Below are 54,366 nucleotides of genomic sequence, written 5' to 3'. Positions count from 1 at the left end.
TTTTTCGGTGGCCATAGCGAAGAGGCCCCACCCGTTCCCATTCCGAACACGGAAGTTAAGCTCTTCAGCGCCGATGGTACTGCATGGGAGACTATGTGGGAGAGTAGGTCGCCGCCGTTTTTATCGCTAAAGCCCATAACCAGCGCAGCTGGTTATGGGCTTTTTTTTGTGTTTTTTTCAGGTGAACAGGGATACACACCGATATGAATCTGAATCCGTAACAGAGGTTGGCCTCTGCGTAAAATAACCTATTGATGAAACTATGAATTTTTAACAAATTATAGGGTTATTCAGTTTCCCGGCATGCCACAAACAACGAAACTGATATATACCGATGAAAGCGCGCGGATTTTGGATGAAAAAAGAGAGAAATCAAGGAATGAGGGAGGAGACTGGTTTCGGAATCGAACCAAACAGCTCCCCTTTCACAGGAAGCTCAACGGGGTTGAAGCCCGCGGTCAGCACCAGCTAACTCAACCAGTCACACCGGACACTATATAGCTTGAACTGTAGAGTTCAATCAAAAAAGGCCAATTGTTTGTGAGGTGAGGGCGGGTTTGGCAAGATGCATCTCAATGCGTGTGTTGTCTTTTGGTGCAACTGAAGGGCATCTTGAATAATTGCTTTTTCTGCCAATCCTCGGAGTCTGCGCTTACCTGGCCTTGATTGAAAAATCTAATTATTCAAGACACCCTGAACCCAATAAATTTTCTTGTAAAAATTTTCACCAAAACGTCCAAATACGATGTTCCATGATTTCCGTTGTCACGAGTTCAGGGAGCTATCAATTTACTCAGTTTGTTGTTTGGGGGTATGTAAGACAACCGGTCTAGCCTGTTTTCTGAGTTTGAGGTTGAGCATTTCTACTATAAATGAGAAGGCCATAGCAAAATAGAGGTAGCCCTTTGGCATTTCATGCCCTGTCCCTTCGGCCACCAGAGCAACCCCAACAAGAACCAGAAAGGAAAGGGCTAACATTTTGATGGTTGGATGGTGTTCTACAAATTCTCCGATGGGTTTAGCGGCAACCATCATCACACCAATGGCAAGCACGATGGCGGCTATCATAACCCAGAGATGTTCGGCAAGGCCAACAGCTGTGATCACGGAATCCAGAGAGAAAACAATGTCTATAACGGCAATCTGGGCAATAACCACTCCAAGGTTGGAGGCCAGTTGTTTAGGGCCGTTCAGCTCCTCAGGCCCCTCAAGGCTTTCATGAATCTCTTTGGTGGCCTTGTATATGAGGAAGAGCCCTCCTGAAAGCAGAACGAGATCTCTGCCTGAGACCTGATGGTGCATGAACGTGAAAAGCGGCGTGACGAGTTTCGCCAACCAGGCAACAGAAATCAATAAGAGGATGCGTGTTCCCATTGCGGCTAGCAAGCCGAACTGTCTGGCAAAGTTACGTTTCTGCTTGGGGACCTTACTCACAAGTAGGGTGAGAAAGACGATGTTATCTATGCCTAAGACAATTTCTAAAATCGTCAAGGTTAAGAGCGAACTCCATATGCCAATGTCCAACATCCATTCCATGATTTTATTCTTCCCTCATGAGCGCTGTCGGTTCTTGCTGCTTGATCGGTTGTTCTTCTTTGTAACGAATTGCATAGCCGAAAATATAGGTGCAGACAGGGACCCCAAGAATGAGTCCCCAAAAACCAAAGAGTTTACCTGCAACTGTTAAGATGATGAGAATAATGACCGAATTTATTCGCATGTATGAGCCATAGACGCGAGGGTTAAGAATATATCCTTCGATCAGGTGGATCACAGTAATAAGCAAGATTGCCAGAAACATGGTCTGTAGTCCTGAGGCCTGCAGTGCCACCAGACAAATGGGAAAGGAACTGATAAAAACTCCAATGACTGGAAAAAAAGAGCAGAAAAAGACAATAACCGTCAAAAACGCCAAGTGTTGCCCCAGCCCTAAAACACTTATCCCAACAGCAGTGAGGATTGCGTTAATAAAGGCTATAATGAGCTGTGCTTCCAAGGCTTTTCCCAGAACCTGACTAAATTCACGCAGATTACCGGCCACACTTTCATAAATAAAACGCAGTTTCGTTGCTCGTAGCGATCGCACACTTGCAGCCAGGTTGGAGAGATCAAGGACGATCAGAAAGGAAAAAAGTAGGGAAAGGAGAAAGGCTGAGGTGACCGAGGCAATACGTGCACCGATATTACCAAAGGTATCTAGAGCCTGATTAATGTTTTGCACACCGGTCGCAGCCTCACCCAATCCAAGAAATTGTTGGAGAAGGCTGGCAGAAGGCGAATATTTTATCCGTTTTTTTGGGGGAAGGCTCTGCTCATTCCCTAAGCCTTGGTTTTGAATTTCTGGCAGAATGTCGCCAAGCAGCGGGTAGCGTTGTTCGAGTTGGTACAGCTCCTGGTCAACCCGGTTGAGATAGCTTGTAAATTGACTGGCGAAAAGTTCTGTCTGCTGCTTAACCTTGGGGACGAAAAAAATCCCCGTTGCCGTCATGATACAAATAAGGAGTAGGGCGACCACGAGTACCCGTACCGGTCTATATGCAATCCACGGTTTAAGCCTGTCAACGCTCCGTGCCTGTATATAGGAAAAAACAAAGGTCAGGAAAATAAGTAAAAAGAATGAGCGCAGCAGGTATATGAGTGAGAGTATCAGTCCCCAGACGATCAGTGGGGTAACATAGGCGACAATTGGCCGCCATTGCCTGGGGAGAGTACGTAAAAAAGGTGTTTTTTGATCCATGGAAAACAAGAAGGCAAGCGTCAAGCGATAGGGCGGCAGTTTTGAGCAACTGAGCTGTAGGAACATGAAGGCAGAAAACTTCTAGCCTCTACTCTATTGCCGTGATTCTATGATACATAAGCGAGATGGAGGCTATACCCGTATTCTGCGGGCCAATAAATCCCTGAATCCCTGCGACTCTGCGTTCACCTATACCAGGCTGAGTCTCGAAGGATCCTTACCCATGTATAAAAGAAGGGTAGCGTTTTACTTAGATTCTTTCAAGTATTCTTCGGCGGGGGGGATGGAGGTGGAGGCGGCCAAATTTGCTGAGCATTTTATAATAGACGCAGTCTGGAACATACTCTCGAACGACCATTTCCCAGTCATCGGAACCGACCAGGCCTTTGACCAGAGAAGAACTCACTTCAACAAGGTGTCTGGGCGACATCATGAACAAGGTCTGTACGCGATTGTTCATGTTGCTGTTCACGTAGCGCATCCCTCGCTCGTAGGTGTAATCTTTTTCGTTGCGGATGCCTCGAAGGATATAATCAACGCCTATGGTTTCTGCGTATTTGACTAAGAATTTGTTTTCGAAATGAACAACTTCGATATTGCGGTGGCGGGCGCAGACTTCTTCGAGCATCTGCATTCGTTCGTCAAGGCTAAAGGTATACTGTTTCTGTGAGTTTTGGCCGACGGCCACATAAAATTTGGTAAAGAGACGGGCTCCCTGTTCAATCATCCACAGGTGGCCGTTGGTAGGCGGGTCGTAACTTCCAGCGTAGATTCCTTTCATAGAAAATCCTGCAGTTTACGTTGTGGATGGAGGATGTCCGTTAACCGCCTAAACCTGGTTCAGCTCTTTCATAAAAAATTTATGGAAAAGTGGGACGTCCTCGGTCGAACGGTCTTTTGGGGCTTCCTGAAAAAAAGCGTCTCCAAGATTGCTGGATGACAATATCTGACTCGGTATGAATCCCTGAGCGGATCCTCTCTATCCAAAGCAGGGGCGAGACTCATTGCCCTATGATGCAAAGTCCGTCGAGTGCTCGTAAGCTATAGCAAATAGGCCCGTGACCCGTCAATATTATATTCCTATCAAAAACAATTAAGAATTGATTTGTTTCCAAACAAGGCTAAAAAACATGATGATGTAGGTATTTTAGGAATGTTCTCTTGCTCCATGTGGCTGGCATGCCTCACTCCCCGGGCTCGCCTTCCTGATCCGCTGAGCCAATTTGAATTCTGACCGGTTCGACCACTCCCACCTGGGTTGAAAAGTTTTTCAACCCTTGCTGCATGGTTTTGGTGATTGCTTGACCTTTGGGAATAATGAGCACACCGTTTTTGGCAACAATATCTTCAGCTGGAACCATGCCTTCAGTGATTTGTTTGATGGACAGACTCATGATTTGTTCCTGATCTTCGACAGCAAGCGTTTTTAAGGCTTTTAACACCTCAGGGTTGTACACATGCTGCTGTTTCCGCATCCAACTGCGAGCCTCTTCGGCTTTCATTCCACGAAAAATGCACTGATCAAAATCGACAACCACCTTAAGGATTTGCGCACCTATAAGAACCTCTTCAAATTCAGAGGCGGCGAGTTCTTCGTCATATTCACTGAAGTCTTTTTGCTGGTAGCGGATCATTTTGGTGACATTTTCCAGGCGTGGAATTTTTTCCAAGAGGTCTGCTCCCGCCTGGGGGTGATTGTGATACATGGTTTCCTCGTCTCGGGTCAAAGGGTGCCCCGAAAATACCTTGCTTAACACGTCGCCCGGAATGGTGACACAGCCAATTTGGGATAACAAAGCGGCTATCTCATATTGCCACAGGCCTCCAAGTTCGAGGAATTCAGCCACATGCAGCATGTAATTTTTAAGTCGCAGGCCGGAACTGAAGGCCAGAGGATTGGCTAAACCAAGCAGTTCGGTCAGGACGTTAACGCTTCCTTTCAGCGTTTTCTGCAGTAATTCACGCTCCGCGACGATAAGGCGGTATTGGCGTAGAGCCAGCGCCAATGAAGTGACAAAGGCCGCCTGTGGGCAGGGTTTGGTAAGAAATCGAAAGATTTGTCCGCTGTTGACCGCCTCCATAGCTGTTTCCTGGTCGGCATTTCCCGTGAGCATCAGGCGGACGGTTTCCGGATAGAGGTCTTTTGTTTTGGAGAGCAATTCAACGCCGTTCATACCCGGCATACGCATATCCGAGACAATGACTGCAAAGGGGCCATCTTCCTTTAAAACGCGTAAAGCCTCCTCTCCACCTTCGGCAGTGACTAGGTCGAAACGTTTGCGGAGCTGGCGTTTGATGGATTGCAGTACGTTGGGTTCGTCGTCGACAAAAAGAATTCTTTCAGTCATGCCTGTTCCTTAGAGTCCTAATTCCTCGCAGAGTTCCTGCCAGTGCTCAAATCGGTTGCTCACCCCAGCCTTCTCTAAATATTCCATGCTGAGCATGATTTCACCGGGTGCTTTTTCAGGATGCAGACGGTAATAGATGGCATCAGCAGCGTGTACGGCAAGTGGTGGGCAAAAAGAAGGGTTGGGATAGTGATCCAGTCGGTGGTGGAACGCCGCAGTTTCGACCGCATCCCCTGGCAGTCCCCATAATCCGAGGAGATAGCCGCCGACGTCACTATGGGTGGCGTTGAGTGTTTCAAATTCAGCCACACAGAGCGGCATTCCCATGTCATGGGCCATTTTCGTGGCTTCGATATACTTATCAGTCAGGCTTGAGACGAGAATTAATTTTCCAATATCATGGAGAAATCCAGCAAGGAAACTGTGGTCGAGCATTTCTTTGGAATCAGTTTCGGTTTGGACGATTTTTTTGGTATAGGCTGCAACCGCGACACTGTGATCCCATAGCTGCTGAATCGAAAAATGTTTGGCATTCAACGGTTTGATTTCCGAGAATATCCCCACGCTGAGCACCAGCGCTTTGACCGTATCCAAACCAAGCAAGTTCACCGCACGGGTCGGACTATCGATATTTTTAAAAAAACCAAAAAAAGAAGAGTTCACCAACTGCAGCACCTTGGTGCTCATAGCCAGATCCTGTTCAATAATTGCCGCCACATCGGCAAGCGAACATTCCGGATCTTTCATCTTGTTTTGGAGCTTTGAGTAGACCTCAGGTAGGCTTGGCAGTTGGCCAATCCCCGAAACCACCGACTTGAGTTGTTCGTTTTCCATGAGGTCCTGCAGGGCGCAGGCACGGTCAATGATCTCTCGCAGGGTTTCCGGGGTGGAAGGTTTGGATATAAACTGATGGACCACACCAACCGTACGTAAAATAGACTCTTCATCGGCCTGACCGGTAAGCATGATACGTATGGTTCGAGGGTACTCCTCCTGTACTTTGGTGAGCAGAGAAGCTCCATCCATGCCCGGCATGCGCATATCGGAAACAATGACGTCAACATTGTTTTCCGCCATGAAATCCAAGGCGGCCTGTCCGGATTCCAGGAAGTGAAAATCTTTTTCACGACGCAGTGTGCGAAACATTCGCCGAAGCCCAGAGAGAATGTTGGGTTCGTCGTCAACGAAGAGGATGGATTTTTTAGGCATACGAGACTCCTTAAACTTCGCTGTTGGTGTGATCCGTCCAACCCATGTTGAAAAAGGCAGAGAAGGCTTTTTTAAGGGATTGCGATAGGATAATTGTACGCCACCAGATATCAAAATCAAGGCAATGCGGAGGAATTAAGAAGAATGTCAAAGCCAAAACAAGCGGCATGTTCTGGCGAGCTTGATCACATACCGGGGATGCCGATGTGCTGAATGCGCACAGCGTTCAATCCTTCTTCATAGGGGGGAAGTGTTTGCATTTTTTGATAAAGTCGAAAGGCAAGTGCATGAGAAAGAACACGGATCGGGTACGCACGGGGCAGTTGCTGCAAATACGGTTGAATGGTAATGAAATCAGTAGCTCCGTACTGCTGCATGATAAAGCGAAGCCCACCGTTTTTGGGGCCTATATTGTAGGCAAGCAGGCCAAGGAAAAGGTCGTTGTTCATTTGCTGCAGGTAATAGTGGAGGGTGGCGGCGGCTAAAAAGGCATTCTGCCTATGGTCGTTTACATCAATTTTTTTGAGTTGGAGGAGATTGGCCGTTCCAACCAGAATATGCTCAGGAACCCGGGTGATTTGAAATAGCCCTTTGCCTCCGTCTTTGCTGTCCCGGGGGAGAAAGGATGATTCCGTCGCTGCGAGACCGCGCAGTAAATCAGGGTCCAGTGAATAGGCCACGGCTGCATCATCGATGGGATGGGTATAATCCCGGGCGCGGTCAATGATCTTTTGTTCCTGGGTAGCATCGAATCGTCTGTAGGCTGCAAAGACTTGGTGGGTCAGGCTCACTCGAGCTGCCTCTTCCCGTCCTCCGACAAGCATACGAAATTGGCTGAAGGCAAAGAAAAAGTCCCCTCGCAAACACAGACCACCGGCTGTTACAGCCAAGAGGATAGCCAAGGCGGCAGGAAGAAAAATAAAGTGTGGGCGAATCCAGCTTCTGAGTCGATACCACCCCACAAGAAGCAGGGCTGCAATGAGGACGAGACCGACGACGCCCAAAGCAAAAGGAAGGAGATGGGAAAAAAAACCGATACCAGAAAATTGATCAGTAGCGTAGCCAAGCACCACCACCACCACCATCCCTAGGGAAAAGAGCAGGCCGAGGAGTTCCAAAGATACAAGGGCTGCCAATAATCGTTTGGAGACAGGGGGCTTTTTAGGCTGCTTGCGGTTCCTTTTTTTGGCCGCTCGTTTTTTTGGGGGTGACTTCTTTTTGGATTTTACCGGAGCTTTTTTCGGCCGGGATGCTTTGGTTTTTGCTGGAACGTGCTCTGCCTCATTGTTTTCAGCGGGCAGCGTGTTTTTAGGAGAAGAGGAGAGGGGCTCTTTTTCGGGAACAGACCGGGCCATTAATGGTGTGGTTGCCTCTTGATTACGTAGGAAAAGACAGGCTTGAGCCTGCGCATCATTTTGTTTGCCGTACTAGTTACAAATAATTACTCTAAAAGACCACCTTTTCTCGACAGCAGTCCCTGTGGGAAGCCTGAATCCTACTTGAATACGTGGCGGCGGGTGATCACCGAACAACGAAACCAACGCGCCGATGAACGCTTACGGATTCAGATATGAATCATATGCCTGCGGTAAAACTTTACGCAGGCCTCGGAGCCTGGGGTTACCTGAATTTGGATAAAATTCTTATTTCCGAACGGATGCTCATACTTTTGGGAGATACAATCATGGAACTGTTTCGCATTGATGAACAGACATGCAATACAGATGGTCTTTGTGCTCAGGTTTGCCCTTTTGGGCTTATTGAATGGCAAATGGGAGAAGTTCCGGTTGCCATTGCAGATGCTGATTCTCTATGTATCCGTTGCGGCCACTGTGTGGCCATCTGTCCGACTGAGAGCTTCCATCATCGGGACATGGAACCGGCTCTCTGCCCGCCGATACATCAGGAGTGGCAACTCAACCGGGAACAGTGCGAGCATTTTCTTCGCGCTCGCCGCTCCGTTCGTCTCTATAAAAAGAAAGAAGTAGAACGAGAAAAACTCCGGCAACTTATCGAAATGGCACGTTATGCTCCAACCGCTATAAATTCGCAGGGCATTCGCTGGCTGGTTATAGACCAGAGCGATACATTGGCTACAATGGCAGCATCTGTGATTGAATGGATGCAGTGGCTCGAGCGTGAAATGCCGGAAATGGCGGCAACCCTCCATGTAGATAGGGTTATAGGGCGATGGCAGCAGGGCATCGATGGGATTTTACGTCAGGCTCCGGCTCTGATTGTCGCCTACGCAGAGTTTGAAAGTCGTATGGCGCCGACTTCATGCACCATTGCCTTAAGTTATCTGGAACTGGCCGCCACAGGTCTGGGGCTCGGGACCTGCTGGGCGGGATATTTCAATGCTGCCGCCAACAGTTATCCACCTCTCAAGCAGGCACTGGGGCTGGGGAATGAGCAGCAGTGTTATGGTGCGATGATGGTTGGCTATCCTGCGTTGCGGTACAAACGACTTCCCACGCGAAATGAACCTGAGATCACCTGGCTTGATTAAGTGACAATATGCTTATTTTACAAGAATATTATCTATAAGTTGTAAATTGTAATTTATATATTACTTGACAGTGATAATTGTGGTTTTACCTTGGAGTGTAGAGCGGGATCGCTGAGGTCGGAATACTCCTTTCGAGATACTCCTTTTTCCTCTATGGCGGCATCGGCTTCAGCGATTCTTTTATTATCATTAAAGGGTGTTCCTCAAGGGGATATCCTTTTTTATATGCATGAAGAGGTAAATCATGGAACACACACTTCCTCAAATCACCTATTCCTATGATACACTGGAACCTTTTATCGATGCAAAAACCATGGAGATCCATCACACGAAGCATCACCATGCCTATGTGACGAACCTCAATGGAGCGCTTAAAGACGAGCCCACCCTTGCAACACTTAATCTGGATAAACTGTTACGAAATCTCAACGAGGTGCCGGAGTCAATTCGAACGGCGGTCCGTAATCACGGTGGCGGCCATGCCAATCATAGTTTTTTCTGGCCGAGTCTGAAAAAAGATGTTGAGGCCAAAGGCCCGGTGGTTGATGCAATCATTAAAAAATTTGGGAGTTTTGATGCCTTTAAAGAGCAGTTTGCCACCGCTGCTGTCAAACTCTTTGGAAGCGGTTGGGCCTGGCTTGTTGTGGAGAAGGGGGAACTGGGGATCGTCACCACACCAAACCAAGACAATCCCATAATGACCGGTTTGGCTCCAGTCCTGGGCGTTGATGTGTGGGAGCATGCCTACTATCTCCTCTATCAAAACCGGAGACCCGATTATGTGGCTAACTTTTTTAAAGTGATCAACTGGGAGAAGATTAACGAGTACTATCTTAAAGCGATGAGCACCTGAGGGGTGTTCAAGTCAAAGGTATTCCTGAAGCCCCTGCTGTTGCAGGGGCTTTTTTGTATATCTGAGCTCAGAAGCGAGCGGCAAAAGAGCGAGCAAACAAAGAAAAGAAAGGGAAGATATTTCTGGTACAACAGAATCATTGATGCATAATAACATATGATCAACCATGTAAAATTCGCCTTGTCCTGCAAGGGAATAGGAATCTTTGTTAAAATAAACAAGCCATTAACTGGTATTGCAGTTCTTTTATCTGAGAAACTGCTCTCTTGATACCTGGAGACTCCATCATGCCACGGTTCATCTTCAAGGATTGCGCCGTTTTTTGTCTTTGCCTGATAGTCTATTTTACCGCCTCTCTTCTCTGCTGTCCTTTTCGGGCTTTGGCGGAGTCTCCTGAAAATTTTCCTGCTGTATCTTCTGGTTTTATCAACACCCTGCCCCCTGAGGAACAAAGATGGTTGCAAGAGCATCCAGAGATTTCAATGGGGATGATGAACGCCTGGCCTCCGATGAATTTTGTCGATAACCAGGGACAACCGCAAGGAATAGGCGTTGATTATATTCGAGCCCTTAATCGAAGACTGGAAGGGCGCATCAGGCTAACTCCCGGCCCATTTAAAGAGAGTTTGGCTTTTGTTCGGGAAAGAAAGCTCGATGCGCTTATGGATGTTACTCCAAAGCCTGAACGAGAAAATTTCCTTCATTTCACCCGTGAATATCTCAATATCCCTCATGTGATCGTTGCCCCTGTAAATGGCCCATATTTTTCCTCGGAAAGAGATTTGCTTGGCCATTCCCTGGCTTTGGAGGCCGGATTTTATAACGTCAAATATTTTCAAAGTAAATATCCAGGGCTGAACATAAAAAAATATGCCAACACGAAAAAGGCGCTGGATGCAGTGTCACGGGGAGAGGTCGACGCCTATGTCGGGAATCGGGCGGTGGCGGCCTGGATTATGGAGCAGGAACTCATTGCCAATCTTGAATTTCAAGGACGCGCAGAAAAACCAGGCTCTGCTTTAACCATAGGGGTGCGTAAGGACTGGCCCGAGTGTGCTTCAATTCTCGATAAAGCCCTTGCTGATCTAAGCATTGAGGAAATTCGAACAATCCATCAACGCTGGACCGGAATGAATCAGTCCAGCAAATCCAATAGGACCACGACCTTTCTTCTCACCCCAGAGGAACAGGACTGGCTTGCCACGCATACGGTCCGGGTGCGAATCAATTATTGGCCGCCTTTTATGTTTAATCTGCCGCATCCCTCAGGTGTCGCGGTCGATTATCTCCAAGCGGTGATCGCAAAAACTGGGATGAAGGTGAAGTTTATCCATGATGCTGTCGGCCGCGAAAAATCTTTCAAGGATCTGGAAGGTCCGAGAAAATATTTTGATTTGATCCCAACGATGAAACGTACCCCTGAACGGGAAGCCACGTTTGCTTTGACTGACGACTATCTCTTCCTCCCCTGGGTTATCTTCTCTCGGGATAAAGAACAGTCTATCCGTTCATTTCAGGACTTGCTGGGGAAGACCGTTTCCGTGGAACAGGGATCTGCGATGCAAGATTTGCTGCAGGGAGAGTTCCCTCGCATCCATTTGATGCGTACAGATGGTCCCTTAAGTGGATTGGAGGCGGTATCTCTTGGTAAGGCGGATGCATATATCGGCAATCTGGCAAATGCTAAGTACCTGATGAATCATCATGGGCTGTATAACCTGAAAGTGGTCGCCTCGACCCCCTTTGGCAACCACGATCAGGCGATGGGCGTACGCAAGGACTGGCCGGAACTCGCTACCATCATCAACAAGGTCTTGCGAACGCTCTCCGCGGAAGAGCGTCTTGCCATTGAGAAGAAATGGGCTTTACCTGCTCCGCAGGTTTCGGCTCCGCCCCTTGAACTGACGACCAAAGAGAAGCAGTGGCTGGCCAGTCATGGGAGAATAAAGATCGGCATTGGAGAGAGCTGGGCCCCCTTTGTCTATACAAAAAAGGACGGCAGCCTTGAGGGGTATGACGTTGATTATCTACGCAAGATCAAAAAGCTGACAGGCGCAGAACTCACCTTGGTTGCCGGTCCGTGGAAGGATATTGTCGCCCAGGCGCAGCAGGGGGAGCTTGATGGTTTGGCTGAATCCGCCGTGGTGGAGAGCAGACGCAACCATTTCCTTTTTACGGATGCCTACAATACGGTGGAATATGCTGCGGCCACCGTACCTGAAAACGCTGCCTCCGTGCAATCGAGTGGTGATTTCAGAGGAAAGCGAATCGCCCATCTCAAAGGCAATGTCTGGACAGCAAAAATTATGGCTTCGCTTGAAGACGTTCAGTCTGTTGAAGCTGCATCCGAGGAGGATGCTTTTCAAAAAGTGGTGGAAGGCAAGGCTGACTTTGCACTGGTTCCTGTGCACCAGTACGTACCATTACGCAACATCTATCATAACACCCTCGCCTTTGCCCATATCTTCAAAGATAAAGAACATGCCCTGCACGCTGTTTATTCTATCCGCAAAGATTGGCCGGAACTGGTTTCCATTATCAATAAAGCACTTGCGACCATTGATGCCAGGGAAAGGCAGGTCTTGTTTGAAAAATGGGTTCCTGTTCATAGCGACTCTACGAAATTTGTTCTCCCTCTCGTCGAACAATTTAACACGACACGGTTTCTCTTACGAAGCATTGGCGCACTCTTCGTCTGTATGGCGGTTGTTATTTTTATCGCCTGGTGGATAAAGGGACGACCGCGTCAACTGTCCATCCGCGACGCGCAAATACTGATATCTTTTATTTTTGTCTCGTTGATCACCACCAGCGCCGTTTTTGTGATCTTGCTGGCTAAGAACCATAAAGAAAATGACACAGTTAATCGCCAGAGGATCGATGCGCTCAACCTTGCCTTTGAGCTCAAACAATCCTCGGACGATTTGACCCGTTTCGTCCGGACCTATTCGGTGACCGGTGATCCCAAGTATGAAAAATATTTTAATGAGATCATCGCCATTCGTGACGGCAAAAAAGCACATCCGAAAAATTACACCTTCTTTTACTGGGATTTCGTCGCAGCTGGCAGGGCTGAACTGAACTATGAGGGGCCCGTATACAGCATTGAAGAAAAAATAAAAGAACTCGGGCTTACGCAGAAGGAAAGAATGCTCCTTTCCAAGGCGAAACAGGTCTCCGATGATTTGATCAACCTGGAAAACATAGCCCTGAATGCGGTCAAGGGGGTGTATCGAGATAAAGATGGCCTGTTTACGATTAAAGGCGAACCCGATATGTCCATGGCACGCAATCTTGTGCATGGGAAAAGCTATCACGAGGCCAAAGCCAAGATTATGGGCCCGATCGATCAGTTCCAGAGAGAACTCCTGTGGCGTATGACCTTGAAAGAGGAGCATCTTCATCGGCGCAATGACGCCACCACACTTGGAATCATCCTTTTGGTCGGCATGACCATAGGTTTTTCCGTCTATGTTTTCTTTCTCATGCGGCGAAGGATTATTTATCCGCTTGCAATCATGGAGGAGGGGGCCCAGGCGATTAAGGAAGGCGATTACTCCTCTTATATCGATCTTGACTCCAGTGATGAGATCGCGGCCTTGGCCATGGTGTTCAATTCCATGTCCCATAGTATCAAGGTGTATACGTCACAACTGCGTGCAACCATTGAATCGACAACAGATGGTTTGCTTGTTGTCGATCTCCATCAACGGATAACAACGTATAATACGAGGTTTTTGGAAATATGGCAGATTGAACCGGAACTGGCTGAACAAGGGGATGACGAGGCAGTATTACAACAGATCATGGGCCGTCTTGAGTATCCTGAAGATTTTTTGAAACGCGTCAAACAACTCTATGCCAACACAGAGGAAGAGGACTTTACAACCCTGCTACTCGCTGATGGCCGGATTATTGAGCGATATTCGCAGCCGCAGCGGCTCGGTGAGTTGATTATCGGTCGCGTCTGGAGCTTTCGCGATGTCACCAAACGACATCTGGCAGAGCAGGCCGTGAAGGAAAATGAATGGAGACTGCGCGCGATTATCGATAACCTGCCCAGTGTTGTTGTGCTTAAAGATTGCGAGAGCAGGTATCTGTTGGTGAATTCCTTTTTTGAGGAGACTATGGGGGTACCCTCCGATAAGGTTCTGGGGCGAACAGATATTGATATTTTTCCACTCGATATTGGCCAAACTATCATGACCAAGGATCAGGAGGTAATCGAGGCCGGGCAAATGACCCGATTTGAGTGGCAACTTCCCCTTCTTGACGGCACTCCGCATTACTTCCTGACAACCAAGGTGCCGCTTAAGGATGAGGAAGGGAACGTCTACGCTCTGGTTGTTTTGTCTACAGACATAACCCAAAGGAAAAAGGATGAAGAGCAGATCGCTCAAAGCGAAGCGCAGCTCCGAACCGTTTTTGAAAATTCTCCCATCGGGGTTATGCACTTCAACGAGCAGGGGACCATTATTCAGGCAAATCTCCAGGCAGCCCAGATCCTTGGCGCCACACGGGAGAGGCTGCTCGGCTTTGAAGGGTTGAAGCGGCTGGAAAACAAAGAGGTTGCCGGGGCGTTGCGGACAGCTATTCAAGGAAAAACAGCCTTCTACGAAGGTGAATACGTCTCCGTCACCGGCGGTAAAAAGATCTGGGTACGGTTTATCTTCAATCCGGTCAAGCCCGATCAATCGCTGAGCGATGTCATCTGTACAGCAGAAGACATCACCTTGAGAAAACTGGCCGAAAACGAACTCAAGCTGGCTAAAGCCCAGATGGAATATATCCTTAACAAGGCACCGGTGGGTGTCGCCTTTGCCTATGAGGGGATTTTCAAGTTTGCCAATAGCCGTTTCAAAGAGATGTTCGGGGTGGAGGTCGGTGATCAGGCGATGTCCATATACACCTCTCCTCAGCAGAGGGATGAGCTGTTTGCATTGATTGCCGAGCAGGGCGTTCTCGAAAATTACGAGATGCAGTTCTATAACAGCCAGCAAGAAGTGCGGGATATCCTGACAACATTTCTGCCCATTACCTACAACCGACAGCAGGGGATTCTTGGTTGGCTCCAGGATATTACAGAGCGCAAAGATGCGGAGCGGGAACTGCTCCGGGCAAAAGAGGCGGCAGAGGATGCCGTCCGAGCCAAAAGCGATTTTCTGGCCAATATGAGCCATGAAATCAGGACACCGATGAATGCTATCCTCGGTATGAGTCACTTGGCCCTGAAAACCCAGCTCAATCCGAAGCAACGTGATTATATCGGAAAAATCGACAAGTCCTCCCGAACTCTGCTCAATATTATCAATGATATTCTCGATTTTTCCAAGATCGAGGCGGGCAAACTGGATATAGAGTCCATTCCCTTTTTCATGGATGAGGTTCTGGAAAACCTCTCCAATATGATCTCTGTGAAAACCCAGGAAAAGGGGTTGGAGTTCGTTTTTGATATTGCACTGAATTTTCCCCAGGGGGTGGTTGGAGATCCGCTGCGCCTGGGGCAAATCCTGCTCAATCTCTGTAGTAATGCGGTCAAGTTCACCGATGAGGGGGAAATTGTGGTCTCGGCAAGTATCGAGCAGCAGGAAGATGCAACATCCCTGCTGGCGAAGTTCAGTGTTCGTGATACGGGTATTGGGCTCAGCCAGGAGCAGCAGGACAAACTCTTCATGTCTTTTTCCCAGGCGGATTCCTCCACTACCCGTAAGTACGGCGGAACGGGGCTTGGACTTGCCATCAGTAAAAGGCTGGTTGCATTGATGGGCGGGGAGATCGGGGTTATCTCCGCATTGGGCGAGGGAAGTACCTTCTGGTTTACCACCCAACTGGGAATACACGACGGGAAAAAATCGTCTCACAAGGATTATGCCGCATTGGCCGCATCGCTTCGGGGGCAACGTGTGCTCATTGTGGACGACAACGAAACCAACCTGCAGATTCTCCAGGCCGTCGTCGAGGGGTTTGGCTTTGATGTCACAACCGCTTCGTCCGGTTACCAGGCACTCGATATTATTGAAAACGCCCCTGAAGATCAGCCCTATCCTCTGGTACTCATGGATTGGAAGATGCCTGGAATCAACGGTATCGAAACCACGCGACGTATTAAGGAAAATCCCCGCTTGGAAAAGATGACGACCGTGATCATGATTACGGCTTATGGTCGGGAGGAGGTCATGCGTCAGGCGAGCGGAATAGGTATTGAGAGCTTTCTCGTCAAACCGGTAAACCAGTCCGTGCTGTTTAATACGATCATGGCAGCTTTTGGCCTGGAGACGGAGCAACAAACAACGCATCAACCTATCGAAGCATACGATACCAACAGATTACGGCCCATTCAGGGGGCTCATATTTTGGTGGCCGAAGATAATGAAATTAATCAGCAGGTTATCCAGGAAATACTGGAAGGTTCGGGCTTTATTGTGGATATGGCCTGTAATGGTCAGGAGGTTATCGCCATGAACCAGGTGAAAACCTATGACGCAGTCCTTATGGATATCCAGATGCCACTGATGGATGGTCTGGAGGCCACAGAAAAAATTCGAGAGAATTATCCTAAAGATCATTTACCAATCATCGCTATGACAGCGCATGCCATGGCGGGCGATCGTGAGAAGAGCCTGGCAGCGGGCATGAACGATCATATCACCAAGCCCATTGATCCAAGCAGTCTTTTTGAAGCCCTGCTCCGCTGGATAACGCCCATAAAGAATGCTAGAGCCTCTTCACCTGGTCGTCCACCTGGTTCTCCTAAAAAAGAACGGCAAGGCGCAGAGGAGGTTGAGAAGCTTCCCGATGTGTTGCCCGGATTCGATATGGAGGATGGGCTCGGACGAGTGGTTGGCAATACCAAGCTATACATCAGCCTCCTTCGTAAATTTGCCAAGCAATACCAAAACGCTACAGAGGAAATCCAGTCGGTCTTTTCTTCGGGAAAAGTGGAGGATGCAGAGCGACTTGCCCATTCGATAAAAGGCACTGCAGGTAATCTTGGAGCGAAGGCCTTGCAGGAATCGGCCGCAGTGGTGGAAGGTGCCCTGAAAGAAAAAAATCTGCCGGTACCCGTGCTGGCCTCCTTTGACGAGGCCTTGCGGTTGGTGCAGCATTCTCTGGCAACATTGCCAACAGAGGATGAGGCCATGGAGGAGCGCCAGAAAGCCATTTCTCCCCATGAAGATCTCCTTGGGGCCATGGAGGCAATTCTTCCCCATCTCAAAGCACAAAAGCCGAAACCTAGTAAGGAGTGCATGCAGGAGATTAACTCTTTGGGATGGCCTGAGAGTATAGCCGAAGAAGTCAATGCATTGAGCCAACTGGTGCAAAAGTACAAGTTTAAAGATGCCTTTACCTTGGCGGAAAAGCTGTATGCCGCACTGAAGTAATTCAGGTTGGATCAAGGGACTGCAGGAATAGTATCTGAATCGCACACCCGTGTATCTCTTCACCCCTGGAATAGGAGGCTGAGAATCATGAAGGGAAAACCGATCTTACTCTGTATGCTTGCCGTTCTCTTGCTCTGGTCAGGATGGTGCGCTGCATCGAGTCCCAGGACAAAACAGGAAAAATCCGTTGTCGAACAGGGGGCAGAGCACAAAGATGGTGACCGAATCCGGGTCACTTTTATCAATCCGGGTATCTCTGACCCCAAAAACCCAACAGGGGGATTCTGGCTCTCTGTATCAGCCTTTATGTATGCGGTTGCAGAGCAGCTTGATATAGATTTGGAGGTCATCTACTCGGAAAGAGACCATATCCGTATGCAGAGGCAGGTGCGTGAGGTGGTGTCACGACCTGTCCATCCTGATTATCTCATTGTTGTCAACGAAAAGCTCGCCGCCGATGAGATGGTGCGAACTGCAGACCGAGCAGGGATCAAGGTGTTTGTCATGCTCAACACCTTTGTCGGTGACCAGGCAGAGTCGATGGGATTGCCTCGGAAAAAATACAGTCATTGGATCGGGTCACTTATTCCCAATAACCGTCTTGCCGGGTATCTGATCGCCAAACAGATTATAGAGGCCGCTCAGCTCCAAGGTAAAACGAAAAATAGGCTACTGAAAGTCTTTGCAATAGCCGGAGATCCCGTTACCCAGGCCTCTGTTGAACGGGTCGATGGGTTGTGGCAGGCTGTTGGTGAGTATCCGCCCAAAGCTGAGGTCGAGCAGGTCTTTTTCGGGCAATGGAGGACCGATAATGCGATGCAAAAGACGCAACTCGCACTGCTGCGCTACCCTGAAACCAGAGCAATCTGGGCTGCCAACGATCCCATGGCCATTGGCGCTATTCGTGGAGCGATCGCGGCACAGCGCACACCCGGGCAGGATATTTTTATTGGCGGATTAAACTGGGACAAGGCTGCACTGAATAGGATCAAGGATGGTTCATTGGCCATATCCGTGGGAGGCCATTTTATGACCGGGGGGTGGACCCTGATTCTGCTCTATGATTACCATCATGGAAAAGACTTCATTGATGAGGGCGCCGCTTTGCAATGTCCTATTTTCGGTGCCCTGACTCGGAAGAATATAGAGACTTTTCTCGCTAAATTCGGGGATCGGGATTGGACGCAGATAGATTTTAAAAAATTTTCCAAGGTACTGAATCCCGGGCTACGCCACTATAATTTCAGCGCTGAAGCGGTCATTGCTCCATGAGAGTGTTTTTGCAAAAAGCCAATCCGGCAACTTCCCTGACCGCTAAGCTGATGGTGGTGCTGGTTATTCTGGTCACCCTCTTTATAGGAACCGGAATGATTTATTGGTTCAATAACCAAAGGCAGCACGCTCTCGCCGATCTACAGAGCCAGGCGGCGCAGATTGTCGGACTTTTAAGCAAAACCTGTGCGCTGCCTCTGTGGAATATCGACCTCAAGTCTATCAATGAGCAGTTGAAAGCGGTCATGGCTGAACCTCAGGTCTTTTCAATAGAGCTGTATATAGAGGGCAGGAGAGAGCCGCTTCTCACGCAAACAAGGGATGGTCAAGCCGTGGACCCCATTACAAGGGAGGCTCAAATTATTTTTACGCGGGAACAGCCGCAGCTGAAAAAAGAGATCGGTGCTATTCGCCTTGTGTACACCCAACAATATCTGTACGCGCATTGGGCCAGAACCCGTTTACTCATGTTGATGGGAGGGGTGATCTTCCTGGGAACCCTCTGCCTTGCAACGTATCTCCTGTTGCGCCGCACAGTGTCGCAACCTGTCGGCGAACTGGTGGAGATGGCCAAACGCTTAGGCGAGGGCGACCTGAGCCATGAAATGATTATTTCTTCCCGTGATGAACTCGGCATTTTAGCGGGATCATTTAATTATATGGCCAAACGGCTCCGCCTTCTCGTTGATAGCCTGGAACAGCAAAACGAAGCTTTGTCGCAACAGATTATCGAGCGGAGCCAGATCGAAGATGCACTTCGCGAAAGTGAGGAATTTCTCGAAAATGTTGTCGAGAATATCCCGAATATGATTTTTGTGAAGGAGGCGAAAGAGCTTCGTTTCGTCAAGTTCAACCGAGCCGGAGAAGAGTTGCTGGGGTATGCACGGGAGACCATGCTTGGCAAGAACGATCACGATTTTTTTCCAAAACACGAGGCGGATTATTTTAACGAAATCGACCGTAATGTTCTGCGAGAAGGCCGCCAGATCGATATCCCGGAAGAAAGAGTTCAGACGAAATTAAAGGGCGAAAGAATACTCCATACCAAAAAAATACCCTTGTTTGATCAGATCGGAGAACCGAGATATCTCTTAGGTATTTCCGAGGATATCACTGTGCGCAAAAATGCTGAAACAGCATTGCGTGAGAGCGAAGAACGTTTTCGCGGCATTTTTGACAATGCCAATATCGGTATTTTGGTTGCTGACGTCGAAACGCAGGCATTGTCCATGGCCAATGATGTGCAGTGCCGTCTCTTGGGATATGAGCGGGAACAACTGCTGCGCATGAAAGTGGGAGATATACACCCCGTAGAGGAATTCTCTACAGTCCTTCAGGGATTACAGCGACAAGCGGCTCAGGAAATCAGTCTGCTCGAAGATGTGCCCGTGCTCCGCTCCGATGGCAGCACCATCTATGTCGATATCACCTCCTCCCCCATAGTCCTGGATGGGCGTCCATGTTTGGTCGGGCTTTTTATGGACGTCAGTAAACGGAGGGCTGCCGAGATAGAGCTGGAACGGCACCGCCATCATCTTGAGGAGTTGGTCGAGGATCGAACCAAAAAACTGGAACAGGCCAATCGCTGCCTTGAGACGGCAAGGAGGGAAGCCGAAGAGGCCAACCGGGCCAAATCCGAGTTCCTTTCCAATATGAGTCATGAGATTCGCACACCGATGAATGCCATCCTCGGTATGAGTCACCTGGCCTTGAAAACCGAACTCACGCCCAAGCAGCGAGACTATCTTTCCAAAATCGACAAGTCCACCAGGTCCTTGCTGAATATTATCAATGATATCCTTGATTTTTCAAAGATAGAAGCCGGTAGGCTGGAAATCGAATCCATTCCGTTTTTTCTGGACGACGTTTTGGAAAATCTGTCCACTCTGGTTTCAGCCAAAGCCCAGGAGCATGGCCTTGAGTTTGTCTTCGATATCGACCGTTCTGTTCCCCGAAAGCTGGTTGGGGATCCGCTGCGCCTGGGGCAAATTCTGCTTAATCTCTGCAGCAATGCAATTAAGTTCACGAACTCCGGGGTTGTCGTTGTTTCCGCCTGGAGTATGGAGCCTCAGGGGAAGGAAGAGGTTGTTCAGGATGTACAATTTATCGTCTGTGATAGTGGTATCGGTTTAAGCCAGGAGGAGCAGGATAAGCTGTTTCAGTCTTTTTCCCAGGCGGATAGCTCTACCACACGTAAATATGGGGGGACCGGTCTTGGGTTGGCGATTTGCAAAAGACTTGTCGAACTCATGGGCGGCGAGATTGGTGTTTTTTCCGAGTCAGGGAAAGGAAGTACCTTTTGGTTTACCGTACGATTAGAGGTACAAGAAAGGGTGACAAGGGGGAAGGGGAACCAGGCATGCCGAAAAGAGAGAATCCTTATCGTTGATGATACCCCCACCACTCTGCAGATCCTCCAGACCATGGTAGAGGGCTTTGGTTTCGATGTGTCTGTTGCCGCATCGGGGCATCAGGCACTGAAACTCTTGGCCGGCCCCCGGGATAACCGTCCATTTTCCTTAGTGCTGATCGATTGGAAAATGCCGGGTATGAATGGCATAGAGACCGCTGAACAGATTAAGAGGAATCCTGATTTGCGCAGGGTGAAAATCGTTATGATGATTACCGCCTATGGACGTGAAGCGACCACGCGTCAGGCCATGGCAAGAGGTATTGAAGGGATTTTGATCAAACCGATTAACCAGTCCTCCCTGTTCAACACAATCCTGGCTGTTTTGGGCAAAAAACCACAGGGCCAAAGACAGGGCAAATTTCATGAGTCCTTCGACATAACCCGACTGGAGTCTATTCGAGGTGCTGTTATTCTTCTGGTGGAGGACAATGAAATAAACCAGCAGGTCGCTCGCGAACTCCTTGAAGGAGCCGGTTTTTTGGTTGATCTGGCCAACAATGGCGAACAGGCAGTGGCCATGGTTCAGGGAAAAAATTTTGATATTGTGCTCATGGATATTCAGATGCCGGTTTTGGACGGTATAAAAGCCGCTAAGATCATTCGGAAGACGAAATCTTTCCGTGAACTCCCCATTATTGCCATGACTGCCCACGCCATGGCCGGAGACAGGGAAAAAAGCCTGAGCGCAGGCATGAACGATCATGTGACCAAGCCCATTGATCCGAAAATGCTTTTTGAGAGCCTACTTCGCTGGATACCTTCAAAAGTGGATGCAGCTCAACAAATAGAAAGCCGATCTGAAGCGTCCATGCGCATTGTCAAGGATTCACTTGCACCCATTGGGCAAGATGTCCCTGCTCCCGAGAGAGGCAGGATTGATATCGCTCCATCTGAGGATCTGATCAAGGCTATTGAAGCGATTCTTCCACACTTAAAGGGCAGAAAACCCAAACCGAGTAAGGAAGGCATGCACCAGATCAACAGGCTGGGCTGGCCAGAGAGTTTTACAGAAAAAATCGAAACAATGGGGAAACTGGTCAATAAATACAAATTCAAAGAGGCCCTATCCTTGGCCGAGGATGTGTACACAACGCTGAATGGAAGCAAAGGCTCGAATTCTACAACGGAACATCGATGAGGATGAGGCATGCCCCGCAGACCGACGTATGAAGAGTTGCTTGAAAAGGTAAGGAAACTGGAGGAAGAAAAGGCTTCCTGGAGAGACTCGTTCCCTCTGGCGGTAGGTAAGCAACTTTCCGGACAAGCGGGATCGGTGCGGGGAGAAGACGAAGAAGTGGTCTTGGCCAAAGACAATCTCGCCTCCCTGATCAATGTTGCAGGGCTGCAGGCGCTCATGGATGATATTTCTACGTTGACAGGTATGACGACCGCCATCATCGATTTTCAGGGGAACGTACTCGTGGAATCCGGCTGGCGGGATATTTGTACCAAATTTCATCGAAAAAATTCTCTGTCTGCCCGTCATTGCCGTGAGAGTGATCTTTTTCTGGCCCCACCTGTCAAACAGGGAGAGTTTGCCGAATATCAGTGTAAACATGGCCTGAGAGATGTTGTGACCCCACTCTATATTGGCAATAGGCCCATGGGAAATATCTGCACCGGCCAGTTTTTTTATGCGGATGAGATCGTGGATGAAGAGCGCTTCATCCGACAGGCGCAGACATACGGTTATGACCAGGATGCCTATCTGAGTGCCCTGCACATGGTACCGCGATACAGCCGGGAGGAGGTGCGCAGCCTGATGCAGTTGTTGGTGAAGTTCGCTGACTACATATCCTCATTCAGCTCAACAAGAATGCAGCTGGAAGCGGAAATTCAGGCGCGTATACGGGGGGACGAAAAGATACGACGAAGCGAGCGTTTCCTCTCAGCCGTCATCGAAAATATACCCAATATGATTTTTGTGAAGGAAGCGAAGAGTCTTCACTATATCACTTTTAACAAGGCAGGCGAAGAACTGGTTGGTTTTTCCCGTGAAGCCATGATCGGCAAAAATGACTATGATTTTTTTCCAAAGGAGGAGGCAGACTTCTTCACCGGTAAGGACCGTGAAGTATTAGAACAAGGGCAATTTGTCGATATTTCGGAAGAAACAATCCAAACCAGATTGAAGGGGAAAAGGATTCTCCACACCAAAAAGATTGCCATTCCCGGGGAACAGGTGCAGGCAGAATATCTTTTGGGAATTTCTGAGGACATAACTGAGCGCAGGCATGCGGAAAAAGCGTTGCGGGAGAGTGAAGAGCGGTTTCGCAGTATCTTTGATAATGCAAATATCGGTATCCTGGTCGCGGATATTGCCTCCCAAAAGTTCTATCTGGCCAACGATACTCAGTGTCGCTTACTTGGCTACGACAGAGTAGATCTGCTCAGATTGAAAGTTGGGGATTTGCACTCCCCCGATGATCTTCCGGAAGTGCTGGAGTGGTTTCAGCAACAGGCTGACAAGGAATGCAGCCTTGTTGAGGACGTGCCTGTACTCCGTGCCGACGGGAGGACCATCTATGTCGATATTTCCTCTTCACCGATGGTTTTAGACGGGCGTTCCTGTGTGGTCGGTCTCTTTATGGATGTTGGTAAACGGAGGGCTGCCGAGATGGAGCTGGAGCGTCACCGTCATCACCTTGAGGAATTGGTGGAAGACCGCACCCACAAACTGGAAGAGGCTAACCGTGACCTTGAGGAGGCCCGACGCGAGGCTGAAGATGCCAACCGAGCCAAGTCGGAATTCCTCTCCAATATGAGTCACGAAATTCGGACCCCGATGAATGCCATTCTTGGCATGAGCCATCTGAGCTTGAAGACCGAGCTTACCCCCAAGCAGCGGGATTACCTGGTTAAAATCGATAAATCGGCCAAGTCGCTTTTAAACATCATTAACGATATTCTCGATTTTTCCAAAATTGAAGCCGGAAGGCTGGAGATTGAATTTGTCCCCTTTTTTTTGGATGATGTCTTGGAGAATCTGTCCAATCTGATTTCAACCAAAGCGCAGGAAAAGGGGCTTGAATTTATATTTGAAATAGACAGCTCAGTTCCCCCGTATCTGGTTGGGGATCCGTTGCGATTGGGGCAAATTTTGATCAATCTCTGCGGTAATGCGATTAAATTCACCAATACTGGCGTCGTCGTGGTTTCAGCGTTCCGGGTTGAGCGGAGTGCAAGAGGACAAACAATCCAATTCATTATCTGCGATACCGGGATCGGCCTCAGTCCCATGGAGCAGAGTAAACTTTTTCAATCATTTTCCCAGGCGGATACCTCCACCACCCGGAAGTATGGAGGCACCGGTCTTGGGCTTGCGATCTCCAAAAAATTGATCGAGTTGATGGGCGGGGATATTGGCGTGATCTCCGAGCAGGGAGAGGGCAGTACCTTCTGGTTCACCATAGATTTTGGCCTGCATGAGCAGGGTATGAATGAAATCCTTGTGCGGCCTGCTTCCTTTCGCGGGGAGCGCATCCTGATTGTTGATGACAATCTCACCACCCTGCAGATTTTACAAACCATGGTTGAGGAATTTGGTTTTGAAGTACGTTGTGCCAGCTCAGGGACTCAAGCATTAGAGATTTTGGAACAGGCAGACGAAAAACCGTTTTCTCTGGTGTTGATGGATTGGAAAATGAAAGGGATGAGCGGTATCGAAGCCGCAGGAAGAATGCTAGAGAATCCCCGTTTGAACAAGCTGATCACCGTGATCATGATTACCGCCTATGGCCGCGAGGAAATTATGCGTCAGGCATTGGCGATGGGCATTGAAGGGGTTCTGGTCAAACCGATCAATCAATCCACCCTGTTCAACACGATTATGGCAGTATTTGGAAAAGAAGGGGACAGGCTCAAACAGGGGCCGACTGGTGAACAATTTGATACGGCTCAGCTTGCATCGCTTCGAGGAGCCCGTATTCTTCTGGTTGAGGATAACGAGATCAATCAACAGATAGCCCGTGAGCTACTGGTCGGAGCCGGTTTTGAGGTCGCAGTGGCCAGTAATGGTGAGCAGGCCGTGACCATGGTTGAGGACGAAGCCTATGATGCCGTGCTCATGGACATTCAGATGCCGGTGATGGATGGCATAAAGGCGACTCTGCGAATACGCAGGACAAAATCCTCGGCTGAACTTCCCATTATTGCTATGACAGCACACGCCATGGCCGGAGATCGTGAAAGAAGCCTTGATGCGGGAATGAACGACCACATCACCAAACCAATCGATCCAAAACTGCTTTTTGAAAGTCTGCTGCGTTGGCTTCCTTATCGGCAGTCCGCACTGGACGCCGGGAGGAAGGGGAGAACAGCCTCCTGTCCAGAGGATTGGGAGATGTTTTCCACAGATCATTTGCAGAAGCTGAAAGGGCTTGATTGGCGGGAGGGACTCGCACGGGTTGGGGGGAATCACAAGCTCTATAAGCAGCTTTTACGGCAATTTTATCAAAGTTATACCCAAGGAACAGAGGAAATTGAAACGCTCTTTTCCACAGGAAAGTTGGAGCCGGCTATACGACTTGCCCATTCAATCCAAGGGGTTGCCGGTAATCTGGGAGCACACGATGTGCAGCGTTGGGCAAAGAAAGTGGAACTGGGGCTGCGAGAGAACGTTCTTGCCAAGGATGATCTGGTCAGCCTGAGGGAGGCTTTGGCTGTTGTTTTTGCCTCGCTTTCGGAAATGGTCCAGGAGGTCGAAGAGAAAGCTCCAGAGAGTACGATTATTTCTTCCCATGAAGAACTGGTCGCCTCTATCAAGGCGATTATTCCCTCCCTCAAAGCGCAAAAACCCAAGCCAAGCAAACAGTGCATGGAACAGATCAGGCAACTGAAGTGGTCTGACTCTTTTCGAGAAGATATCCGAGCTCTCGGGAAGTTTGTCGGCACCTATAAATTCAAGGAAGCATTGAAGGTAGCAGAGACGATTTTTACCCATCTTGAAGAGGTATAACATGACGAATCGGGCTGGCTGGAGAAAAAAATTTTAGAGTATCTCCGGCACCCTTTCTTGTGACAGATTCGCCATTTATTCAATCTAAAGAGGCAATGCAATGGTTCAAGATACACAATCAACGGTGCTAATTGTCGACGATGTTGAAACCAACATCGATATTATGGTGGAAACTCTGGGGGAGGAGTATGACCTGAGTGTGGCTATCGATGGTTCTGCCGCACTGGAGCTGGCGATGGAGACTTCACCGGATTTGATTCTGCTGGACATTATGATGCCTGGGATGGATGGATATGAAACCTGCCGACAGCTGAAGGCGAGCGAGAAAACGAAAGATATTCCCGTTATTTTTCTCACTGCCATGACGGAAAAGCAGGATGAGGCGCGGGGATTGTCACTCGGTGCTGTCGATTACATCACCAAACCCTTTAGCCCTGAACTGGTCAAAGCGAGAGTGCGCAACCAGCTTGAACTCAAACGGCATAGGGATAATCTCGAAGCTCTTGTTCAGGAGCGCACCAGAGAGCTGCAATTGACCCAGGAGGTGACGATAGAGAGCATGGCGACTATTGCAGAGTATCGGGACCCGGAGACTGGCGGGCATATTCAACGGACTAAACGCTATGTGAAGGCTCTGGCTGAGCAACTTAAAGAACACCCAAAATTTGAAGCCGAGTTCTGTGATACAACCATACATATGCTCTACTTATCAGCGCCTTTACACGATATAGGCAAAGTCGGCGTTCCGGATATGATTTTGCTGAAACCCGGAAAACTCACGACGGAAGAATTTGATGAGATGAAGAAGCACGCAATTTACGGTCGTGATGCTATTCGTGCGGCGAATACGAAGTTGGGGATCGATTCTTTTCTCAAGATCGCCGAGGAGATTGCCTATACCCACCACGAAAAATGGGATGGGAGCGGGTATCCACAAGGGTTGAAAGGACAGGATATTCCTTTGGCCGGTCGTTTGATGGCTGTTGCTGATGTCTACGACGCCTTAATCAGTAAACGCGTGTATAAGGCACCTTTTCCCCACAGTAAGGCTGTCTCGATCATCGAAGAGGGACGGGGGAACCATTTTGATCCGGATGTGGTGGATGCATTTATCCATATTGCCGACAGGTTTCGTGAACTGGCTCTAGAATTTGCTGACTTTGAAGAGGAACGTGAGGCTTTGCGTTAAATCAGAAAAAATCCCCGGCAGAGAGCCTGCCGGGGAGATCCGCTCAACAAGAGTTGCCCAACCCAGGAGAGCAACCCCGTGCTGTCACGGATGCGGTTTTTACCCGGCCTGACGTTTAACCCAGGCCTCAAAGCGATCCATCCACTGCTGGAGAAAATCTCGGCTACCTTCTCCAATGCCTCCATCAGCCGTAAAAAAACCTTCCTTATTCTGGAGGAATACCTCGGGTTGCCCCATGGTGGTCACATCCAAGTAGGCGAGGATGTTACGTAGGTGCTGTTGTGCCATGGCCGTGCCAGAGGGGCCGATGGTAATCCCAACAACTGCGCCGGGTTTTCCCCCCCAGACACTTTGCCCATAAGGGCGAGAAGCGTGATCCAGTGCGTTTTTGAGAACACCGGGAATGGAACGGTTGTATTCCGGTGTGACAAAAAGCAGGCCATCTGCCTTTTGGATGGTTTCTTTAAATGCGACAACCTCGGGAGCCGGGCTGACGTCGTCATCCTGATTGTACAGGGGGAGATTGCCAATTTCAGCCACTGTGAATGTAAAATCTTTAGGCGCGAGCTGCGCCAGGGCCGTGGCAAGTTGACGATTAAAAGAATCTTTACGAAGGCTGCCGACAACAACAGCAATGGAATATTGACGCATACTGTACACCTCGATCTATAAATAAGGTGCAACGCTCAAGACGATGCACGAGAAAATTCATTTGGTTTAAGGCAGTTAAGTCCATAGAGCTGCGTACAGTTTGAACTATGTGAATGCGAGAGGAGAATGTCAATAATGATTATTTATAATCATTCGTTTGTTTATACTTTTCATTGACCGAGTAGACAAAGGCAAGAACCTCGGCAACTGTCTGGTACAGATCAGCAGGGATCTCTTCACCCAGAGGGACCTTGGAAAGCAACTCAACCAGATCTTTATCCTCTTTAATGACGACCCCGGCCTCCTTTGCGGTCGCAATGATCTTTTCGGCCACCAGGTTGGTGCCACTGGCAGTTACCCGCGGGGCATCGGAGGAATCCTGCTCATAGAGCAGGGCAACAGCTTTTTTGGGGGACGTATCTTCGCTTGTCACAGTCATTCTCCTCGCAAATGGGATCGTGCTTGCCCACAATCGGTCTTTGCAGTGGAGTATAGCCCAAATCCCTGGAGGAATACATAAGGGCATCTTGAATAATTGCTTTTTCTGCCAATCCCGCGGAGTCTGGCGCTTACCTCGTCATATGTAAAATTTTATCCTCGGAGGTAAGCGAAGACTCCGATATCAACTATATGCCTGCGGTAAAATTTTACACAATCCTCGAAGTCTACGCTTATCTGGCCTTGATTGAAAAATCTAATTATTCAAGACACCCATAAGGAGAGCGTGAAAAAAATTAGGAAAAGGATGCCTGGGCGAGCAACTCCGCAATTTTTTCTCCACAGCGTTTGCCCTTGCAGGACCCGTCTCCGATCCCGCAGGCCTTCTGCACTTCCGCAACCGTCATTGCCCCCTGTTCAATGGCTTCAAGCAAGCGGATCAGTTTGACCCCTTTACAGATACATCCTGGTTTCAGGCGGGCCATTGTACGTGCGTCGGGTTCCATCTTTAATTCTTGTTTTTACTTTTTTCTTCGTAAAATTCGTATTTCGTACCCATTCATGGGAACCTGGGCGAAGTGTCGTCCGGCCTGTTGGAGCACCGGTGTTGTCCAACCTGGGGTGAGCAGGTCTTCAAAAGTACTATCCTCAGGGCTTACGTTGGCATCAAGTGTAACGTAATCGTTGCGGGGCTGGGGATCAAGGTTGAGGCAGACCAATATTTCCGTGTCAGCAAGAATGCGTGAGTAGGCCAGGGTGCAGCGACCATCCTGCGGATAGCCAAAGTCCTGGCCGTTACCCGAAATTTCTCGAAAATAGAGGCGTCCGTAACGTAAAGCCGGTGCTTCCTTCCGCACAGCGGCAATGTGGGCTATGGACTGGTAGAGTTGATGCGCGGGGTTGAAAAAATGGTGGCCGGTTGTTTCAAAACCACCCCAGCTGCCACCAAACATGCATTCGCGCACAAAGGCATCGTTGTTGCCTCCTCCATCAAATCCCTGTTCCGTCCCGTAATAGATGCAGGGGACCCCCGGTGTAGTGAGCAGGTAGCCCAAGGCGAGGATTGCCTGCTGTGTTTGCGGATTTGCGTGGAGAAAACGCCGGTACGGACGCGACATCTGGTCATGGTTGTCGATAAAGGTGACAAAATACTGACCTGATTCACCATGATCGGCATAGAGAGTATGGAATCGTTCATACCGCTCTCTGAGTAGCGCTGGTGAGGAAAATCCCTTGATGATCTCTTCCAGAATGAAATAGAGGGGGAAGTCCAGGCAGGCATCAAGCGAGGGAAAGCGCTCACCCGTTCCTGGAATACGGCTGTTACGGCCAATATAGCGCTGCAGGACCGTATCATCTGCCACCACTTCGCCAAAGAGAAAGAAGTTGTGTTTACCTATGCTACGGCAGTATTCGCGAATGGCATTGCAGAAAAGAGCCGTGGCGGAGGATTCCATATGCTTGACCGTGTCGATGCGGAACCCATCCACATCGGCGGTTTTGATCCAGTATTTATAGACCTGAATCAGGGTGTCGAGTACATCTGGACGATTGAGTTCCAATTCTTTGAGGCTTAAAAAGTCGCCGTTAATCGCCTCCTGCTCGTCACTCCAGTTGCGTATCTGGCCTCGTCGTTTGTAGCAGTCTGGTTGCTGCAGTTCCTGTGGCCAAACCGCATCATCGCTTTGAAAATCAGGTCCTTCACTGGTTTTTCGCCAGAAACCAAAGTCAAAGGGGCCGGGAGCTTGATGCCAGTAATAATAGGGATAATCGCCAGGGTAGGCCCAGTTGTCGCCCGTGTGATTGATGATGATATCCAAAATGACATACATGGAACGGTCGTGGGCTGCCTGGACCAGCGCCTGCAGGTCTTTACCGGTGCCGAAACGTGGATCGACCTGGAGAAAATCCTGAATACCGTAGCCGTGATAGCTCCCCTCTGCTTCCTGGCGATTCTTGAAAACCGGGCTGAGCCAGATGGCGTTGACTCCCAGGCCCTGCAAATAATCGAGCCTGCGCATGATTCCTTTGAGATTGCCTCCCTGAAAGACTGCGCCCAGGGAAGGATCGCGGCCCATGGGCGTGTTCTGGGGATCATAGGCGGGAATATCCTTTTGGTTGTTATCAAAACGATCGACCAGTAAAAAAATAAATGAACTGATCACGCCAGTCCTGGGGAGAAGGAAAGACAGAAGGTGGTGGGGAGAAGTCAAGGGATTGCGCTGAAACAGGTGCAGGTGCCATGGAAAACCTCCTTTCAATAAAGGGCATCTTGAATAATTGCTTTTTCTGCCAATCTCTGCGTCATGCTGAAAATTTTATCCTCGGAATATCAACCATATGCCTGCGGTAAAATTATCAGCAATCCTTGACCTTGATTGAAAAATCTAATTATTCAAGACACCCTAAAGACTTTCGGGGCAATGAATGATCCTGTACCATACCAGCAAAACGACGTCAGGCGTGTGGATAAAGAGTTGATACCGATTAGGTAGAGAGGGTATGCACTAAGAAATCAGGTGTCCTCCGGGTGTAACTGGCTGAAAATATGTTTGGCCAATTCCGGACCAATGCCCGGGGCCTGCGCTAATTCTTCCACCCCGGCCTCGGTGATGCGTTTGAGTGAACCCATGTGCTTCAACAATACCTTTTTTCGCTTGGGCCCGATCCCTTCGATGGCATCAAGTTTTGAGGTTAGTTGCTCCTTACCGCGGAGTTTTCGGTGAAAGGTGATGCCAAAGCGGTGGGATTCATCCCGGATACGCATCAGATAGAGGAGGACAGGGGAGTGGGCGGGGAGAAGGATCGGGTTTTTACGACCGGGCTTGAACAGTTTTTCCCCCTCATCGGCCTTTTCCTTGGCAATGGAGACCAGGTCAATGCGGCCAAGCAGGTCATACCGGGCAAGCACATCATAGGCCACCTGCAACTGGCCCTTGCCACCATCGATCAGCAGCATGTCGGGCAGGCGATCCTCTTCCACCCCTTTACTCATGCGCCGATCCAGCACCTCGCGCATCATGGCGTAGTCATCGGGGGTATCCTGGCTGCGAATGCGATAGTGGCGGTAGAGTTTGGCCGCCTTTTCCCCATGCACAAAGCAAACCAGAGAGCCAACCGCCTGTTTGCCAAGAAGATTGGAAATATCCAGGCATTCAATGGTCTCAGGCTGGTTCATCAGCCGGAGTTTGGCAATGAGGCTGGCAGACAGTGTCTTCCAGCTCTGCTCTTTTTTCGCCTTTTCCGAAAATATCTGGGCGGCATTGGCAGCAGCCATCTGCATCAGCTGCATCCGTTTTCCCCGCTGGGGAGTAAGTAAGGAGACCGGCCCTTCGCGTAACTCTGCAAGGCGTTCACCGATAAGCTCATGATCTTCCAAGTCAAAGGGGAGCAGGAGTTCCCGGGGAGGCTGCCGCTGGGGAGAATAATACTGGAGAATCGTCTGCGCAAGCAGGCTGTCGTCCTCGCCAATGGGGTCGGCCAGAAAAAAGTTTTGGGCTCCGGTGATCATGCCGCCGCGGATAAAGAGCATGGCAATGCCTACGGCGGCATCCTGACGATGGATACCAAAGACATCCTGATCCATGTAATGATTGGCGACAATGGCCTGGTGCTCGATGGTTGTGCTCAAGCCCTTGATCTGATCGCGGTATAGTGCCGCCTTTTCAAAGGCTAGATCCCCGGCTGCCTGCTCCATCTTAGCCTGGAGTTCCTTGATCACCTTGTCGACCCTTCCCTCCAGGATCAAGAGCACAGCCGCAACCATCTGCTGATATTCGGGCCGAGTCACCTTACCTGCACAGGGGGCGAGGCAGCGACCCATCTGGTAATTGAGGCAGGGGCGTTCCCGTTCGCGCAGGGTTTTACAGCGGCGCAGTGGGAACTGGTTATAGAGCAGAGCCAGGGTGGCACGCATGGCCGTGGTGGAAGAGTAGGGGCCAAAGTAGCGGTTACCATCGCGCAGCCGTTTACGGGTGACAATAACTCGTGGCCAGTCCTCACGCACCGTCACCTTGATCATGGGGTAGTTCTTGTCATCGCGGAGAATGACATTGTAGCGCGGACGGTGCTGTTTAATCAGGGAGGCCTCGAGAATGAGCGCCTCTTTTTCGGTTGTGGTGAGGATGGTCTCCACCCGCTGCACATGGGAGAGCATGACCGCGGTTTTGGAGTGCGGCGCCCCCTTGTAATGCGCATACTGGGCTAAGCGTTTACGCAGGTCGCGGGCCTTGCCCACGTAGAGAACCTGTTTTTTCCCAAGCATCTGGTAGACCCCGGGGCCATGACTGACCGTGGCCAGGAATTCACTGGAGAGCGGAGACTGTTTTTGGTTGTCGTGCTCCGAAGATGGCGGTGTGCTCAATGTGACTGCCCTCTGGCAAAAACAGGGTGATGGGGGACAAAAGAAATTGCTTCAGCATCATACATGGTTGCAGAGATCTTGAGCAATTTGGCTTTGTTTGACCGGATCCGGTTCATCCAGGACGAGGGTGTAATTCCAGCATTGCTCCGCAAGCTCTGTTTGCTCACTCAAGCTGAGACGGGTATCCTCCATGTTGTCCGTGGCCTGCACCTTCAATGGGTTCACTTGAAAACCGGCTCGGTGGCCTCGTGGGTGTGCATAGGCGGGGAGGAGGACTCCTCCTGTCCGGGATAAGGGGGCTGATTTGGTGAAAACGGTAAACGTGTAAGCTGAGCCACTCTTGCCGGTGAGCGACCAAGTCGATTCCATGAGCATTGTTTCAAAAGATGTTAAGGATGTTTGGTTGTATGGCCAACGAGAAAAATTTGTGGGTGAAAGAAAGACAGAGCTTGCGAAAAGGGGCCACAAATGGTTTGAACCGCAAGAACAGCAGGTGCGCGGGTGAATCACAGGTGTGAGTGACCGCCCCTTTCGAACCATCTTCACTGGCAGGACCGAATATGGCCTTTTGTAAGTACTACCGAGTAGAACAGCAACCACGCCAACGCGAGGTTCACGCGAGCTATCGTGAAACCAAAGGAGGGTTTCTTTTTATCCCTTTCTGTGCCCACCCCTCTGGGGAATTTTCGCTGACCAATGTCCGTTTCTGGCCAGATGCCGCCAACCGACTCAAATGCCAGGGAAACATTGAAAAATGCCAGCTTGAGGCCGGGCCTCCGCAAACGAATGAGCAGTGAGATGTTTTAAGGGTTATGGTTTGATATAAGCATACCCGTCTTGCTGAAGCTCAATCAGGGCGACCACGCCCGCAGGCACTATTTCACAGCCATCAATGATGTTGTCCGGGTCAATATTGAATTTATTGAGCGCGTTGCGGCAGACCTTGAACGCGACCCGTTGCTGCTGCAAGCGCCAGATTTCGTCACGAAAGGGGGCGCAGGCGTCATTATCGAGCAGGGTGACGGCCGGGCCATTGAAGAGCAAGATCAGATCATAGTGTTTTTCCGGGATGGCGCGAATCAGATTGCCCACGTTGGCAAGGGCAATATTCAAGGGCTTGGCCTCGTCCATATCGACGTGAAAGACAGCACGGTAGGTCATGGGCATTTTTAATTCTCCAGACGTTTGTTCAGGTGAAAGGCGGCGTCAAAGAGCCGCTTGGTATATTCCTGTTGTGGGTGAGCAAAGAGTTCAGCAGCCGGGCCTGCCTCCACAATGCGGCCGCGGCGCATAACAGCCAGCTGATCGGCCAGCGAGCGTACCGTCCGTAGATCGTGGGTAATGAATATATAGGTCAGCTGATAGCGTTCCTGCAAATTTTTTAGCAACTCAAGGATCTGTTTCTGGATGGTCATATCCAGAGCGCTGGTGGGCTCATCCAGAATCAAGAGTTTTGGTCGCAGGATCAATGCCCGGGCGATGGCAATGCGCTGGCGCTGACCTCCGGAAAACTCATGGGGAAAACGTCCGGCCAGCTCTGGATCAAGCTCCACATCAATCAGGGCCTGGGCAACGAGTTGCTCCTGCTCTTGACGATTTCCCCCTATGCCGTGCACCCGGAGCCCCTCGGCCACTATCTGGCCAATGGTCATGCGAGGAGAGAGCGAGGAAAAGGGATCCTGAAACACGATCTGCAACTCTTTTCGCAAAGGACGAAAATTTTTGTTGTTCAGTGAAGAAAGCTGGTGGCTGGCTCCCTTGCCGGGGGTGTAGACAACCTTGCCCGTGCATTTCTGTAAACCGAGCAGACACAGAGCCAGGGTCGACTTACCTGAGCCCGATTCTCCCACCAGTCCCAACGTCGTTCCCTGGTTGAGACTGAAGCTGATCGTGTCCACCGCCTGTAACACCTTTTTTTCCCTTGTAAACCAGCCCGTCCAGGTCGTTTTCATGTGAAAACTGCAGCAGAGATCCTCTACGGCGATAAGAGGGCTCCCCCCCTGGCGTGTTCTCTGGGTTCCCTGGGGAACGGCCGCCAGTAAGTGTTTGGTGTAACTATTCCGGGGATGAGTAAAAATAGTCTCCACATCCCCCTGTTCAACAATATTCCCCTGGTGCATGATAGATACCTGGTCGGCTATTTTGCGAACCATGGGGAGATCGTGGGTGATGAGCAACACCGACATGCCAAACTCCACCTGAATGTCTTTGATCAACCGGAGAATCTGCTGCTGGATGGTCACATCCAGGGCGGTTGTCGGCTCGTCGGCAATGAGCAGGGTGGGGCGACAGGCAAGGGCCATGGCAATAATCACCCGCTGTCGTTGACCGCCGGAGAGCTGATGTGGATAACAGCTGATGCGGTACTCGGGGTTTTCGATACCTGTCCGCTCAAGCAACTGCAGTGCCTGGGCATATGCGTCTTTTTTACTCAAACCCTGATGGAGGGTGAGGGGCTCGATCAGTTGGTTGCCAATGGTATAGACCGGATTGAGCGAGGTCATCGGCTCCTGAAAAATCATCGCAATCCGGTTACCACGAAGTTGGCGAAGGGCCCGTTTGTTGAGGGTTGTAATTTCCTGGTCTTCAAAACGAATTGAGCCGCTGCTCTGTGTCTCGTTTGTCTCGTCCAAAAGACGAAGGATGGAAAGCGCGGTCACCGATTTGCCCGAGCCGGATTCACCCACCAGGGCGTGGGTTTGCCCTTTGGTCATTGCCAGGTTGATGTCGTGCAGCACCGGGGTCGTTTCACCGGTGCTGCCAACAAAGCTGAGGGAAAAATTGTCAAGTGTGAGTAAAGGAGCCATGCCTGCGTAAAAAATGGTAGGACGTTCATGCCTTAGCGTAGAGGTACTCTACCCGAGGCGTTCTTGCGGGGCAACTCAAACCTGAATAACGGATTCAGGTTGAAACTCAAGGCGATTGTAGTGTACATCAACCCCTGAGCTGGTTTTCTTTTTTTTGTTCCTGTAAAAAGATATATGGTATCTCACCTTCCGAAACCTGCAACTCTGCGTGACTGGCTGCTGTACCTGGCGACTATTGCAGGCTGTATCATGCTGGTACTGCGCGGTGCCGAGCGACTCGGTTATAGTTGGCACTGGCGACAGATCCCACGCTATTTGGGCTCGCTGAGTGATGGCGTTTTTGTTGCCGGTCCTTTGCTGAAGGGGCTGGTGGTTACCCTGGAGATCACTGGTTACAGCCTGGTTCTTGCCGCCTCTATTGGGCTTGTTACGGCCCTGTTGCGTCTTTCCAGTTCTAGTATAGGGCGTGTTCTGGCCCGCATGTATCTGGAGATTATTCGCAATACCCCGCTTTTGGTGCAGATATTTTTTCTCTACTTTGTTATGGCACCGATTCTCGACATCGGGCGGACAGCCACAGCAGTGCTGGCCCTGAGCCTTTTTGAGGGGGCCTATGCCTCGGAAATTTTTCGTGCAGGGATTACTTCCATCGACCGGGGCCAGTGGGAAGCCTGCTACAGTCTCGGGCTGACCCAGCTGCAGAGCTACCGCAAAGTCATCCTCCCCCAAGCCCTGCGCAGGGTTGTGCCTCCAATGACATCACAGGCGGTCTCGCTGATAAAAGACTCGGCTCTGGTCTCCACCATTGCTGTGTACGATGTCACTATGGAGGGGAGAACCATCATCGCTGAGACTTTCTTTAGTTTTGAGATCTGGTTTGTGGTTGCGGCCATCTACCTGGTGCTGACCTTGACTCTTTCCACCCTTGCCTCCTTTCTGGAACGCCATCTTTTTCGCACGCACGCATGAGACAACAACAATCCATGACATCCTCTGGCGTATCCATTATTCACGCTGCACACCTGATGAAAACCTTTGGCGCGCTTCTGGCGCTTGATGACTGTTCCATTACCGTGGAGCGGGGAGAGGTACTCGTGGTCATTGGTCCCTCGGGATCGGGGAAATCGACCCTGTTGCGCTGCCTGAACGGTCTGGAAGAAATTGACAGCGGGCGTATTGTCATTGACGGCATAGAACTCAATCATCGTGAGAGCAACCGTCTGCGGATTCGGCGAGAGGTCGGTATGGTGTTTCAATCCTTTAATCTGTTTCCCCATCTCACCGTGCTGGAAAATGTTAACCTGGCCCAGAAACTTGTTCGCGGCAGGAGTACCGGAGAAGCCACTAAGCAGGCCAGGTTACTGCTCGACAAGGTCGGGGTTGGGGAAAAGCTTGACCAGTATCCGCAACAGCTATCCGGTGGCCAGCAGCAGCGGGTTGCCATAGCCAGGGCTCTGGCCATGCAGCCTAAGGTGATGCTCTTTGACGAGGCGACCAGCGCTCTGGATCCTGAAATGATCGGTGAGGTGCTTGATGTCATGCGCTCGCTTGCCCGTGAAGGGATGACCATGGTGGTGGTGACCCATGAAATGGGCTTTGCCCGCGAGGTGGGGGATCGGATTGTTTTCATGGAGTCAGGACGAATTATCGAACAGGCTGCAAGCACTGAATTTTTTGAAAATCCTGCGAGTGAGCGAACGCGACAGTTCTTGCGGCAGATTCTTTAACGAATGCCCCTGGATCCTCTTTACCACCGATCTCTGGAGACCCGATGATTCTTCTTGATGCACTTTTTCCTGTGCTGGCCCTGATCGTTTTTGGTTGGTGCGTACGCCGTTTTGGCTTAACCGATGCCGCCTTTCATCGTGTGTCGGATAAACTGGTCTATTACGTCTTTTTTCCTCTGATGCTGTTTTGGAAGATTGGCGGTGCTCCCCTTGCGCTCACCGAAAGTTGGCGGTATTTGCCGGCGGCCGTTCTGGCAGTTAGTATCGTCTGTGCCCTGAGCCTTGCTTATATTCATTTTCGTCCGGTGACTGATTTTCAGGCAGGTTCGTTTAATCAGGGGTGCTATCGGTTCAACACCTATATCGGTATGGCTGTCTTGATTAATACGTTTGGACAAACCGGGGTACAGCTTTATGGCATTTTGATCGGTCTGCTTATACCGCTGATCAACGTTTTCTGCGTCAGTATTCTCATCTGGTTCGGAGGGGCTCCGGCTACAGGAAATCGTCTTGTCACTACGCTGAAACATTTGCTTGCCAACCCGCTGATCCTCGCCTGCCTGGCTGGTATCAGCTATTCGTTTCTTCGTGGTGGGTTTCCCTCCCCGGTTGACAATACCCTCAGGTTGATGAGTCAAGTCACGCTGCCACTCGCTCTTTTCTCCATTGGTGGAAGCCTGAGTTTTGCCGGACTGAAAAATAATTTCAACCTGGCCCTGGTCACAGCCCTCTTTAAACTTGTCTGCCTACCTCTGGTTGGCCTTGGGCTGTTGTGGCTTTTCGGAGTCACAGGTCTGGCATTTAAGGTGAGTATGCTCTTTTTTGCCCTGCCCACCTCAACCGCCATTTATATTCTGTCTTCACAACTCAACTCCGATACCGAGTTGGCATCGGCAATTATTGTTCTCTCTACCTTGCTCTCCTTTGTCTCCATGGCCTGTGTGCTTTTGGCTGTGGCCTGAAAGGTAACTCGTATGCATAAGATCAAGCTTCCCTCTCGTGTTGTGCACCTTGTGGTTTTTGTGGTTTTGATGTTCGGGCAAAACTGCCCAGCTGCCGACAGTGCGCTCAATGGCGATCATCTGCAATTTTCCCCTAATACACTCAAGGCTAAGATTGCTGTGGTTTCCGAGAATTCGCAGATGGACGATGCCACAAAAAACAAGCTGCTGGAACTTTATCGCCGGGGACTTGAAAATCTCAGCACCATGCAGGCAAATGAGACCCGGGCCAACGGCTATGTTGCCGCCATCAGCTCTGCACCTGAGGAGATCAAAAAAGTACGTCTTTCCCTTAAAAAGCTGGCAGCCCGCAAAGAGACCAAGATGCGTCAACTAGCCAGCTCCAGGGAGGATCGTCGTCCCTTGAAGGAGCTGGAGCGGGAGCTGATCAAAGCCAAGGCCGAGGAGACGGAATTAGAGGCAGGACTTGATGATTTGAACCGGCAAAGTAACTTCTTCACCGATCGTCCGGGCCAAATTAGTCAACGCCTCGCTGCAATCAAGGAAAGCACCGATGCGATTAATGGAGCGGCTAAAATATCCCCTCAGCCCGGCGTCGACCCGGAAATCAGCAAAGCGCAAAATCTGGTGAATCGGTCCAGACTGGCCTCCCTGCAAAGTGAATCCCGTATGCTGAATCAGGAATTGGTCAGCATGCCGGTACGCAGTGAACTGATAAATGCCCAAAGGGACGAGGCCGCTTTCCGGCTGGAGCTTGTACGCCTTGATGTGCAGGATATTGAAACCAAGGTAAACCGTAAACGTCAGGAGGAGGCAAACCAAAGTGTTGGTGCAGCAAAAGAGATGTTGGCTAAGATGGCTGATAATCAGCCGGTCTTGCAACAGGCTGCAGCAAAAAATGCCTCTTACAGCGAGCAGTTGCTCAAGACCTCCGACGCCCTGAAAACAAGCGCCAGATTGCGTGATACACTCAGTGGCGAGTTGAGCCGAATCGAAGGGACCTACGCCAGTACCAAACAAAAAATTGAAGTCGTGGGGTTGAGTCATGCTTTGGGGTTGTTGCTCCATGATATTCAGCGCAACCTGCCAGACGACAGGAAGTTGGCTAAAAAACGTAGCCAAAACAGTCAGATAATCGCTGAAATAGGATTGCTGCAGGTACAGGAGGAAGATGAAAAGAAAAAGATCGAGGACCGTGAAAAGTATATCCTTGAGATTCTGGGAACAACTGATCCTGAGATCGCCAAGGAACTCAAACCCGAGTTACGCAAAATTATCGCAAGCAGAAGCGACCTGTTGGACAAAAATATTGCGGCCAACCGAACCTACTTGAGCCAGCTTTCTGAAATCGAGCTGCTTTACACCAACCTGGTGGGGACTGTCCAAGATTTCAGCAATTATCTGCAGGAACATCTTCTCTGGATGCGTTCCACCCCGCCGGTCAATCTGCGTGGTTTGACAGAGCTTCCCCGAGAAATACAAACCCTGTTCTCTCCTGAACGTTGGAGTGGAGTCGGACAGGTATTACTGCATAACGTCCTGGTTTCCCCAATTTTCTTGTTGGTTGTTGTTTTCTGTGGAGTACTCTACACACTGCGGAAGATGGTGATCAACCAACTGGAGACAGCAGTGAATCTGGCCGGGAATCCCACCAGTTATACTTTTGGTCTTTCCATCAAGGCTCTGGTATTGACCGCGGTTCTTGCTCTGCCCTGCCCATTGCTCATTGGTGCTGCTGGCTGGCAGTTACAGGCCTATGGGGAGGGCAGTGATTTTACCCGTGCCGTGGGGAATTCCCTGCTTTTTTTCAGTCTGCGATTTTTCTATCTCCGCAGTATTATCGAGTCATTGCGTCCCATCGGGCTTGCCTCACGAGTATTTTTCTGGTCGCGGGAAAAGGTCGAGTATCTTCGGCAGCAGACCCGACAATTTCTCTTTGCCTTCCTGCCGGTGGCGTTTTTTACCCAAATCGCTTTTTTCGGCAATTATCGGGCTGGTAGCAGTCATACCTTGGGACGGCTCAGTATTATCGTTCTGCTCGCTGTGATCATGTTTTGTGCCCTACGAATTTTTCATCCCCAATCCGTTGTCTGGCAGAAAATGCGGACAAACGGACCTGCAAACCTGCTTGGACGTTTGCAACCTTTTTTGTTTACTGTCACTGTGGTTTTGCCTTTAATCCTTGGGGGGCTTGTCCTTGCGGGCTATATTTTTGCCGTTGGCGGTCTCCTCAGTTGTCTGCTTAATACCATCTGGCTGTCCTTTGTCCTGGTTGTCGGTCATCAGGTGCTCGAACGTTGGCTCATTCAATCGGGCAGGCAACTTGCCCTGAAAAAGGCCTGGCAGCGAACATCGCTTGATATGGTCGGCGACGCTACAGGGAATGTCGCTCAGGTGCCCGAAGCAGAAGCTGCACCCGTGCCTGAGGAAAATCTGGCGGATTTGAGCCAAGATAGCCGTAAATTGCTTAATGCCCTGGTTATCTTTGTTGGGCTTGCGGGATTGTGGTTGGTCTGGAATGAGGTACTTCCCGCTCTGCGGATGTTTAATCATTACACCCTGTGGACCAATGTTATCCAGGTCAACGGCCATGCGCAGTCATATCCGGTGAGTGTGGCCGATGCAGGGATGACCATTCTCATTGGCTTTCTGACGATTATCGGTATCCGTCATCTTCCGGCTCTGTTGACCATCATCCTTTTGAAACGACTGCAGATGAGTGCAGGGAGCCGTTATACCGTGGTAACGCTGACACGATATGGTATTGGCGGAGCTGGCGTGATTTATATTGCCGATTCACTTGGCTTCAGTTGGTCGCAGATTCAGTGGCTGGTGGCAGCCCTCGGTGTGGGAATCGGCTTTGGTCTGCAGGAGATTGTGGCCAACTTTATCAGTGGTATCATTATTTTGTTTGAACGCCCCATCCGTTTGGGGGATGTGGTCACGGTGGATACCACGGTCGGCGTGGTCACCCGCATCCGTATTCGCGCCACCACGATTCGCGATTTTGACGGCAAGGAACTCTTGGTGCCCAATAAGGAGTTTATATCCAGCAGACTGCTCAATTGGTCACTCAGCGACCCCATTAACCGTATCATTTTACCGGTGGGGGTGGCCTATGGCAGTGATGTGGGGCTGGCCATGCATCTGATGCAGCAGGCTGCGGAAAACGAACCCCTGGTTCTGGCTGAACCGCGAGTCACCGTCACATTTGACAGCTTTGGCGACAACTCGCTTCTTTTAAATCTTCGCTGCTTCGTCAACTCTGTCGATGATCGCCTCACCGCAAAGACCCGCCTGCACCTGGCCATTGATAAGGCCTTTCGGGAGGCTCAGATCAGTATCTCCTTTCCCCAGAGGGATGTGCATCTTGATACGAACTCGCCGCTTGAGGTGCATCTGGTCCAGAAACAAGAACCGGTGGAAAAGGGCGATGAAAATGGATCCTGAATCCGTGAGCAATTCAGGTCAGCGTTCCAGCACCTCCACCATAGCCAGTTTGGTAAAGAGCCAATCACCATCCATTTTTTTCAGGTTGGCTTCAAGTTCCTGGACATCGCCGACTTGACTTCCTGCCCCTTTTCCCGTGATCCGCAGGGTGCAGAGTAAAGAGGCCTGTTTGTTGCCCAAGAGGGATATGTCCAGATCATGGGTTGATACCTTGACCTGGGAAAATGAGTTTCGTGCAAGCACTATCCTATCCTGGATATTCTTGCGGCTGTATTCACCGACGAAGTCTGCGTACTCAATCTCAAGTGTGCATGGGTCGTGAAACAGTTTTGCCATATTTCGTGCTCGAAACAGCGAATCAATGGCCTTTTCATCGGGTGCCTTGGAGGCAAGTTCTTCCATCCGGGCAACCTGCTTGCGGATGGCACGTTTGTCCCCTGGCCAGAGAGTAAACCCCAAAATAATGAGAATAACCGCGACGATTCCAACAAGTATAAGTTTTTTCGAATTCACCAGAGGAGTCCTCCTACGATACGTTGCATGTTTACCTGGCCAAATTGATGCACTTCCATGGGAACGCGCCGGTTATCGCCCACCACATAGACCTTGCCCGGTTCAACCGTTCGCGGAGCCAGGTTCCAGGGCAGAGGATCCTGCAGGTAGGGTTCGTTTACAGCTCGGCCATTGACCAGAAGCACGCCCTTTTGAAAGGCCACAGTTTCTCCTGAGAGGGCGACGATTCGTTTGAGAAGATTCACCCGTGTACCCGCAAAGCGGATCACTACCACGTCCCCAGGCTTGGGATCGTGGAAAAGATAACGCCCCCGCCAGCAGAAGTTCCATGTCCCGTCACGATAGGTCGGCTCCATGGAGTGGCCCTGAATCCGCAGTGGGAGCAGCACCTGGCTAAAGAGGATGACTGAGCCGACAACAAGCGCCAGGAGTCGCAGAAGATATGCCCTGTTGACTTTGGGCAGCAGAAAGGTGCGGAGCAGGCGGTCTTGCACTGATTTTCGGCCTTGCTGTTTCAGTTGTACTCGTCCTTGTACATAAACTGTTTGTTCTTCTGGTCAAGCATCTGGGTGACCAGATAGTCCTTGTTGCTGCTTGTGTGATAGGCCTCGTACCCCTCTTTTTCACAGGCCGGACAGCAGTCGATGGGCAGCTCGACCCCAAGACAGGGGAGCAGGTGGCTGGAGCTTGATTTGATCAGCCGCAGTCCCCGGCACTGGTCACAGTCTTTGAGTTCTTCCCGCTGCTTTTCCAGGATATTGTCGGTGTCGTAGAAGATTTTCCTTTCCCGAATAAAAAAGTTCCCCTCTTTTTCATAGTCATCCGCCAGGGGATGAAAGTAGCCATCCAGCAGGTGGGTGCAGGAATTTTTGATGTATTCCATGGTCTCAAGCTTTTCTTTGAGGGTGGCGCTGTTGTAGTCAGGCTCGCGTACACCGGAGTAATCACAACCGGCCATGGCCAAACAGATGCCCAGATTGACATAGGGGAGGGCGCCTTTGATGGAGTAGCCCCCCTCAAGAACCGCAATATCGGGCTTGAGCAGTTCATTGAGTTTGGCATACCCCTGGGCGGAGAACTGCATATTGGTGATAGGGTCGGAGTAGTGATTATCCTGACCTGCAGAATTGATGATCAGGTCGGGTTTAAAATCTGCCAGAATGGGGAGGACCACGTTTTCCAAGGCGTAAAGATAACCTTCATCCGAGGTCTGGGGGGGCAGGGGAATATTGATTGTCTTGCCCAGCGCCCGTGGTCCGCCGTTTTCAAAGGGAAAACCCGAGCCAGGATAGAGGGTGCGCCCATCCTGGTGCAGAGAAATAAACAAAACATCAGGATCATGCCAATAGATATCCTGGGTGCCGTCGCCATGGTGGCAGTCGGTGTCGACAATGGCAATGCGCTTGCGACCATAATGCTCGCGAATCCATTCGATCATTACCGCCTCGATATTGATGTTGCAGAAGCCGCGGTTGCCGTGCACCACCTTCATCGCGTGGTGGCCTGGGGGACGCACCAGGGCAAAGGCCCGCTTGGTTTCCTGCTCCATCACCAGACGGGCGGCCTGCATGGCACCTCCGGCGGAAACGCGGTGGGATTCGGTGCAGACCCTCTCCACCGAAGGAAAGCAGAAGTGGGCTCGCATGATATCTTTGTTAGTGGCATAGAGCGGGCGGTATTCGTCGATCCCTTCGATATCAAAGAGCCCCTCTTCGCGGAATTGATCCTGGGTGTAGAGGAGACGCTCCTCACGTTCGGGGTGGGTGGAGGAGATGGCCCAGTCGAAGGCGGGGAAGAAAATGACGCCGAGAGAAGTGTTGGCTTTCAGCATAGGGGGTACCCTTGTAGTATGGTCAAATGATCACAGAGATTCCAGCTTTGCCCGATCAGGGGTTGTGTCGCTGAGTGTACATTAGCGACAACCCGCGCCTGGCTAAATGTGGCGCCCCTGAGACCACTTTTGTGATGGAGTCGTTAAAAAAATACGAGAAATTATTTATCGCAGGTACATTTCGTTCCAACAAAAGCTGCAATGATCTGAAGACGGTACGAGCGGGGCATGTCCGCGACAGAAGATTACTTTACTGGATATTTGCCTCCTCGCCCCTGTATGGGCAAACAAAGGAGTATTCAACGCTCAAAGCACCTGCACCGCAACCGGTTCACCCGCAAGCTGCGCTGTCACCGCCGGTCGCACCTGGGCTACCACCCGAATATTCTTGCCACTGGAGTAGGAGCCATCAATCATGTTGAAAGAATCCGCCTGGGTGATTTGAATATCCTCCGGGGGCATGGTTATTCCTGCCTCGGCCAAATCCTCAACCAACAGGCTGCGAGCCTCTTCCACTGCCTCATCCAGGCTGAACTTTCGGTTTACAGTGCGATAAATGCCTAACATCGGTACGGAGAGGTTACCCCGGGCGGTGTTGGCCGTAAGGGCCAGGTGGCTGGTGGTGCGGGTAAGGGCCGCGCCCACCGCATTGGCCACTCCGTGGAGCGAAGGCACTTCCACTTCCAGGCCAAGACGTTTGCCGAGCATCTGTTGAAAAACAGCTGCCGGCCCTCCGATCACGGTCAGTTTTTTGGGTTCAATGGCCCGATCTTCCAGCATTTCATGAATGGTGTACACCGGCTTGGCGTTGACCATCCGCACCAGCGATTTGATTTTGGTGGCTATGGTGTTGAGTGCATCCTCAATGGCCAGCCTGGCAAGCTCATCCGCATTCATGCTCTTGGCTGCGGCAAGCGTTTCCAGACCCTGTTTTGAGGCAGCGATATCACCAAAAGAGGCCTGGCCGAGATGGTTGAAGGCATCCATCAGTGTTGGGGTGGTTCCACCGGCAGCCATACAGGGACCGATTCGATCAGGGCCGGTGGAGACCTGACCACCCTCTACTTGAATCAGGGAGTCGCCACCGATACCGATGGACTCCACATGGATGGCACGGACCAAGGTGGGGCGATTCTCAATGGCGATGCCTTCCCGTTCCAAAAGCGGCTCGCCAGCGGCAAAGAGGGCGATATCCGAGGTGGTGCCGCCGATATCGAGCATGAGCATATCCTCACTTGCGGGACTGGTCGCCAAAATACCCATGACCGAGGCTGCAGGGCCTGAAAAAATGGACTGCACTGGGAGTTCCAGTGCCCTGGAAAGCGGCATGGTTCCGCCGTCTGCCTTGAGGATGTTGACCTCGGCCTCAAGATTGAAGCCCTTCAGGCTTAAGTTGAGCGCCTGGGCAAATTTCTGAAAGGTACGCCAGACTGCTGAATTGTAATAGGTGGTGTGAATGCGGCGGCCAAAGTTCAACTGGCCTGAGACCAGGTGCCCAAGGGTGATGCAGTCCGCCTTGTCTTTCAGCTCTTCAGCCATTCTGTTTTCATAAGCAGGGTTACGTGTCGAGAACTTGCAGACCACCCCGTAGCTTTTGATCCCCTGTTTTTGGCAGGCGGAAATCGCCTCCTCCAGGTCCGGTTCGTCCAGGGCTGAGGTCTCGGTACCCAGATGGTCCAGACTGCCGTAGATCTGATGGTAATGACCGCCAATAGCATAATGTTTGGCGGCAATGCCCGGCCCACCGACGACCAGCATGCCTACGGGATCAGTCTTGCCGGTGACAATGGCGTTTGTGGTCAGGGTGGTGCTCAGGTTGAGTGTTTTCACACGGGCCGGATCCTGGCCTGTGAGGACCGATTGCAAAACCAGGGTAATCGATTCGAGCAGATTCTCGCGGTTGGTGGGGGCTTTGGCGGCTGCAAGTAAGCGACCGCCATCGATAAGGACGCCGTCGGTGTGGGTGCCGCCGATATCAATTCCTATGCGCATGGCAACTCCTTGCCTGGATGGTGGGGAAGGGCGATTTTCTGAATTCGTGATGGCGGTCGGTCACTGAACAACGTATCATTTTACTGAGACGAAGATTGCTAAACAAATTCATGTATTGTTCAGTTGCACCCGCCGCCACGAATTCAACGACTGTTTGTACGATTCATGCGGGAGAGATCAGTCAATCGCCTTGAATCCGCAGTACTGGTGCTGAAAGGTGGTTTTTCCCTGCTCAAGAAAGGTGGCAAAGTCCCACTCAATCTCGGTGAGCAGGTGACTGAGTTCGGGCCGAAAGAGGTAGCAGTCTACCGTGAGCTGTTGCCCGTCTTCAAGGAGGACCGTGACCGCTTGCCGGTTATAGTAGTCGCCTTCAAATTGATCCAGCCGTTGCCAGTTGGACGCAGTCAAGCCATGGTAAACAATACCGCTGACCAGACCTTCAGTCGAAGGAACAATGCCTGGGTATTTCTCATTTTTGACCAGAAAACGGCGAAAACCGCGTAAACGGGCAGGCGTGCTCTTCAGGGGACTGCCCGCCACCTCGGTCATAATATCCTCGCACATAAGCGAGCCATAGGTAAAGAGTTGATTGGAACAATTGGACATAACAAAAATTGTTAAGAGGTTGGGGCGGACAAAAAAAATGCCGATTTGTAATGCATCAATAAATAACTTTCAGGAGCAACCGAAGAATAACATTTTTCTAAAGGATTTCAATTGTTATGTCACGCCAGTTCTCCAGCGTTGCATACTCAATCTCCTGTTTTAATTGTTTGACCCGTTGTTCCAGTTTATTGACCATAAAAACCCTTTGCTGTGCCACCCACCGCTCTTTCAATGTTTCACAGTCTTTAATCAGCGAATCTATTGATTTGATGATCTCCTGTTTCGAGCGTTCAAAACGTAGTTGGCGCTGACTCTGTAGCTCTTCCGGCGTTGCCCCCTCTTGTTGCAAATCCTCGGCAGCTTTCCCTAATTGTCGGGTGGCAGCGATTATTTTTATCCAGCTTAAGTTTTCTTCGGGCTGCTTTCGTTTAAAAGCATAAGGGAGGAGGCGACTGGCTTGAGTGATTGCTCTATCTCGACTGGCACGAAGTTCTTTTTGCCTCTCACCGCTTCGCTCTAGCTCCAGTAATAGAGTATAGAACTGGGCCCGGAGCAGTTGCGTTCTACCGCAGGGCTCGTTCAGTGCTACAGCTGTTTGCAACTCCTGTAATGCGCGTTCGATAAGGGGGCGACTCTCCAAGTCTATACCAGTAAAGGCTATACGTTGGAGCCAAATTTCCGCGAGTAAGGTGTGTCCATAATAATCGTTGGGATTGGCGAGTATCGCTCGCTCAATATATTGCTCAGCGATGCCAAGTGATTTTTCCGGGTTGCGTGGGGTGGAATACACCGAACCCAGAAGTTGTAACACCAGGTAATGATTGGGATGTGCGGCTTCGGCCTGTTGGAGGGCTGCTCTCGCCAGACTGATTCGATGGCTATAGTCCAATCCCAGAAGTGGTTCGCTTGTGTTTTCGTGATTTTCAAAATCCGCGATACGGTACTGTGTGTACCCTTCTGCCAGTCGAAGGCGTGCCCGCAGCTCGTTTTGACGGCGGGGCCCACCCTCGAGCTTATTCCAGATTGCCGAAGTTTCGTTCAGCGATTTCCCTGCATTGGACAGCCACTGGGCATACTGTTTTTGGATGCTGCCCAGCGTGCGAATAACAAGCTCCTTTGCCTTATTTGCCGGGCCTTTTAATAAGATTTCCGCCTCTGAGGTACGTTCGATTCGCAATGTTGGGGGCGCTGTTGCATTGAAGAACATTTCATAGACGGTGTGTCTATGCAGGTAGGAAAAATATTGGGAATACGTCATTGCGAGTTGCGCAGCAGTCTGAGCCTTGAGCTCTTCGCAGTGCGCGATTAATCGGTTGAGAGCCTTTTTCTTCTCAGCCGTAATTGACGTTGATTCACTGCTGTTTTTTGCTGATTGACGAACACTGTCAAGCAAGGGGATCAGTGATTCGAGCTCTGCAATGGCTTCATGATTGGTTTGCCAGGTGTTCTGTTTGGCGGTGGCCGTTGCTTTTAAGAGCGATGTGGCAAGATAGCGTTGTTGCTGCTCCAGAGGTAATTGCACAAACCCTTTTGAGTTTGGTGCTATCAGTAAAAGAAGGTGTTGGAAAACATGAATTGCTTCCGTTTCATAACGCTTTTCTGCCAGGGCAATGCCGAGCAACATCAAGCCATCTTGATAGTTCGGCATCTGACTGCGTAGTTCACGCAGCTGGTTTACCGCTCTATCGAGATCGTGCCACTCACCGTAGGAAAAGAAGCGGCCCAATGCGCTGCGTCCTTCATAATAGGCGGTAAGTGCTTTACGATTCGGGAATTGCGTGGGGAGTGGGAGCACATCCCGCCATTTTTTTAATTCTGTATCCTCTTCAAGTTCGTTGCCGAAGTCGTAGGCAAGTTGAAATATCGCATCGTCAACTAATTGTTCCAAGAGCAAAGATTTATCTTCAGCGGTATTCCCCAGACGTTCGAGGTACCATGTTCGAATGAGCCGTTCTCCGCGGCGCATTCGGAGGGCCAGTAAAGCGCGGTCTGACTTGACTTGGAAATCACCTTCGACCACCCATCGCGCCGGTTGCGCAATCTGGTTGACAAGTCGAAAGAGGAGGCTGACATTGACGCCACTCACCTCTATCGTCATATTTTTCAGCGGACTGGACAGGCTGTCTTGTTGGAATAATTCTGTGGTATCCAATGACAGTACTTCAAAAAAACCGGTCTCTTTTGGAATGGCAGAGAGGTGACGAAAATGGTGATCGAAACGTGCACGCAGTAATTCAGCGTAGCTCTTGTTTTCGACACCATCAATGGTCATTTGGCCGATGAGCATATTGTGTGGCTTGATCTTGTCGATGAGATCCTCGGAACGCAGCAATAAGATCCAAAGGCCTATGCCTAAAAAAAACAATCCTATAAGCCATGCGATCAAAGCGGCCATAATTCGTTTAGCTCGTTGTATTAATACTATGGGATGGACAATTCCCTCACCTGTTCTCCCCGGAAGCAAGAAAAATAAACGCCCATCGGCCTTCCTTTTGCCCATAGTTTGTCTCCTTCAATGAATGCACCTGTCATTGCTGGAATTGAAGAGCGGTTTTGGGCCAGGCAACGGATTATTCTTCCAGACCGCGAATGGCCTGAGCAAAGGCAAATTTGGCCTGTGACTGAAAGCAGACAATGATGACTTCTTCGGGTTTACCGTTTCTTTGCAAGAACGAATGAATGGTATCGACCGCGATATCGGCGGCCTCGTCGAGGGGGAAGCCATACGCGCCACAGCTGATGGCAGGGAAGGCAATAGAATGAATGTTGTTGGCGACCGCCAATTCCAGAGATTTGCGATAGCAACTGGCGAGATACGCGGGCTCATTGTTGTTTCCGCCCCGCCAGATCGGGCCAACTGTATGAATGACATGTTTGGCTGGCAGATTGTAGCCTTTGGTGATAACCGCGTCACCGGTCTTGCAGCCACCGATGCCTCGACATTCTTCCAGAAGCTCAGGACCAGCCGCACGGTGGATGGCACCGTCAACGCCCCCGCCGCCAAGTAAACTCTCGTTGGCCGCGTTGACAATGGCGTCAACGTTTAAGGTGGTAATATCGGTTTCAACCAGTTTGATCATCGCTCTCTCCTTGCTTAAAGTCACATGGGGTTGTCTTGAATTATTACCTGAATCCGTGACGGCGGATGGTCTCTGAATAGCATATTCAGTTGATAATACAAAAATTTTTCAAACTAATTTATTTGCTATTCAGTTTCACCCGCCGCCCTTTGGGGCATCCATTAGTACGCCACCTTCACTGTTCGTAACAAGCCGATAAAGTTTACTTTAATCGACATGTCACAAACAGCGAAGCTGACACACCAATGAATGCTCACGGATCCAGGTTATTAGATATTTCAATCAAGGTCAGGTACGCGCCAGACTCCGGGAGATTGGCAGAAAAAGCAATTAATCAAGATTCCCACGAGAATACAGCGTGCATCGAAAAAAAGAGCGGTTACTGAGTAAAACAGACGAGTACAGAGCGCGCTCTTATTGTGGAGGGGGGCTTGAATATTTAGATTTTTCAATCAAGGTCAAGGCATGTAAAAAATTTTACCGCAGGCATATACATGATATCGGAGTCTTCGCTTACCTCCGAGGATAAAATTTTTTACATAACGCAGAGATTGACAGAAAAAGCAATTATTCAAGCTTCCCAGGAAGCATCGAGCAGCCCGGATTTCTCACCAGTTCAGGCGGTGCCAGATTCAAATCAGAAGCCCTGGCTGGTGAATGCATTACAAGTCTGACTGTACGTCTCTTATGGGACAATGTCAACGTTTTCAATAGAGTAGAAGGAATGTTAAGTGGTTGTCTCTCTGTTCATGTTAGTGGGCATGTTTGATCTCCAACTCCACCATTATTCTATGGGCGTATCTCCATCGGCAAGGGCAAGCAAAGACGTGCCCTTGTCCTTATAGGCCGGGGTGAAGGCTCTGAAGTGGTCCATCCCGGCATCATAATGGATTTTCCTCTTAAGGGTGTCTTGAATAATTAGATTTTTCAATCAAGGCCAGGTAAGCGTAGACTCCGAGGATTGCGCAAAATTTTACCGCAGGCATATGTGTGATATCGGAGTCTTCGCTTACCTCCGAGGATAAAATTTTAAGCGTGACGCCGGGATTGGCAGAAAAAGCAATTATTCAAGATGCCCTTAAGATTGTCTGTGCAGACGCCGATTGATCCCTTAAGCTTAAACTGCTTAGAATCGGATGTTTTCAGGATATTTGCTCCACCAGTATGATAAATTGCACCCCCTGAGGAGGATGAGCATGGGAATTCAGCCCGCCTGGGCATCTACTGCCGCTTCATTTTATTTGAATTCACCCCGCCAGCAGCACCTCCCTGCCGGATCGTCAGACTCCACTTCATCAAAAAGTTTTGCCGACATGGTTACGAGCTCGCAGGCTGCGTACGACCAAGCCAAAGGCGGCGCCGACTACAATTTCACCAACATGACACCAAAACAGATGATGAAAGTTTCTCAGGAACTCTATGATTCTGGTAAGATAAATAGCAAGCAGCACCTTATGTTAATAAGTACCGGCCTGACGCTTGGTCACACTGGAAAAAATGGCCAGTACATCTCACCCTCGGATGCTGAAATTGCCCGCCACAACAATACGCCGATGGATTATATCCAATATAGCAAAGATCGAATCAGGTATCTTGAATCAACAGGCCAGACAACGGATCCTCAATTTGGATACGAGAGCTGGAAAGACATCCTTGCTACCATGCAGGGATTGACCTAAAGGACAATCTCAATTTTTGAGATAGTAAGAGTCGCTCCTTCTTGGGAACGTTTTATTGCGTACTTACTCGTTAGCCTTTATTTAATTGTAAATATTCAAGAACTTCGCCCATCAAACCGTTTATTGTTGAATAGCGATCTTGGGGAGCGGACAAAATCTCTTCTTTTGACTGGATATATTCCCCCCAAATAAGTTCATCTCTGCAATTCTCGACAATTGCTGCCGCAGTTACCGGCGTAGTTTCCAGGTGGAATTGCAATCCGATGACATTTCGGCCAATTTGAAAGGCTTGATTATCGCACCCCTTACTTTTTGCTATTTGAACAGCATCTTTGGGCAGGCTGAAGGTTTCACCATGCCAGTGAAACACTTCTGCCTTTTGGGGGAAGTGAAAAATGAAAGAGCTATCGGATTCAACTGCTTCAACTGGGAACCAGCCAATTTCTTTCACTGAATTCGGAAAGACTCTACCGCCCAAAGCGTTAGAAATGAGTTGGGCTCCCAAACAAATACCAAGAACTGGCTTTCCCGCATTGATAGCAGTTTTTATGTATTCCTTTTCTTCTACTAACCAAGGGTGTCCCTGCTCGTCATTGACGCTCATCGGCCCACCCATGACAATAAGTAAATCAATATCCTCGATTTCTGGGAGAACTCCGGAATTGAAGAATTGGGTGCATGATATTTCATACCCAGAATTTTGGAGCCAGGCCTCTATGCTGCCTAAACCTTCAAATAGTACATGCTGTAAGTAATGTGCTCGCATCTTAGATCTCATAGAAATAAACATTCCATATCTGATCTTGCTGTTTTCTATCAATACACATCCTGCGGCTCTGTTTGCCACCAAATTTTGATCCAAGTCCCCTTTCTCAGAAACTCAGCTAAAATGGCCGGGCATGCTTACGCCAGTAGTCCCATGCTTCGTCGAAAAATGGCATGAAAGCATGCGCCAGTCCGCATTTATAAGTGAGCTGCTCAATGAATGAATTGCTGTTTGGTCCGTCCCATCGGTAGGGGACCTTGCGATCATAACTGCGGACAACGGATTCGATGCAGGCTGGAAGTGCTGCACAGGACGGCTGAGAGTATTCCATCCTAGCTCTTACATGACCGCGCGTCTCCCAAGCATTTTTTTCGATTCCTGCGGCTGTAACCGTGTTCGTCTTATCCGGCCCCGCTTCCACGAGCCATCTCTCGGCTGCTGTACCGTTGTAGAAGTTAATATATGTGTGCATTTTCCCAAAAGGGTAATTCAGCCAGTACCCCACCTCCCTTGCTCCCATCACGCTGTAGCATGGCCGGGAGAACGGTGGTATTGTTATTGGCGGAACAACACTTCCACCGTCTTCTGCATCCAGTCGAATCCACGTGCGTTCTCCAATCTTTCCATCCCACTTGCTGTCAGATGGCGTGGCAGTCGTTGTCTCGGTGGAATAGGGAAATCTCGCAGCCTGAAAGATGAGAGTGGCATATGTCGTGCTTCGACCAAACTTGCAGTCTACGTCCAGCATGTCTCCCACTTCCTTCGGATTTTTTGGCGGATTGGCCTTCAGTAGTGCGTAGTTTGAATCCATTTTTTGCTGCGCTCGAGTCGTAGGAGCGCTCGCTCGCTCCGCAGCGAATCCTCGAAGGAAGCGATTGAGTTTGATCTGCGCATCACCAACGTCTGCAATCGATGGTCGAGGAGGAGCGCCCCAACTGTCGTAGATAAGTGGGTACCCTTGTCTCTTGATAGGATCGCAGTCCAGTGGTTGTCTCTGCACAATGGCCCGTTGAGTATTCGCCTGCTGCACCACGTGCGTCAGCTCATGGGCAATTAACCGACGCGTAGTCTCTGTTTGCGGACGATATTCTCCGGGGGCAAACATGACGTGCGGTCCGACCGTAAAGGCGCGCGCTCGTACCGATAGGCTGGCCTGACCAGCATCGAAATCATCATGGATCTGTACTTTGCTGAAATCATGGCCGAATCGTTGCTCCATAAACGTACGAGTACTGGAATCCAGCGGCCGACCGGGCTTCCGCAGGGCTTCATAGACGATAGGTGGTGCCTCACCCAAGGCCGAGCCTCCGCCACACAACCTTTTCGTTTGCAGCTCCTTTTTTTCCTCTTCTTCGCATGATGCATACTTGCGACTGACCTCTGATGGCGCGGAAACGCACTGGAACTCAGGTTTGGACATTCTTATCACCTGATCAGCGACACGATCTGCTTCTTGTTCGTATTCGTCCCCAGGGGTGTTGATGGCCAATTTCGGGTGTATCTGTCCTGCTGAAACGGGCATCCGACTAAAAACGTGTCCAATACCAATTGATTTTGTACCGGTCAGTACAGTGTTGCGTTCATCAGCGTGTCTTTGCAACAGCAGCTGTACAGCTTGATTTCCGATCGTGCGCTGGAGATGGAGGATAGAATTCACTGCATGGTTATGCCCGAAGTGTGTCCGGACAGGTGGCGCAGATTTGAGAGAATTAGTCTGCTGAGCAGCTTTCGGTTTTTGTAGGAAAGTCTTCATGGTCAATCTCCTCGCTTAATAACGCCGTGTTAGTCAACAAAAAGAGCCTTCCCTGATTGTGCAGGTTTTTTAGCAGAGACAATAGCTTGCTGTATATCATTTAAGCCGAAAGAATCAGCGACGGGCAACAGTTCTGGAGAAGCTGAAAGTAAATTCCAGAGCTGCTCTTGCGCTATGGATAATTTTTCTTTCGAAAGGCTATCAAGCCATCCATCAATTCCAAAGCCTTGCCACGTCACACTTCTGAATAGAATCTGGGAAGCTTTAAGCGTAATGTCTGTATCGTCGAGTATGCCGTAGGAAATCAGACGAGATTTAGGCGCCAAGGCATTTATCAAAGCCACGATATCGCTACCGCCAACCGGGTCTAGAGCAGCATGGAATTCCCCGTGGTGGTTAACGACCTTTTCCAGTGTTTGGGCTACGTTAGCCCCATTAGCAATAACTTGATAGCTCTCATTGAGCGCTGAATAGCGACCTTTATCGCGGACGAGCAAGGTGGGCGTCAAACCTCTTTGCTTTGCAAGATGAGCTAAAAGACGTGCAACAACTGAGCGTCCCGCAGTAGCGAGAATACGAGAAGAAACTTTCAGATTACATTCGTCCAACAAACCCCAGGCTGTAAGCGGGTTTAGAGAAAATTGACAAGCAACGCTATCAGGTATTTCCGGAGGAACCGGATAAACTCTGGAAGTTGGAGCAATCGCACATTCTGCCCAAGTACCTTTGCTGCGGAAAGCAACCCGATCACCTACCTCCAATGATGAAACCCCTGCCCCGCAGGAAATGATCGTACCAACTCCCTCAAGCCCCGCAGCCTGTGGAAACTCCGGCTGTATTCTGTAACGCCCCTGAATAAAGAGAAAGTCAGCTGGTTGA

37 protein-coding genes and 1 rRNA gene (1 of these 38 cut by a window edge) are annotated in these 54,366 nt (G+C 50.0%); 14 read left to right on the top strand and 24 right to left on the bottom strand.

What is annotated here, in order from left to right; all coding sequences use genetic code 11:
- Window positions 1–3: 3 nt before the first annotated feature.
- Window positions 4–120, top strand: a 5S ribosomal RNA gene (gene rrf, locus JWJ90_RS09685).
- Window positions 121–789: 669 nt separating this feature from the next.
- Here the strand turns inward: rrf and JWJ90_RS09680 are convergent.
- From JWJ90_RS09680 to JWJ90_RS09655, 6 genes are all read right to left on the bottom strand, one after another.
- Window positions 790–1,536 carry a TerC family protein gene (locus JWJ90_RS09680; RefSeq protein ID WP_205227017.1) on the bottom strand — a complete coding sequence of 249 codons (747 nt, stop codon included), beginning with the start codon at window positions 1,534–1,536 and terminating at the stop codon, window positions 790–792.
- A 4-nt stretch (window positions 1,537–1,540) separates the two neighbouring features.
- Complete coding sequence (locus JWJ90_RS09675; protein ID WP_205227016.1) at window positions 1,541–2,803, bottom strand: AI-2E family transporter; 1,263 nt, start codon at window positions 2,801–2,803, stop codon at window positions 1,541–1,543.
- Window positions 2,804–2,987: 184 nt separating this feature from the next.
- Entirely contained in the window at window positions 2,988–3,518 is a 531-nt protein-coding gene (gene coaD / locus JWJ90_RS09670; protein WP_205227015.1) for a pantetheine-phosphate adenylyltransferase, read from the bottom strand.
- A gap of 403 nt (window positions 3,519–3,921) precedes the next feature.
- Window positions 3,922–5,085, bottom strand: coding sequence for an HD domain-containing phosphohydrolase (locus JWJ90_RS09665; protein WP_205227014.1), 1,164 nt, complete (start codon window positions 5,083–5,085; stop codon window positions 3,922–3,924).
- A 9-nt stretch (window positions 5,086–5,094) separates the two neighbouring features.
- On the bottom strand, window positions 5,095–6,294 hold the full coding sequence (locus JWJ90_RS09660) for a response regulator (RefSeq protein WP_205227013.1): 1,200 nt from the start codon (window positions 6,292–6,294) through the stop codon (window positions 5,095–5,097).
- A 185-nt stretch (window positions 6,295–6,479) separates the two neighbouring features.
- Entirely contained in the window at window positions 6,480–7,649 is a 1,170-nt protein-coding gene (locus JWJ90_RS09655) for a transglycosylase SLT domain-containing protein (protein WP_205227012.1), read from the bottom strand.
- Window positions 7,650–7,978: 329 nt separating this feature from the next.
- On the opposite strand from JWJ90_RS09655, the gene JWJ90_RS09650 reads away from it, so the two are divergent.
- From JWJ90_RS09650 to JWJ90_RS09620, 7 genes are all read left to right on the top strand, one after another.
- Entirely contained in the window at window positions 7,979–8,803 is an 825-nt protein-coding gene (locus JWJ90_RS09650; protein WP_205227011.1) for a nitroreductase family protein, read from the top strand.
- A 244-nt stretch (window positions 8,804–9,047) separates the two neighbouring features.
- Window positions 9,048–9,656 (top strand): superoxide dismutase, encoded by a 609-nt coding sequence (locus tag JWJ90_RS09645; protein ID WP_205227010.1) that lies wholly within the window; start codon window positions 9,048–9,050, stop codon window positions 9,654–9,656.
- A gap of 287 nt (window positions 9,657–9,943) precedes the next feature.
- Window positions 9,944–17,038 (top strand): transporter substrate-binding domain-containing protein, encoded by a 7,095-nt coding sequence (locus tag JWJ90_RS09640; RefSeq protein ID WP_205227009.1) that lies wholly within the window; start codon window positions 9,944–9,946, stop codon window positions 17,036–17,038.
- An 87-nt stretch (window positions 17,039–17,125) separates the two neighbouring features.
- Window positions 17,126–18,310, top strand: a complete 1,185-nt coding sequence (locus tag JWJ90_RS09635; protein WP_205227008.1) for an ABC transporter substrate-binding protein — start codon at window positions 17,126–17,128, stop codon at window positions 18,308–18,310.
- 8 nt (window positions 18,311–18,318) lie between these two features.
- On the top strand, window positions 18,319–21,861 hold the full coding sequence (locus tag JWJ90_RS09630; protein WP_205227007.1) for a response regulator: 3,543 nt from the start codon (window positions 18,319–18,321) through the stop codon (window positions 21,859–21,861).
- 9 nt (window positions 21,862–21,870) lie between these two features.
- A complete protein-coding gene (locus JWJ90_RS09625; RefSeq protein ID WP_205227006.1) occupies window positions 21,871–25,680 on the top strand; it encodes a response regulator in 3,810 nt (1,269 codons plus the stop codon).
- A gap of 100 nt (window positions 25,681–25,780) precedes the next feature.
- Window positions 25,781–26,869, top strand: coding sequence for a response regulator (locus tag JWJ90_RS09620; protein ID WP_205227005.1), 1,089 nt, complete (start codon window positions 25,781–25,783; stop codon window positions 26,867–26,869).
- Between the two features lie 99 nt (window positions 26,870–26,968).
- On the opposite strand, the gene JWJ90_RS09615 is transcribed toward JWJ90_RS09620, so the two are convergent.
- The 6 genes from JWJ90_RS09615 to JWJ90_RS09590 all read right to left on the bottom strand — a co-directional run bounded on the left by JWJ90_RS09615 (window position 26,969) and on the right by JWJ90_RS09590 (window position 32,690).
- Entirely contained in the window at window positions 26,969–27,520 is a 552-nt protein-coding gene (locus JWJ90_RS09615) for an NADPH-dependent FMN reductase (protein WP_205227004.1), read from the bottom strand.
- Between the two features lie 139 nt (window positions 27,521–27,659).
- On the bottom strand, window positions 27,660–27,953 hold the full coding sequence (locus JWJ90_RS09610; protein ID WP_338032314.1) for an EscU/YscU/HrcU family type III secretion system export apparatus switch protein: 294 nt from the start codon (window positions 27,951–27,953) through the stop codon (window positions 27,660–27,662).
- 301 nt (window positions 27,954–28,254) lie between these two features.
- The gene (locus JWJ90_RS09605; RefSeq protein WP_205227002.1) at window positions 28,255–28,464 is read right to left on the bottom strand and encodes a (2Fe-2S)-binding protein; all 210 of its coding nucleotides are present in this window, start codon (window positions 28,462–28,464) and stop codon (window positions 28,255–28,257) included.
- 15 nt (window positions 28,465–28,479) lie between these two features.
- Window positions 28,480–30,123 (bottom strand): alpha-amylase family glycosyl hydrolase, encoded by a 1,644-nt coding sequence (locus tag JWJ90_RS09600; protein WP_205227001.1) that lies wholly within the window; start codon window positions 30,121–30,123, stop codon window positions 28,480–28,482.
- A 350-nt stretch (window positions 30,124–30,473) separates the two neighbouring features.
- The gene (uvrC, locus tag JWJ90_RS09595; protein WP_205227000.1) at window positions 30,474–32,321 is read right to left on the bottom strand and encodes an excinuclease ABC subunit UvrC; all 1,848 of its coding nucleotides are present in this window, start codon (window positions 32,319–32,321) and stop codon (window positions 30,474–30,476) included.
- 57 nt (window positions 32,322–32,378) lie between these two features.
- The gene (locus JWJ90_RS09590; protein ID WP_205226999.1) at window positions 32,379–32,690 is read right to left on the bottom strand and encodes a hypothetical protein; all 312 of its coding nucleotides are present in this window, start codon (window positions 32,688–32,690) and stop codon (window positions 32,379–32,381) included.
- Window positions 32,691–32,881: 191 nt separating this feature from the next.
- Between JWJ90_RS09590 and JWJ90_RS09585 the strand changes: the two genes are divergently transcribed.
- Complete coding sequence (locus JWJ90_RS09585; RefSeq protein WP_205226998.1) at window positions 32,882–33,118, top strand: hypothetical protein; 237 nt, start codon at window positions 32,882–32,884, stop codon at window positions 33,116–33,118.
- A gap of 13 nt (window positions 33,119–33,131) precedes the next feature.
- Here the strand turns inward: JWJ90_RS09585 and JWJ90_RS09580 are convergent, their stop codons facing one another.
- Together JWJ90_RS09580 and JWJ90_RS09575 are read right to left on the bottom strand one after the other, a co-directional pair.
- Complete coding sequence (locus JWJ90_RS09580) at window positions 33,132–33,488, bottom strand: DsrE family protein (protein WP_205226997.1); 357 nt, start codon at window positions 33,486–33,488, stop codon at window positions 33,132–33,134.
- A gap of 2 nt (window positions 33,489–33,490) precedes the next feature.
- Window positions 33,491–35,128 (bottom strand): ABC transporter ATP-binding protein, encoded by a 1,638-nt coding sequence (locus JWJ90_RS09575; protein ID WP_205226996.1) that lies wholly within the window; start codon window positions 35,126–35,128, stop codon window positions 33,491–33,493.
- 174 nt (window positions 35,129–35,302) lie between these two features.
- Here JWJ90_RS09575 and JWJ90_RS09570 point away from each other — a divergent pair, with 174 nt between their 5' ends.
- From JWJ90_RS09570 to JWJ90_RS09555, 4 genes are read left to right on the top strand one after another with little or no spacing between them, the layout of a single operon-like run.
- Entirely contained in the window at window positions 35,303–36,097 is a 795-nt protein-coding gene (locus tag JWJ90_RS09570; protein WP_205226995.1) for an amino acid ABC transporter permease, read from the top strand.
- On the top strand, window positions 36,094–36,855 hold the full coding sequence (locus JWJ90_RS09565; protein ID WP_338032313.1) for an amino acid ABC transporter ATP-binding protein: 762 nt from the start codon (window positions 36,094–36,096) through the stop codon (window positions 36,853–36,855). The genes JWJ90_RS09570 and JWJ90_RS09565 overlap by 4 nt, the downstream gene beginning before the upstream one ends.
- A gap of 44 nt (window positions 36,856–36,899) precedes the next feature.
- A complete protein-coding gene (locus tag JWJ90_RS09560; protein ID WP_205226994.1) occupies window positions 36,900–37,817 on the top strand; it encodes an AEC family transporter in 918 nt (305 codons plus the stop codon).
- Window positions 37,818–37,829: 12 nt separating this feature from the next.
- Window positions 37,830–41,267 (top strand): mechanosensitive ion channel domain-containing protein, encoded by a 3,438-nt coding sequence (locus tag JWJ90_RS09555; RefSeq protein WP_205226993.1) that lies wholly within the window; start codon window positions 37,830–37,832, stop codon window positions 41,265–41,267.
- Window positions 41,268–41,285: 18 nt separating this feature from the next.
- Here JWJ90_RS09555 and JWJ90_RS09550 read toward each other — a convergent pair whose 3' ends face one another.
- From JWJ90_RS09550 to JWJ90_RS09520, 7 genes are all read right to left on the bottom strand, one after another.
- A complete protein-coding gene (locus JWJ90_RS09550) occupies window positions 41,286–41,780 on the bottom strand; it encodes a hypothetical protein (RefSeq protein WP_205226992.1) in 495 nt (164 codons plus the stop codon).
- On the bottom strand, window positions 41,777–42,274 hold the full coding sequence (lepB, locus tag JWJ90_RS09545) for a signal peptidase I (RefSeq protein ID WP_338032312.1): 498 nt from the start codon (window positions 42,272–42,274) through the stop codon (window positions 41,777–41,779). Before lepB ends, JWJ90_RS09550 begins: the two co-directional genes overlap by 4 nt.
- Before the next feature lie 20 nt (window positions 42,275–42,294).
- Entirely contained in the window at window positions 42,295–43,611 is a 1,317-nt protein-coding gene (locus tag JWJ90_RS09540) for a histone deacetylase family protein (RefSeq protein WP_205226991.1), read from the bottom strand.
- 306 nt (window positions 43,612–43,917) lie between these two features.
- The gene (locus JWJ90_RS09535; protein WP_205226990.1) at window positions 43,918–45,603 is read right to left on the bottom strand and encodes a hydantoinase/oxoprolinase family protein; all 1,686 of its coding nucleotides are present in this window, start codon (window positions 45,601–45,603) and stop codon (window positions 43,918–43,920) included.
- 177 nt (window positions 45,604–45,780) lie between these two features.
- On the bottom strand, window positions 45,781–46,209 hold the full coding sequence (locus JWJ90_RS09530; protein ID WP_205226989.1) for a gamma-glutamylcyclotransferase family protein: 429 nt from the start codon (window positions 46,207–46,209) through the stop codon (window positions 45,781–45,783).
- Between the two features lie 97 nt (window positions 46,210–46,306).
- Window positions 46,307–48,709: a tetratricopeptide repeat protein gene (locus tag JWJ90_RS09525; RefSeq protein ID WP_205226988.1), complete on the bottom strand. Its 2,403-nt coding sequence runs from the start codon at window positions 48,707–48,709 to the stop codon at window positions 46,307–46,309.
- 70 nt (window positions 48,710–48,779) lie between these two features.
- Window positions 48,780–49,289, bottom strand: a complete 510-nt coding sequence (locus tag JWJ90_RS09520) for an O-acetyl-ADP-ribose deacetylase (protein ID WP_205226987.1) — start codon at window positions 49,287–49,289, stop codon at window positions 48,780–48,782.
- Window positions 49,290–50,485: 1,196 nt separating this feature from the next.
- Here JWJ90_RS09520 and JWJ90_RS09515 point away from each other — a divergent pair.
- Window positions 50,486–50,968, top strand: a complete 483-nt coding sequence (locus JWJ90_RS09515; RefSeq protein WP_205226986.1) for a hypothetical protein — start codon at window positions 50,486–50,488, stop codon at window positions 50,966–50,968.
- 70 nt (window positions 50,969–51,038) lie between these two features.
- On the opposite strand, the gene JWJ90_RS09510 is transcribed toward JWJ90_RS09515, so the two are convergent.
- From JWJ90_RS09510 to JWJ90_RS09500, 3 genes are all read right to left on the bottom strand, one after another.
- Window positions 51,039–51,734 carry a type 1 glutamine amidotransferase gene (locus JWJ90_RS09510; protein ID WP_205226985.1) on the bottom strand — a complete coding sequence of 232 codons (696 nt, stop codon included), beginning with the start codon at window positions 51,732–51,734 and terminating at the stop codon, window positions 51,039–51,041.
- Between the two features lie 118 nt (window positions 51,735–51,852).
- Window positions 51,853–53,487 carry an eCIS core domain-containing protein gene (locus JWJ90_RS09505; protein WP_205226984.1) on the bottom strand — a complete coding sequence of 545 codons (1,635 nt, stop codon included), beginning with the start codon at window positions 53,485–53,487 and terminating at the stop codon, window positions 51,853–51,855.
- Window positions 53,488–53,516: 29 nt separating this feature from the next.
- Window positions 53,517–54,366 carry the 3' portion of a zinc-dependent alcohol dehydrogenase family protein gene (locus JWJ90_RS09500; RefSeq protein WP_205226983.1) on the bottom strand. 119 nt of this gene lie beyond the right edge of the window, so only the last 850 of its 969 coding nucleotides appear in the window; its start codon lies off the right edge, out of view; the stop codon is at window positions 53,517–53,519.

Origin of the sequence: Desulfobulbus rhabdoformis (genome assembly GCF_016919065.1) — a bacterium.
GTDB classification, from domain to species: Bacteria; Desulfobacterota; Desulfobulbia; order Desulfobulbales; family Desulfobulbaceae; genus Desulfobulbus; species Desulfobulbus rhabdoformis.
The sequence above is the reverse complement of the archived record's forward strand: the minus strand, read 5'-3'. Positions and strand labels throughout refer to the sequence as shown.

Excerpts from the sequence above, each read along its gene's own strand:
- JWJ90_RS09680 (WP_205227017.1), bottom strand. The coding sequence starts at position 1,536 with ATGGAATGGATGTTGGACATTGGCATATGGAGTTCGCTCTTAACCTTG.
- JWJ90_RS09675 (WP_205227016.1), bottom strand. The coding sequence starts at position 2,803 with ATGTTCCTACAGCTCAGTTGCTCAAAACTGCCGCCCTATCGCTTGACG.
- coaD (WP_205227015.1), bottom strand. The coding sequence starts at position 3,518 with ATGAAAGGAATCTACGCTGGAAGTTACGACCCGCCTACCAACGGCCAC.
- JWJ90_RS09665 (WP_205227014.1), bottom strand. The coding sequence starts at position 5,085 with ATGACTGAAAGAATTCTTTTTGTCGACGACGAACCCAACGTACTGCAA.
- JWJ90_RS09660 (WP_205227013.1), bottom strand. The coding sequence starts at position 6,294 with ATGCCTAAAAAATCCATCCTCTTCGTTGACGACGAACCCAACATTCTC.
- JWJ90_RS09655 (WP_205227012.1), bottom strand. The coding sequence starts at position 7,649 with ATGGCCCGGTCTGTTCCCGAAAAAGAGCCCCTCTCCTCTTCTCCTAAA.
- JWJ90_RS09650 (WP_205227011.1), top strand. The coding sequence starts at position 7,979 with ATGGAACTGTTTCGCATTGATGAACAGACATGCAATACAGATGGTCTT.
- JWJ90_RS09645 (WP_205227010.1), top strand. The coding sequence starts at position 9,048 with ATGGAACACACACTTCCTCAAATCACCTATTCCTATGATACACTGGAA.
- JWJ90_RS09640 (WP_205227009.1), top strand. The coding sequence starts at position 9,944 with ATGCCACGGTTCATCTTCAAGGATTGCGCCGTTTTTTGTCTTTGCCTG.
- JWJ90_RS09635 (WP_205227008.1), top strand. The coding sequence starts at position 17,126 with ATGAAGGGAAAACCGATCTTACTCTGTATGCTTGCCGTTCTCTTGCTC.
- JWJ90_RS09625 (WP_205227006.1), top strand. The coding sequence starts at position 21,871 with ATGCCCCGCAGACCGACGTATGAAGAGTTGCTTGAAAAGGTAAGGAAA.
- JWJ90_RS09620 (WP_205227005.1), top strand. The coding sequence starts at position 25,781 with ATGGTTCAAGATACACAATCAACGGTGCTAATTGTCGACGATGTTGAA.
- JWJ90_RS09615 (WP_205227004.1), bottom strand. The coding sequence starts at position 27,520 with ATGCGTCAATATTCCATTGCTGTTGTTGTCGGCAGCCTTCGTAAAGAT.
- JWJ90_RS09605 (WP_205227002.1), bottom strand. The coding sequence starts at position 28,464 with ATGGAACCCGACGCACGTACAATGGCCCGCCTGAAACCAGGATGTATC.
- JWJ90_RS09590 (WP_205226999.1), bottom strand. The coding sequence starts at position 32,690 with ATGGAATCGACTTGGTCGCTCACCGGCAAGAGTGGCTCAGCTTACACG.
- JWJ90_RS09585 (WP_205226998.1), top strand. The coding sequence starts at position 32,882 with ATGGCCTTTTGTAAGTACTACCGAGTAGAACAGCAACCACGCCAACGC.
- JWJ90_RS09580 (WP_205226997.1), bottom strand. The coding sequence starts at position 33,488 with ATGCCCATGACCTACCGTGCTGTCTTTCACGTCGATATGGACGAGGCC.
- JWJ90_RS09575 (WP_205226996.1), bottom strand. The coding sequence starts at position 35,128 with ATGGCTCCTTTACTCACACTTGACAATTTTTCCCTCAGCTTTGTTGGC.
- JWJ90_RS09570 (WP_205226995.1), top strand. The coding sequence starts at position 35,303 with ATGGTATCTCACCTTCCGAAACCTGCAACTCTGCGTGACTGGCTGCTG.
- JWJ90_RS09565 (WP_338032313.1), top strand. The coding sequence starts at position 36,094 with ATGAGACAACAACAATCCATGACATCCTCTGGCGTATCCATTATTCAC.
- JWJ90_RS09560 (WP_205226994.1), top strand. The coding sequence starts at position 36,900 with ATGATTCTTCTTGATGCACTTTTTCCTGTGCTGGCCCTGATCGTTTTT.
- JWJ90_RS09555 (WP_205226993.1), top strand. The coding sequence starts at position 37,830 with ATGCATAAGATCAAGCTTCCCTCTCGTGTTGTGCACCTTGTGGTTTTT.
- JWJ90_RS09540 (WP_205226991.1), bottom strand. The coding sequence starts at position 43,611 with ATGCTGAAAGCCAACACTTCTCTCGGCGTCATTTTCTTCCCCGCCTTC.
- JWJ90_RS09535 (WP_205226990.1), bottom strand. The coding sequence starts at position 45,603 with ATGCGCATAGGAATTGATATCGGCGGCACCCACACCGACGGCGTCCTT.
- JWJ90_RS09530 (WP_205226989.1), bottom strand. The coding sequence starts at position 46,209 with ATGTCCAATTGTTCCAATCAACTCTTTACCTATGGCTCGCTTATGTGC.
- JWJ90_RS09525 (WP_205226988.1), bottom strand. The coding sequence starts at position 48,709 with ATGGGCAAAAGGAAGGCCGATGGGCGTTTATTTTTCTTGCTTCCGGGG.
- JWJ90_RS09520 (WP_205226987.1), bottom strand. The coding sequence starts at position 49,289 with ATGATCAAACTGGTTGAAACCGATATTACCACCTTAAACGTTGACGCC.
- JWJ90_RS09515 (WP_205226986.1), top strand. The coding sequence starts at position 50,486 with ATGGGAATTCAGCCCGCCTGGGCATCTACTGCCGCTTCATTTTATTTG.
- JWJ90_RS09510 (WP_205226985.1), bottom strand. The coding sequence starts at position 51,734 with ATGCGAGCACATTACTTACAGCATGTACTATTTGAAGGTTTAGGCAGC.
- JWJ90_RS09505 (WP_205226984.1), bottom strand. The coding sequence starts at position 53,487 with ATGAAGACTTTCCTACAAAAACCGAAAGCTGCTCAGCAGACTAATTCT.